47 protein-coding genes, 1 tRNA gene and 2 pseudogenes are annotated in these 45,684 nt (G+C 54.6%); 40 read left to right on the top strand and 10 right to left on the bottom strand.

Annotated features, from left to right (window positions below; translation table 11 throughout):
* The 9 genes and pseudogenes from B498_RS21875 to B498_RS04820 form a co-directional block, all read left to right on the top strand.
* Positions 1-399: pseudogene (locus tag B498_RS21875) on the top strand (DUF2345 domain-containing protein); the annotation flags it as partial.
* Entirely contained in the window at positions 399-1,268 is an 870-nt protein-coding gene (locus tag B498_RS04795; protein ID WP_008502626.1) for a DUF6402 family protein, read from the top strand. The pseudogene B498_RS21875 and the gene B498_RS04795, both read left to right, overlap by 1 nt.
* Complete coding sequence (locus tag B498_RS04800) at positions 1,269-1,631, top strand: DUF6201 family protein (RefSeq protein ID WP_008502625.1); 363 nt, start codon at positions 1,269-1,271, stop codon at positions 1,629-1,631. It begins immediately after the preceding gene.
* 263 nt (positions 1,632-1,894) lie between these two features.
* Positions 1,895-2,224: pseudogene (gene tssJ, locus B498_RS0121630) on the top strand (type VI secretion system lipoprotein TssJ); the annotation flags it as partial.
* Between the two features lie 654 nt (positions 2,225-2,878).
* Positions 2,879-3,331 carry a type VI secretion system baseplate subunit TssE gene (gene tssE, locus B498_RS04805; protein WP_008502624.1) on the top strand — a complete coding sequence of 151 codons (453 nt, stop codon included), beginning with the start codon at positions 2,879-2,881 and terminating at the stop codon, positions 3,329-3,331.
* A gap of 14 nt (positions 3,332-3,345) precedes the next feature.
* Positions 3,346-3,816 (top strand): hypothetical protein, encoded by a 471-nt coding sequence (locus tag B498_RS04810; RefSeq protein WP_008502623.1) that lies wholly within the window; start codon positions 3,346-3,348, stop codon positions 3,814-3,816.
* Between the two features lie 113 nt (positions 3,817-3,929).
* On the top strand, positions 3,930-4,334 hold the full coding sequence (locus B498_RS23530; RefSeq protein ID WP_071530983.1) for a hypothetical protein: 405 nt from the start codon (positions 3,930-3,932) through the stop codon (positions 4,332-4,334).
* A 78-nt stretch (positions 4,335-4,412) separates the two neighbouring features.
* Entirely contained in the window at positions 4,413-5,657 is a 1,245-nt protein-coding gene (locus B498_RS04815) for a GIY-YIG nuclease family protein (RefSeq protein WP_008502622.1), read from the top strand.
* A gap of 46 nt (positions 5,658-5,703) precedes the next feature.
* A complete protein-coding gene (locus tag B498_RS04820; protein WP_008502621.1) occupies positions 5,704-7,041 on the top strand; it encodes a VasL domain-containing protein in 1,338 nt (445 codons plus the stop codon).
* A 40-nt stretch (positions 7,042-7,081) separates the two neighbouring features.
* Here the strand turns inward: B498_RS04820 and B498_RS04825 are convergent.
* Together B498_RS04825 and B498_RS04830 are read right to left on the bottom strand one after the other, a co-directional pair.
* Positions 7,082-7,153: transfer RNA gene (locus B498_RS04825), tRNA-Arg, on the bottom strand.
* 75 nt (positions 7,154-7,228) lie between these two features.
* Positions 7,229-8,158, bottom strand: coding sequence for a formate/nitrite transporter family protein (locus tag B498_RS04830; protein WP_008502620.1), 930 nt, complete (start codon positions 8,156-8,158; stop codon positions 7,229-7,231).
* Between the two features lie 315 nt (positions 8,159-8,473).
* On the opposite strand from B498_RS04830, the gene mlaA reads away from it, so the two are divergent.
* The gene (mlaA, locus tag B498_RS04835; RefSeq protein WP_008502619.1) at positions 8,474-9,226 is read left to right on the top strand and encodes a phospholipid-binding lipoprotein MlaA; all 753 of its coding nucleotides are present in this window, start codon (positions 8,474-8,476) and stop codon (positions 9,224-9,226) included.
* A gap of 44 nt (positions 9,227-9,270) precedes the next feature.
* Here the strand turns inward: mlaA and fadL are convergent, their stop codons facing one another.
* Entirely contained in the window at positions 9,271-10,554 is a 1,284-nt protein-coding gene (gene fadL, locus B498_RS04840) for a long-chain fatty acid transporter FadL (RefSeq protein ID WP_008502618.1), read from the bottom strand.
* Between the two features lie 372 nt (positions 10,555-10,926).
* Here fadL and B498_RS04845 point away from each other — a divergent pair, with 372 nt between their 5' ends.
* The 4 genes from B498_RS04845 to sixA all read left to right on the top strand — a co-directional run bounded on the left by B498_RS04845 (position 10,927) and on the right by sixA (position 15,642).
* Entirely contained in the window at positions 10,927-11,211 is a 285-nt protein-coding gene (locus B498_RS04845; protein WP_008502617.1) for a YfcZ/YiiS family protein, read from the top strand.
* A gap of 278 nt (positions 11,212-11,489) precedes the next feature.
* On the top strand, positions 11,490-12,800 hold the full coding sequence (gene fadI, locus B498_RS04850; RefSeq protein WP_008502616.1) for an acetyl-CoA C-acyltransferase FadI: 1,311 nt from the start codon (positions 11,490-11,492) through the stop codon (positions 12,798-12,800).
* On the top strand, positions 12,800-14,947 hold the full coding sequence (fadJ, locus tag B498_RS04855) for a fatty acid oxidation complex subunit alpha FadJ (protein WP_008502615.1): 2,148 nt from the start codon (positions 12,800-12,802) through the stop codon (positions 14,945-14,947). Before fadI ends, fadJ begins: the two co-directional genes overlap by 1 nt.
* 209 nt (positions 14,948-15,156) lie before the next feature.
* On the top strand, positions 15,157-15,642 hold the full coding sequence (sixA, locus tag B498_RS04860) for a phosphohistidine phosphatase SixA (protein WP_032623034.1): 486 nt from the start codon (positions 15,157-15,159) through the stop codon (positions 15,640-15,642).
* 49 nt (positions 15,643-15,691) lie between these two features.
* Here sixA and smrB read toward each other — a convergent pair whose 3' ends face one another.
* Entirely contained in the window at positions 15,692-16,243 is a 552-nt protein-coding gene (gene smrB, locus B498_RS04865) for an endonuclease SmrB (protein ID WP_008502613.1), read from the bottom strand.
* Positions 16,244-16,388: 145 nt separating this feature from the next.
* Here smrB and prmB point away from each other — a divergent pair, with 145 nt between their 5' ends.
* From prmB to B498_RS04895, 6 genes are read left to right on the top strand one after another with little or no spacing between them, the layout of a single operon-like run.
* Positions 16,389-17,321 (top strand): 50S ribosomal protein L3 N(5)-glutamine methyltransferase, encoded by a 933-nt coding sequence (prmB, locus tag B498_RS04870; protein ID WP_008502612.1) that lies wholly within the window; start codon positions 16,389-16,391, stop codon positions 17,319-17,321.
* Positions 17,322-17,381: 60 nt separating this feature from the next.
* On the top strand, positions 17,382-18,467 hold the full coding sequence (aroC, locus tag B498_RS04875) for a chorismate synthase (protein WP_008502611.1): 1,086 nt from the start codon (positions 17,382-17,384) through the stop codon (positions 18,465-18,467).
* Between the two features lie 2 nt (positions 18,468-18,469).
* Complete coding sequence (mepA, locus tag B498_RS04880) at positions 18,470-19,294, top strand: penicillin-insensitive murein endopeptidase (protein ID WP_008502610.1); 825 nt, start codon at positions 18,470-18,472, stop codon at positions 19,292-19,294.
* Positions 19,294-20,103: a sulfite exporter TauE/SafE family protein gene (locus B498_RS04885; protein WP_008502609.1), complete on the top strand. Its 810-nt coding sequence runs from the start codon at positions 19,294-19,296 to the stop codon at positions 20,101-20,103. Before mepA ends, B498_RS04885 begins: the two co-directional genes overlap by 1 nt.
* On the top strand, positions 20,103-20,648 hold the full coding sequence (locus B498_RS04890; protein ID WP_008502608.1) for an elongation factor P hydroxylase: 546 nt from the start codon (positions 20,103-20,105) through the stop codon (positions 20,646-20,648). Before B498_RS04885 ends, B498_RS04890 begins: the two co-directional genes overlap by 1 nt.
* Positions 20,649-20,661: 13 nt before the next feature.
* Entirely contained in the window at positions 20,662-20,937 is a 276-nt protein-coding gene (locus tag B498_RS04895) for a YfcL family protein (RefSeq protein WP_008502607.1), read from the top strand.
* Positions 20,938-21,034: 97 nt separating this feature from the next.
* Here the strand turns inward: B498_RS04895 and mnmC are convergent, their stop codons facing one another.
* Positions 21,035-23,032: a bifunctional tRNA (5-methylaminomethyl-2-thiouridine)(34)-methyltransferase MnmD/FAD-dependent 5-carboxymethylaminomethyl-2-thiouridine(34) oxidoreductase MnmC gene (mnmC, locus tag B498_RS04900; RefSeq protein WP_008502606.1), complete on the bottom strand. Its 1,998-nt coding sequence runs from the start codon at positions 23,030-23,032 to the stop codon at positions 21,035-21,037.
* Positions 23,033-23,190: 158 nt separating this feature from the next.
* Between mnmC and fabB the strand changes: the two genes are divergently transcribed.
* Both fabB and B498_RS04910 read left to right on the top strand, forming a co-directional pair.
* The gene (gene fabB, locus B498_RS04905) at positions 23,191-24,408 is read left to right on the top strand and encodes a beta-ketoacyl-ACP synthase I (protein WP_008502605.1); all 1,218 of its coding nucleotides are present in this window, start codon (positions 23,191-23,193) and stop codon (positions 24,406-24,408) included.
* A gap of 207 nt (positions 24,409-24,615) precedes the next feature.
* Entirely contained in the window at positions 24,616-25,794 is a 1,179-nt protein-coding gene (locus B498_RS04910; protein WP_008502604.1) for an MFS transporter, read from the top strand.
* A 90-nt stretch (positions 25,795-25,884) separates the two neighbouring features.
* Here the strand turns inward: B498_RS04910 and flk are convergent, their stop codons facing one another.
* The gene (gene flk / locus B498_RS04915) at positions 25,885-26,889 is read right to left on the bottom strand and encodes a flagella biosynthesis regulator Flk (protein ID WP_008502603.1); all 1,005 of its coding nucleotides are present in this window, start codon (positions 26,887-26,889) and stop codon (positions 25,885-25,887) included.
* Between the two features lie 113 nt (positions 26,890-27,002).
* Between flk and pdxB the strand changes: the two genes are divergently transcribed.
* The 15 genes from pdxB (at position 27,003) to hisP (ending at position 41,023) form a co-directional block, all read left to right on the top strand.
* Entirely contained in the window at positions 27,003-28,139 is a 1,137-nt protein-coding gene (gene pdxB, locus B498_RS04920) for a 4-phosphoerythronate dehydrogenase PdxB (RefSeq protein ID WP_008502602.1), read from the top strand.
* A gap of 67 nt (positions 28,140-28,206) precedes the next feature.
* Complete coding sequence (locus B498_RS04925; RefSeq protein WP_008502601.1) at positions 28,207-29,220, top strand: aspartate-semialdehyde dehydrogenase; 1,014 nt, start codon at positions 28,207-28,209, stop codon at positions 29,218-29,220.
* The gene (gene truA / locus B498_RS04930; protein WP_008502600.1) at positions 29,220-30,032 is read left to right on the top strand and encodes a tRNA pseudouridine(38-40) synthase TruA; all 813 of its coding nucleotides are present in this window, start codon (positions 29,220-29,222) and stop codon (positions 30,030-30,032) included. The genes B498_RS04925 and truA overlap by 1 nt, the downstream gene beginning before the upstream one ends.
* 27 nt (positions 30,033-30,059) lie before the next feature.
* Positions 30,060-30,719, top strand: coding sequence for a DedA family protein (locus tag B498_RS04935; RefSeq protein ID WP_008502599.1), 660 nt, complete (start codon positions 30,060-30,062; stop codon positions 30,717-30,719).
* 154 nt (positions 30,720-30,873) lie between these two features.
* Complete coding sequence (gene accD / locus B498_RS04940; RefSeq protein ID WP_008502598.1) at positions 30,874-31,779, top strand: acetyl-CoA carboxylase, carboxyltransferase subunit beta; 906 nt, start codon at positions 30,874-30,876, stop codon at positions 31,777-31,779.
* Between the two features lie 70 nt (positions 31,780-31,849).
* Entirely contained in the window at positions 31,850-33,118 is a 1,269-nt protein-coding gene (gene folC / locus B498_RS04945) for a bifunctional tetrahydrofolate synthase/dihydrofolate synthase (RefSeq protein WP_008502597.1), read from the top strand.
* A complete protein-coding gene (gene dedD / locus B498_RS04950) occupies positions 33,108-33,806 on the top strand; it encodes a cell division protein DedD (protein ID WP_008502596.1) in 699 nt (232 codons plus the stop codon). The genes folC and dedD overlap by 11 nt, the downstream gene beginning before the upstream one ends.
* Before the next feature lie 165 nt (positions 33,807-33,971).
* Positions 33,972-34,460 carry a colicin V production protein gene (cvpA, locus tag B498_RS04955; protein ID WP_000262116.1) on the top strand — a complete coding sequence of 163 codons (489 nt, stop codon included), beginning with the start codon at positions 33,972-33,974 and terminating at the stop codon, positions 34,458-34,460.
* Between the two features lie 33 nt (positions 34,461-34,493).
* Positions 34,494-36,011, top strand: a complete 1,518-nt coding sequence (purF, locus tag B498_RS04960; RefSeq protein ID WP_008502595.1) for an amidophosphoribosyltransferase — start codon at positions 34,494-34,496, stop codon at positions 36,009-36,011.
* Positions 36,012-36,100: 89 nt separating this feature from the next.
* The gene (locus B498_RS04965; RefSeq protein ID WP_008502594.1) at positions 36,101-36,670 is read left to right on the top strand and encodes a UbiX family flavin prenyltransferase; all 570 of its coding nucleotides are present in this window, start codon (positions 36,101-36,103) and stop codon (positions 36,668-36,670) included.
* A gap of 291 nt (positions 36,671-36,961) precedes the next feature.
* Positions 36,962-37,744 carry a lysine/arginine/ornithine ABC transporter substrate-binding protein ArgT gene (gene argT, locus B498_RS04970; RefSeq protein WP_008502593.1) on the top strand — a complete coding sequence of 261 codons (783 nt, stop codon included), beginning with the start codon at positions 36,962-36,964 and terminating at the stop codon, positions 37,742-37,744.
* A 226-nt stretch (positions 37,745-37,970) separates the two neighbouring features.
* On the top strand, positions 37,971-38,753 hold the full coding sequence (hisJ, locus tag B498_RS04975; RefSeq protein ID WP_008502592.1) for a histidine ABC transporter substrate-binding protein HisJ: 783 nt from the start codon (positions 37,971-37,973) through the stop codon (positions 38,751-38,753).
* Between the two features lie 88 nt (positions 38,754-38,841).
* On the top strand, positions 38,842-39,528 hold the full coding sequence (locus tag B498_RS04980; protein WP_008502591.1) for a histidine ABC transporter permease HisQ: 687 nt from the start codon (positions 38,842-38,844) through the stop codon (positions 39,526-39,528).
* Complete coding sequence (locus tag B498_RS04985) at positions 39,525-40,241, top strand: ABC transporter permease (RefSeq protein WP_008502590.1); 717 nt, start codon at positions 39,525-39,527, stop codon at positions 40,239-40,241. Before B498_RS04980 ends, B498_RS04985 begins: the two co-directional genes overlap by 4 nt.
* Before the next feature lie 8 nt (positions 40,242-40,249).
* On the top strand, positions 40,250-41,023 hold the full coding sequence (gene hisP / locus B498_RS04990) for a histidine ABC transporter ATP-binding protein HisP (protein ID WP_008502589.1): 774 nt from the start codon (positions 40,250-40,252) through the stop codon (positions 41,021-41,023).
* A gap of 98 nt (positions 41,024-41,121) precedes the next feature.
* On the opposite strand, the gene B498_RS04995 is transcribed toward hisP, so the two are convergent.
* From B498_RS04995 to yfcG, 4 genes are all read right to left on the bottom strand, one after another.
* On the bottom strand, positions 41,122-41,631 hold the full coding sequence (locus B498_RS04995; RefSeq protein WP_008502588.1) for a GNAT family N-acetyltransferase: 510 nt from the start codon (positions 41,629-41,631) through the stop codon (positions 41,122-41,124).
* Between the two features lie 44 nt (positions 41,632-41,675).
* Positions 41,676-42,569, bottom strand: coding sequence for a TIGR01777 family oxidoreductase (locus B498_RS05000; RefSeq protein ID WP_008502587.1), 894 nt, complete (start codon positions 42,567-42,569; stop codon positions 41,676-41,678).
* Between the two features lie 13 nt (positions 42,570-42,582).
* Positions 42,583-42,951, bottom strand: coding sequence for a dihydroneopterin triphosphate 2'-epimerase (folX, locus tag B498_RS05005; protein ID WP_008502586.1), 369 nt, complete (start codon positions 42,949-42,951; stop codon positions 42,583-42,585).
* 75 nt (positions 42,952-43,026) lie between these two features.
* Positions 43,027-43,656: a GSH-dependent disulfide bond oxidoreductase gene (gene yfcG / locus B498_RS05010; protein WP_008502585.1), complete on the bottom strand. Its 630-nt coding sequence runs from the start codon at positions 43,654-43,656 to the stop codon at positions 43,027-43,029.
* 140 nt (positions 43,657-43,796) lie between these two features.
* Here yfcG and yfcF point away from each other — a divergent pair, with 140 nt between their 5' ends.
* The 3 genes from yfcF to yfcD are packed head-to-tail and all read left to right on the top strand — an operon-like array spanning position 43,797 to position 45,659.
* Positions 43,797-44,441: a glutathione transferase gene (gene yfcF, locus B498_RS05015; RefSeq protein ID WP_008502584.1), complete on the top strand. Its 645-nt coding sequence runs from the start codon at positions 43,797-43,799 to the stop codon at positions 44,439-44,441.
* A gap of 56 nt (positions 44,442-44,497) precedes the next feature.
* Positions 44,498-45,049 carry a phosphodiesterase gene (yfcE, locus tag B498_RS05020; protein ID WP_008502583.1) on the top strand — a complete coding sequence of 184 codons (552 nt, stop codon included), beginning with the start codon at positions 44,498-44,500 and terminating at the stop codon, positions 45,047-45,049.
* Between the two features lie 55 nt (positions 45,050-45,104).
* Positions 45,105-45,659, top strand: coding sequence for an NUDIX hydrolase YfcD (gene yfcD / locus B498_RS05025; protein WP_008502582.1), 555 nt, complete (start codon positions 45,105-45,107; stop codon positions 45,657-45,659).
* Positions 45,660-45,684 lie beyond the last annotated feature (25 nt).

Here is a 45,684-nt window from a genome sequence, read left to right as displayed (position 1 = left end):
GCGAGTGACATCTCGTTTGCCGGGAAAAAACGCATCACGCTGACTGGGGGCGGAAGCTACCTGCGGCTGGAGGCGGGAAAGGTGGAGTATGGTACGACGGCGATGTATATGCGCAAAGTGAAGCGGACTATGGCGGCGGGAAGCAGTACCCTGGGGCAGGGAACTGCTGAAATGCCCGCTCCATTACCAAATTTATCATGTGGTCCAAATACAGCATGTTTCAGGGTCCTGGATTCCTTAACAGGTTCTGAAGATATGGAATTTGCATATCAATTACAGACATCTACCGGTACAGTGGTAGGAAGAACTGATTCAGCTCTGACGCATGCAATAAATTCAGATACCGAAGAAAACGTAAACCTGGACTATGTTTTCCAGATCATAGCGGGGACAAGGTAATGGCAGTTTCATCAACGACTACCACAAAAGAACCGGAGCAGCAGGAAAAGAAAGTCAGTGTAGACTTCTTCCATATTGATATGATCCCTGACGCGATGAGAGAAATGGGGTGGGAAATGGCTCCTAAGTTAATGGAGCATTGGTTTGAAATTTCACCAGCATTTATTTTTACTACTGAAAGTAAAAGAAAAAAATTAGATGAAGATGCAAGAAACTTACCATCAACTCAAGTTAGTACTGAAATAGTCAAAATGTCATGGGCACTTAAATTTGAGCAGGTTAGCGCTGGGATTGAAGAGCTTACTGGTCGTTGGAAAAGTATGAAAGGTATTGCTCGATTAAGAAAATTGCTTCAAAATAAAGGTGATTTTAATAAAGGTGCGATATCTCTTGGGTATACTGACGATGTTATGGAATTGGATAACACATCCCAAGTAAATCTAATAACCATAGGAAGTAAATTTGATACGGTAAACGATTGGTATGGTGCAATGGGAAATTCGAATCTTAAAGTATGTGTTCGTGGAATGACGCAAGTCAGGGAGGGAAAAGTATTTTTTATTGTAGATAAGTTGGGCTTTTACCTCAAGGATACTTATGATTTCGTTGATGAAGGAGATGCATCAGAGCCTTTAGGGGTTTGGAGTAAAAACCGTATACTAAACAAGGAAGAAACTGGCATTTACATGTCCACTTACTTATCTGGTTTTTGGGGGCATCTGGTGAGGAGTTTTTCAGGATTTGTGCCGATTTTTAACAAAGACTTCCGGAAGTGGCAAAAAAAACATGATTCAGGTGGTGATTACATTGTTTTTTCTGATGTATTATGGGTCTCGCCGAGAGAAACTGACAAGGAAATTCCTCTGTAAATGAAAATCAAAAAAATATATCTTGCATTTTTTTTATTGCTAATCATTTGGGCATTTTTGCCTTCTACTTTGTTTATCAATGAAAAAACAAAGGTGTTTGATATAGTCAGTCCTGATAAACAATATAAGGTAAATATATATCATGCTAAAATAATATCTCCGTTATCACTTTATAAATACCTGAAAGATGAAGATTACTATTTTGTTTTATATGATTCTAATGGGGGTGTGATATTTAAGCCTTCACTATTTTACGGTATGTCTGAAATTGCGGCATATGACTCCATTGAATTTTTGTACGGTAAGGATAAAGAACTTCTTTTTCCTGGTGAATTAGGCTATGACGGATTTGTTTTAAAATAAATCCATGTGTTATATTTTTACTTTGATGCTTATTTAAATGCTATTTTCTGTAATGTTTATACTCGATTAACTTGAAGTTGCATGGTGAGATGGCTTATCAGTCGAGTTGTTCCGGGCTTAGCGATGAGTCGCTCATGCATTTTGAGGTTTGTTGGGTATATATTGCGGGCCATTAATTAGTGATTTTAATAACATAATCCGTAATTATTTTTCCCCATGTTGCGAATCTTTTCTGTTAATTATAGTTAGTATTCACTTTAAATATAGCTCGCTGGCGGGCGCTGACGCTTATTGCCTGTGGTTTGCTCGCTGGCTGCGGTCTGACTCAGACCGTTACGGACGGTACGGTCAGCATCACGAAATCCATCTTCTACAAGAAAATCAAAACGCTGCATCTTGATTTTACCCCGCGTACGGCCATTAACGCTGATGGCGCACAGACGCCGCTGGCGACAATGGTACGGATTTATCAGCTCAGGGATCGTAAAGCAGTTGATGCCAGCGATTACCAGACGCTACTGCGCAGGGCTGATACGGTACTTAAATACGACGTACTGGTATCAAAAGAACTGCTGGTGATGCCGTTTTCTTCCCGGGCGAGTTAACTGGAGATGATTTCTTATCAATCAATTACATAGGTAATTGTGTGGATGGGTACTCGATTTCCTCTCAACATAAAAAGTGGTGTAGCCGAATCATTTCTTTAATTCATTAATTCCATAGGCTTAACTTCATGGCTATACAATGAAGAGTTCATGACGAGGATGAATAAACGTGCGCAGGGCAATTAAATCGATCTTAAACATGATGCTCTAATGTATTTTATTATTTTTTATCCTTTTTTCTATAAAGATGCTGGCTTATATTTAAACCACACCTGGTGAAAAATGTGGAATGAGAACAACACTTGCTATGCCATCACTTACATTCTTAACTTCAAGCCTTTTGACGGGGTGGGGCGGGTATTGCGTCTATTTTCAAATCAATCATTTTTCGCCCTGTATGATAAGGCTGGAGAAAAAATAAAAAATTCAGCTTGATATTTTTGGGACTATCAGTTCTCTGATTTAGTTGCACCTGAATGGCCAGGTACCGACTTTCTTAATCCATCTGACAGCGGATTTTCAGGCTGGACTCTACTGGGTGCAAAATCCGTAATAATTGAAATGATAGAGGACAACACATGAAGTCTTCAACATTAATTGACAATAGAAATCAACCATTTCAGCAAGTTTCCTGAGGTCAAAATGCCAGACAGAAAATCCCCATCTTTATATGAAATTCTTACTGGCAACTTTACAGGGGAGCTTTCCCTTGAAGTTGTAGACGAAGAAGACCAGGTCATTTTATCAGTACTGGATAATATCCAGCGTATTTTAAATGCCCGTACTGGAACCGTGAGCCATTTACCAGATTATGGTTTGCCCGATATGACTAAAATCCTGCAAGGAATGCCTGGAACTGCCCATGAGTTAATCGATACGCTGGCTGGTGTCTTGCTTAAGTATGAACCCCGTGTGCAGTCTCTGAATGTCACTTTACTCGAACAGCAAGTGCCCGGTGAACTCCGCTACGCCATTGATGCTGAATTGAGAGGTATTGGGCTTGTACGGTATGGAACCCAGTTTATGCCCGAAGGTCGCGTTATGCTGCGACATCTTAAGAACCAGCAGCTTCTGGGCTCAGTAACCCCCCATTAATATCAGGTAATACCATGTCAGCAAAATCACAATTTATGAAAAAACTACAGGCCAGACAACCCGCACCTGTTCCTGTTGTCAGTAAGAGTCAGGTCGATATTGCAGAGTTTCGCCTGCGAATGGTAAAGCTTCAGGAGCAGATGGATGCGTGGCTGGTGGGTACCGGACTTAATATAGAACCGTACACAGCATTCGTCTCGGACCTGCTGGTGGTGGACGGCACTTTTGAAATTTCAGGTATCGTTCTTCGTTACGATGGCCGGGTCGTAAAGTTTACGCCGGTATTTCTGTATGGTAAGGGGGTGACTGGGTGCGTAGAGGCAATTTTCCATGAGGGAGGGCATATGACCTCCCTGAGCCGTTTATTCATGAGATCAGGTACCGTGAGTGACTGGACCTTTACTCCGCCTGGTGCTTTATCCTGCTCAAGACAGCAATTTGATGAGAGCACATTTTTTGGGCTAATTATCGCGCTTCTTTCATAGCGAAAACGGAATGAGCAATAATTTTTGGGGCTGTTAGTTATTCCGTTCTCATCAGAAGAAATAACAAAACTAGCGGGAAGCGGAACTCCAAAATAACAGAGTAAGTAACGAGTATGAAAAAGAGAGAATTAATCTTCCTTTTGGTCTCAGGAATTATTTTGACAACACAGGCCGATGCGGCACGCGGAAGACAGCCTTGCTCAGGTTCAAAAGGAGGTATAGCGCACTGCACATCGGATGGACGCTTTGTCTGTAATGACGGGACTTTGAGTCAGTCGAAACGATTCTGTTCCGGGTATAGTCCCTCAGAAGGCAGCAATCGTTTAATACCATCAACATCCTCCCGAAAAAAGCAGATGAAAAAGATAACCACTGCGAAAAAGCAGAAACAGCAACGCGTGACAGAAAACGACGAACCGGCCAGCACAAAAGCCCGACAGTCAACATGCGCACCCCTCTATATGGCCAACAAACCCGGATATACCCATTTACCGATTTGCTCAGGGAATCAATATTAATAAGATATAGCAAAGATGCCCTATTTATTTTAAAGATTAAATAATCAGATTTATATGAAACAAGGAAATAAATAACATATGGCACGAAGGAAAAAAGATGACAATGCCGTAGGGATTGTTTTGGTTATTATCGGTGTAATTGTCTGGTGTATTTATGTCGCGGTAAGAGCATTAATAAATTTTAATGAGCGATTTATCGAGTCTGTGTCGAATCCAGCAGGAATCATCAGTTTATTCTTTGGCTTACTGATAGCCGTTGCGTTGATAATGCGGGTTTTCATTTACCGGGGCTTCCGTAAGAAAACAGCGGAGCTGGAACAGGCTATGTCGTACCTCATTCAGAAAGAGAAGGCCTTTGAAGAAACCGTCAGTACTGAAGTGGCTCGCGGTCTGTATCAGGAAAAGCAACGCCTTGCCGGTCAGTGGGATGACTTTCACAATGCCAAAAATAAAGCCTCTCGGGCACTGCAGCGTATTGTGGACTCCGCGTATAAATTCAAAGTCAAAACCCTGCTTTCTGGCACCACGGTGAATAACTGGCAAAGCAAGTACGACCAGCTCAGGAAGGAAAGAGAGGCTTACGCTGCTATCAGCGAGAAAATCGCCTTTCTGGAACTGGAAGATAACGCCGACTGGGAAGGCGTAAAACAGCAGTTTCTGGATAAGGTTGCTCTGCTGGAAAAAGCGCAGGAAGAAAAAGAATATCAGGCTGAGCTCAAGCGCCAGATGCGTGAAGAAAAACAGCGTCAGGATGAACTGGAACAGCAGCAGCGCGAAGCGGAAGAGGAGGAGCAACGTCTCGCCGAACAGCAGCGTTTACTGGAAGAAGCCCTGCTTGCCGCTGAAGGTGCTCACAGGGTAGAACTGGAAAGACAGCGCCTGGAGTTGGAGCAGAAAATCCAGGACGTGCATCAGCAGTATGAACGTGCCAAATCCATGGCCCAGCTCACCAAACAGGGATACGTGTATGTCATTTCGAATATCGGTTCCTTCGGTGAAAACGTCTTCAAAATCGGTATGACCCGTCGACTGGAGCCCATGGAGCGCGTGAAAGAATTGAGCGGGGCAGCTGTGCCGTTTGATTTTGATGTCCACGCCATGATTTCCTGCGATGACGCCCCTGCGCTTGAAAGGACGTTACATGACCATCTGGAACGCTACCGGATTAACCGAATCAATCTGCGTAAAGAGTTTTTCCGGATCGAGCTTAGCCGAATTATTGAAGAGGTGGAGCGTCACCACGGGCAGATTGAATATATTGCTGACCCGGTAGCGCTACAGTATCTGCAGAGTCTCGAATATGCAGAAAGCGAAGCCGCATAAACAATATCCTTTATTAGCTCCAGATACGTCAAATGGACAATAGGTCATGAATGACATCATCCCACGTAAAATAAAAACCGGTGGCGACCCGCGCACGCTGCCAGATTACGCTGCTCTCCGCGATGAGCTCAGCAAGCTGACGCATCCTGCTCGCCCGGATGTAAACTGGCAATATGTCGAAAAACGCTCTCTCTCTCTGTTCGAACAGAACGGTGTGGAGTTGCAGACTGCAGCCTGGTACACCCTTGCCCGTATTCACCTGTCTGGATTAGCAGGCCTGAACGAAGGGCTGGCGATTCTGGAGGCACTGATTAGCCACCAGTGGGACGTTTTCTGGCCGAAGACGCTACACGCTCGTATGGAAATTCTTAGCGGCCTGAGCCCGCGACTGCAGCAGCGCATGCGTATGCTTCCACTCAACAAAAGCCATCTCAGTGAGCTTTATAGCGCTGAAGCGTTGCTTACCCGGCTGGGTTCGGTGCTCCAGCGCCTTGAGCTGAAACACCTAAGCCAGTTCGATACATTACGAACGTTGGTACGTTCGAATGCTGAACGGCTGGAAATCCGTAATGACGCATCAGATCTGAATGCACTCATGATGCCCGGTTGCGAAATACCTCAGGAAAGGGCAGAGCCGGTTGACGAAGTGAAATGGGTCTATGTTGTGCAGCCGGAGAATCAGACTGATGCAGAGGGTCTTACGACAGCGCACGGGTCGGTCAGACCATGGAAGCCCTTTGTCGCCGGGATGTGTTCTATGCTGGCGATCGGCGTCGCCGTGGCGTGGGGAGGGGGCTTTCTGTCCAGACCCGATCCCTTAACGACTCAGGCCATTGCCTCGCTGGCGCCGTTACCTGAAGTGCTTACACCTGTTCAGCAAGACGCGTTAGCACAGCAAGGTACTTTACCGTCCACATTTATCACAGAAACGCAGCAGCAGCTTGCCCGACTGGATAAGCTGCCTCCTGACTGGAATATTTCCTACAGCCTTCAGTTGTTAGCGCAACTCCAGACAGTGTGGCCGGGGGAGGCGAAATCGCTCACCTCACAGTGGCAGCAAAAATTTTACGCGGCAGCGTTGCCTGTCGACGCTATGAACAGTTGGTATGAGGGAATGATGAAGCTTCAGCAACTGAGCCATCGGCTGAGCAGTCTGGATGAGCAAAAGGGAAAATACATCACGGTGAGTGAGCTTAAATCGGTGGTTTTTTCGACTATACAGTCATTTAATCAAACAATACCGGCAGAAGAACAACTCCGACGCCTGTCACAGCATCCAGCCGGAGATGCGCTTCCTGAAGCCGAAAAGACCCAGCTGGAGTTGCGCCTAAGACAGCTTGCTGCGCGTTACGCTCAAATAAAACAGGATTCTTCTGCTCAGTGAATTCTGGCGATAGACAGGTGAATGCGCGTGTAGGTCAAAGTGTCCCCTGCAGGAATCGAACCTGCAACTAGCCCTTAGGAGGGGCTCGTTATATCCATTTAACTAAGGGGACGAGGCGGCACGAGTATAGCGTCATTTACACTTTGCGTTAAGCGCATCGCCGCCTGACTGCTCAAAGAGTCACCATTCAGGACGATTTTTTTGTCGATTTATCATCATTTTCCCGCGCTTTAAGCTCCGCTTTGCGTTTGTTCGACATGTCGTTACGGATTTGGGCATGGCTTAACAGCGCGAAGATAAACGTTCCGCCGCAGATGTTTCCTGCTAGTGTCGGTAAGGCGAACGGCCAGAAAAAGTCGCTCCAGTGAAGCGTACCGTTAAAGACCAGATACAGTATTTCTACGGTACCGACCACAATATGCGTGGTGTCAGCCAGCGCAATCAGCCAGGTCATCAATATAATCACCACAATTTTGGCGCTCCCTGCTGAAGGAAACATCCAGACCATCGTGGCGATAATCCACCCGGAGATGATGGCATTCGAGAACATTTCAATCGGGGTGTTTTTCATCACATCCATGCCGATTTTTACAAATGCATCCCGGGTGGGTTCATCAAAGATCGGCATGTACTCAAACGCCCAGGCCGCGATGCCCGTGCCGATGATATTACCCAGCAGGACGACGCTCCACAGACGCATCAATAAACCGAAGTTGCCGAGGGTAGGGTTTTGCATCACCGGCAGAACGGCGGTCACCGTGTTTTCGGTAAACAGCTGCTGGCGGGCCATGATGACAATCACAAAGCCGAAGGTATAGCCGAGATTCTCGAGTAAAAAACCGCCCGGCACACCTTCCAGCTGAACATGAAATATCCCTTTGGCGAGCAGAGAGGCGCCCATTGAGAGCCCTGCGGCGATAGCTGACCAGAAGAGGGCCATGGCATCGCGCTCCATCTCTTTTTCACCGTCCTGGCGTATATGCTCATGGATGGCCATCGCGCGGGAAGGGAGGCGATCTTCATCAATTTCTATTTTCTCGCCACGCGCTTTCTCCTCGCTTTCAATTTCAAGTTCCTCATCGCTCTCGCCAATTTTTTCTTCGCCCACTTCTTTCATATCTGCTCCCGGAGGTTGATCTTTCTGTTAAGCGTAGCGGCTTTTATCGGGATGCCTGTGGGGATGCTCTTAAATTGGCGGCAATAACAACAAAGGTGATACATCTCTTTCAAAGACATTATAAAATTGCCAGCGAAACGAATTCCAAAAGCCAGGCTATGCTGAGATCAGAGTCACGGTGATTACTGCCCGTAATTGTGCTCATAGACATCGGTAAACGTGCTGTTACAATCGCTTGCACGTTTACAGACGGAGCATCAACGGCTCCGTTACGGATGGCAATCAACGATAGCCATACTGAACAGGGAGATATTTATGAAACTTCGGCTGTCGGCGCTTGCGCTTGGCGCGACGATGCTTGTGGGCTGCGCCAGCTCCGGGGAGCAAACGGGACGCTCCGATCCTCTCGAAGGATTTAACCGCTCCATGTATAACTTCAACTACAACGTGCTGGACCCGTATGTGGTTCGCCCGGTGGCAGTAGCATGGCGCGATTATGTTCCCCAGCCCGCGCGTAACGGGTTAAGTAACTTTACCAGCAACCTCGAAGAGCCTGCGGTAATGGTGAACTACTTCCTGCAGGGCGACCCGTATCAGGGGATGGTGCACTTTACCCGCTTCTTCCTGAACTCCATTCTGGGGATGGGCGGCTTTATTGACGTGGCAGGCATGGCGAACCCGAAACTGCAGCGTGAGCAGCCGCACCGTTTCGGCAGCACAATGGGACATTATGGCGTCGGGTACGGTCCGTACATGCAATTACCGTTCTACGGTAGTTTCACCCTTCGTGATGACGGCGGCGATATGGTTGATACGCTGTATCCGGTTCTGTCGTGGCTGACCTGGCCGCTGTCGGTGGGTAAATGGACGGTGGAAGGGATTGAAACCCGTGCGCAACTGCTCGACTCTGATGGCTTACTGCGCCAGTCTTCTGACCCGTATATTATGGTGCGAGAAGCGTACTTCCAGAATCATGACTTTATTGCTAACGGCGGTAAGCTGAAACCGGAAGAGAATCCAAACGCGAAGGCGATCGAGAACGAACTAAAAGATATCGATTCGGAGTAAATAAAAAAGGTGAGCAATGCTCACCTTTTTCAATTCCTGCGCGATTAGAACGCGTAGTTGAAGTTCGTACCGAACAGCCAGGCTTTACCTTCAGAAGTAAACTCGTAAGGGCCTTCCTGGAACGTCACTTTCTGACCGTGCATATAAGATACGCCCGCATCGATGGATGCATTCTCGTTGAACGCATAAGTCGCACCTGCACTTATCCAGAAGCGGTCCTGATCCGGAATGGAAATGGAACGCTTGTCTGCCGGAACCGGGCTGTCGTCAAATGCGATACCGGAGCGGAAAGTCCAGTTTTTATCGTAGTAGTAGGTGGTACCCAACGCAATACGATAAGCGTCGTGGAAGCTTTCGTCCTTATAGAACAGCGTTTGACCATTGCTTCCGGTCGCTTTCAGCTCCTGGAACTGGCTCCAGCTGGTATAGGCCAGGCTGTAGTGGATCGCCCATTGCGGTGCAACGCGGTTATAACCGGAGACTTCCCACATTTCTGGCAAATGCAGTGACAGCGAACCTGGAACGGTCTGGTTTGACGTTCCCCAAGGAATGGTGGTACCCGCACCAGGAACCACGTTGTTCACGGGCTTCAGGATGCCGCTCTTGTAATCGCCGTCGAAGTCAATTTTCACTTCGGAGCGATAGGTCAGGCCCCAACGGTTGTTTTTGTCCAGCTCGTACAGGATACCGGCGTTCCAGCCATAGCCCCACTCATCACCTTCAAGGCTGGCAATTTTATTGCTGTTTTTTGGCAGGCGAGCAGTTTGCTCCCCGGAGTAACGTTCAATTTTGGCATCGGCGTAGACGGCATCAAAGCCCAGACCAAAGCTCCAGTTGTCGTTCAGGCGATAAGCACCACTCAGGTTCAGGTTCAGCGTAGTAAGGTCTGTTTTACCGCCGTATTCACCAGCCGGATAGTTGCTATTGAACTCGGTAGCAAGGCCGTAGTTAGAGGTTACGGATGCTCCCCAGCCAAACTGTTCATTGATAGGCGCAACGAAGTGCAGGTTAGGGACCCATGCTGTTGGGGCAATATTGTCCGCTTTAAGGCTCGCACCCGTGTAAGGCGACTTGCCAGAAATGTTGACATCAGGATCGATATAAACCGCACCGGCAGAGAAGGTCGGACGATCAAACATCATGATCAATGCGGGGTTACGACTTGCGTTACCCGCATCATCAGCAATAGCGCCTTCCCCTGAATACGCGCGGCCAAGGCCAGAGGAAGAAAATTCGTTTAACTGAAAGCCCGCTGACCATGCGGAAGTGGAGACGAGTGCCACTGCGACTGCCAGCGCAGTCTTGTTGAACAGGGTTTTCTGGCTCATGACCATAACCTCATTGAGTTATTTTTATTCAATAATTGTTACATACCGTAACAGGAGCGCGAAGTGTAGGGTCTGAGGTATGACAGACAAATCAGACCAGTGGCCAGAGTATAGGTCCGACCAGCCTGAATGTTGCAAGTTTGTTTATTAATATTTTCAAACATGTTTCGTGAAACGAGATCTGGTTGGCAAAATTGTGACCATCGCGACTCACCCAAAAGGGTGGTTTTTGTTTTAGATCATTTTTTAGTGTGATATTGGTCACTTATCCGATTTTGCGCCATTAACGGCTGGAGAGAGCCCGCGCCGGGGCGTAAAATATCAGCATCGTGTTTATCTCGCGCGCTGCGCGAATACAGAGGAAATTGAGCTATGAGTAAATGCAGTGCTGATGAAACCCCGGTTTGCTGCTGTATGGATGTTGGCACCATCATGGACAACTCCGATTGCACCGCGTCTTACAGCCGTGTGTTCACCAACCGCGCCGAAGCGGAAGAGACCCTGGCCGCGCTGAGCAAGCGTGCGCGTGATGTTGAATCCGAGCCGTGTGAAATCAAGTCGACCTTTACCGAAGTGGAAGGCGGCGTGAAGCTGGACATCGACTTTGTTTTTGCCTGCGAAGCTGAAACGCTGATTTTCCAGCTGGGTCTGCGTTAATTTCTGCGGCCTGATGCCCTCACCCCGACCCTCTCCCACGGGAGAGGGCGCAAGCATTAAAAACGGTAACCTACGGGTTACCGTTTTGCTTTTACCTTGCGCACCCGGCAACAAACCGCACTAATGCCCCTGCTATGCAGGGGCATTTTCTTTTTCTTCTCTGTGTTTTAGCTCGCACTTTTTCGTTTCCCCGATTGGCTGAATGTAAAAAAATGGTTAAGACTATTATCAGGTCAGACCACTTAGTGTTTGCGAATATTTTTTTACAGGGGAGTGTTATGAGTCAGGCATTACCGCTTATTACCCGTCAGGGCGATCGCATTGCCATAGTCAGTGGATTGCGCACGCCATTTGCGCGTCAGGCAACGGCGTTTCATGGCATACCGGCCGTCGACCTGGGGAAAATGGTAGTGGGGGAGATGCTGGCTCGCAGCGAAATTCCGCCGGAGGTCATCGAACAGCTGGTCTTCGGCCAGGTCGTACAGATGCCTGAAGCCCCCAACATTGCGCGGGAAATCGTCCTCGGTACCGGGATGAATGTTCATACCGACGCCTACAGCGTCAGCCGCGCCTGCGCAACCAGCTTCCAGGCCGTGGCTAACGTCGCCGAAAGCCTGATGGCGGGCACCATTCGTGCCGGGATAGCGGGTGGAGCGGACTCCTCTTCGGTACTGCCGATTGGGGTCAGTAAAAAGCTGGCGCGTATCCTGGTCGATGCCAACAAAGCCCGCACGACGGGTCAGAAGCTCAAACTCTTCTCGCGTTTACGTCTGCGCGATCTGATGCCTGTTCCCCCTGCCGTCGCGGAATATTCCACCGGCCTGCGCATGGGCGACACCGCCGAGCAGATGGCGAAAACCTACGGCATTACCCGTGAACAGCAGGATGCGCTGGCGCATCGTTCACATCAGCTTGCGGCAAAAGCCTGGTCGGAAGGCAAGCTGACCGATGAGGTCATGACCGCCTATATTCCGCCCTATCGCGAACCGCTTGCGGAAGATAACAATATTCGTGGCACGTCAACGCTGGCGGATTACGCCAAACTGCGCCCGGCGTTTGACCGCAAGCACGGCACCGTGACGGCGGCGAACAGTACGCCGCTGACGGACGGGGCTGCCGCCGTGATCCTGATGACCGAATCCCGTGCAAAAGAGCTGGGCATTACTCCCCTGGGCTATTTACGCAGCTACGCCTTCACCGCCATTGACGTCTGGCAGGACATGCTGTTGGGTCCGGCATGGTCCACGCCGCTGGCGCTGGATCGCGCGGGGCTGACGCTGGCTGATTTAACCCTGATTGATATGCACGAAGCGTTTGCCGCGCAAACCCTGGCAAACGTCCAGCTGCTGGCAAGCGAGCGTTTCGCACGTGATGTGCTGGGCCGCGCGCATGCCACGGGTGAAGTGGATCAGAGTAAATTCAACGTGCTGGGTGGCTCTATCGCCTACGGTCATCCGTTTGCCGCTACAGGGGCGAGGATGATCACGCAAACATTACATGAACTCTGTCGCCGTGGCGGTGGGTTTGGCCTTGTTACCGCCTGTGCGGCGGGCGGCCTTGGCGCAGCAATGGTTCTGGAGGCTGAATAATGGATATGCCATCTGCATTTAATCTGACGGTTCGCCTCGATAACGTGGCCGTTATCACTATTGATGTGCCTGATGAAAAGATGAATACCCTGAAGGCCGAATTTGGCGTTCAGGTGCGCGCGATGCTAAAGCAGATCCGCGAGAACAAAGCCATTCGCGGTCTGGTGTTTATCTCTGCCAAACCCGACAACTTTATCGCCGGGGCGGATATCAACATGATTGCCCGGGCACAAAGCGCGCTGGAAGCCGAAGAGCTGGCGCGTCAGGGCCAGCAGGTGATGTCGGAGATCAACAGTCTCCCAATCCCGGTCATCGCAGCGATCCACGGTGCGTGTCTGGGCGGTGGACTGGAGCTGGCGCTGGCCTGCCACAGCCGCATCTGTACTGACGATGCGAAAACCATTCTGGGCCTGCCGGAAGTGCAGCTGGGCCTGCTGCCTGGTTCTGGCGGAACGCAGCGTCTGCCGCGGCTGGTGGGCGTCAGCACGGCGCTGGAGATGATCTTAACCGGTAAACAGCTGCGTGCCCGTCAGGCGCTGAAAGCCGGTCTGGTCGATGACGTCGTGCCGCAGTCCATTTTGCTGGAGGCCGCCGTTGAGCTTGCGCTGAAAGGGCGTCAGGCAAAACGTCCTCTGCCGGTTCGCGAGCGCGTGCTGGCCGGTCCGCTGGGGAGAACGCTCCTGTTCAATATGGTGGGTAAAAAGACCGAACAAAAAACCAAAGGCAATTACCCGGCGGCAAAGCGGATCCTGGACGTGATCGAAACCGGGCTGTCGCAGGGCAGCAGCAGCGGCTATGCCGCGGAGGCCAAAGCCTTTGGCGAACTGGCGATGACGCCGCAGTCACAGGCGCTGCGCAGCATCTTCTTCGCCAGCACAGAGGTGAAAAAAGACCCGGGCAGCGAGGCATCGCCTGCGCCGCTGCGTGCCATTGGCGTACTGGGTGGGGGGCTCATGGGCGGCGGTATCGCTTTTGTTACCGCCAGCAAAGGCAAATTGCCGGTACGCATCAAAGACATTAACCCTAAGGGAATCAACCACGCGCTGCAGTACAGCTGGCAGAACCTTGATCAAAAGGTCAAACGCCGCCATATCAAGGCAAGCGAGCGTGATAAAACCCTGGCAATGATCTCCGGTACGACGGATTACAGCGGTTTTGCGCACCGCGATCTGGTGATTGAAGCCGTGTTTGAGGATCTGGCCCTTAAGCAGCAGATGGTGGCAGACGTTGAGCAGCATTGCGCCCCGCATACCATTTTTGCCTCCAACACGTCGTCATTATCGATTGGCGATATCGCGGCGAAAGCCGCGCGTCCGGAGCAGGTGATCGGGCTGCACTTCTTTAGCCCGGTAGAAAAAATGCCGCTGGTGGAAGTTATTCCACATGCGACCACCAGTCCGCAAACCATCGCCACGGTAGTCAAACTTGCGAAGAAGCAGGGTAAAACGCCGATCGTGGTCGCAGATAAAGCCGGCTTCTACGTCAACCGTATTCTGGCGCCCTATATTAATGAAGCCATGCGGCTGCTGACGGAAGGCGAGAAGATCGAACACGTCGACGAGGCGCTGGTAAAGTTTGGTTTCCCCGTTGGCCCAATCCAACTTTTGGATGAGGTGGGAATAGACACCGGCACTAAAATTATACCTGTGCTGGAGGCAGCTTATGGCGATCGTTTTAGCCCGCCTGCAAACATTGTTTCTGCAATTTTGAAGGACGATCGCAAAGGCAGAAAAAATGAACGCGGTTTCTATCTTTACGGCGCGAAAGGGCGTAAAAGCAAGAAACAGGTCGACCCTTCGGTTTATGGGCTTATTTCGACCACCGGTCAGGGAAAACTGTCTGCCGTTCAGTGCGCTGAACGTTGCGTGATGATGATGCTCAATGAAGCGGCGCGCTGCTTTGGTGAGCAGGTGATCAAGAGCGCACGCGATGGCGACATCGGCGCGGTATTTGGTATTGGTTTTCCGCCGTTCCTTGGCGGCCCGTTCCGCTACATGGATACACTCGGCGCGGGTGAAGTGGTTGCCATTTTGCAACATCTGGCCTCGCAATATGGCCCACGGTTTACACCGTGTGACGAATTATTGCAGATGGCGGAACGGGGCCAGACATTTTGGCCTGCAAGGGAAACTGTCCTCGTAAGCTGAGGTCAAAGAAGGGTAAATCCTGAAGTGAATGAACCTGTTCTGGCGATTTTGTAAACAGAGATTGACTATACTTACGCCATTGAGGTAAAAAACAGCGTTTCATTCACCGAATGGATCAGGCACAATGCCCGGCCATCGGGTTTTCTACCTCTCAGCATTTATCGCGGGTAGTTAACGCCGGTGATTCTGGTTAACAAAAGCGGTGCAATATGCAAGTTTTTATCATGCGTCACGGCGACGCGGCACTCGATGCCGCCAGTGACTCAGTACGTCCTTTGACCGTGTGTGGCTGCGACGAATCTCGTCAGATGGCGACCTGGCTTAAAGGTCAAAAAGTGGACATCGAACGCGTTCTGGTGAGTCCGTTCCTGCGTGCTGAACAGACGCTGGAGGTGGTAGGGGAGTGCATGAACCTGCCGGCCAGCGTGGATGTTCTTCCTGAACTCACCCCCTGTGGCGATGTAGGCCTTGTCAGTGCCTATCTTCAGGCGCTGTGCAATGAAGGTGTTGCGTCCGCGCTGGTCATTTCCCACCTGCCACTGGTTGGCTATCTGGTATCTGAGCTGTGCCCGGGCGAAACGCCGCCGATGTTCACGACATCCGCCATTGCCAATGTGTCTCTGGACGAAACGGGTAAAGGTGTCTTTAACTGGCAAATGAGTCCGTGCAACCTGAGGATGGCAAAAGCCATCTGACGTGACGTGTGATTGTGCGGGGGCGCAAAACAGGCCTCCCGCCGTCCTGTCAGGGTAATTCTGGCGGCTGCCACTCTTCCACTTCAATCAACACCAGCAATGCGGCATCTCCGCCGTACTCTTTGGGTGCCTGATGAAACGCCATCACGTGTGGATGCTGAGCCAGCCACAGCGGCGTCTGTTGCTTGAGGATATGCTTACCGTGGCCGTGCATCACGCAGGCGCAAAAAACATGTTCGCGGCGACAGGCGGCGATCAATGCCCCCAGCTCCTGTTTTGCCTGCATCTGCGTTAAACCATGCAGATCGAGAAACAGCTCCGGCGAATAATCTCCGCGACGTAACTTTTTCAGTTCAAAATGGCTGACGTCTTCGCGCACGTATTTCACCGCACCCTGCGTATTGAGCAGCGGCTGAAATTCATCTGAAAAATAGTGGCTGTTATCCGCCTGCTCCTGCAGCAGCCGTTTGACCGGGACTTCGCTGATTTTTTTACGCTGCGGGCGATGAACGATGGTGTCCTGTGCGATTTTCCGCGTCCCGGTCATTAGCTGGCGGAAGAGCGCCTGATCCTCCTCGCTGAGCGATGTTTTCTTTTTCATTCGTCATTCTCATCTCGTATTTCCGATAGTGTACCCGACTAAACGCATTTTTTAACCTCAAGCGGTACGCGTCATTGCTGATTTATCGCCGTCTTCATGGCAAACTAGCCGCCGAAAATTATGCGAGCATGCCCTGGAGGAAAGAGTGGATAAAATATTTGTCGATGAAGCAGTAAACGAGCTGCATACCATACAGGACATGTTGCGCTGGTCGGTTAGCCGCTTCAGCGCCGCCAATATCTGGTACGGACACGGTACCGACAACCCGTGGGATGAGGCCGTGCAGCTGGTGCTGCCGTCACTCTATCTGCCGCTGGATATTCCGGAAGACATGCGCACCGCGCGCCTGACCTCCAGCGAAAAACACCGCATCGTTGAGCGCGTGATTCGCCGCGTCAACGAACGCATTCCGGTCGCCTACCTGACCAACAAAGCCTGGTTCTGCGGCCACGAGTTCTATGTCGATGAACGCGTGCTGGTGCCGCGCTCGCCGATTGGTGAGCTGATTAACAACCACTTTGAAGGCCTGATCGGCCATCAGCCGCAGCACATCCTGGATATGTGTACCGGCAGCGGTTGTATCGCGATTGCCTGCGCTTACGCCTTCCCGGAAGCGGAAGTCGATGCCGTCGATATCTCCACCGATGCGCTGGCCGTGACCGAGCACAACATTGAAGAGCACGGCCTGATCCATCACGTCACGCCAATTCGCTCCGATCTGTTCCGCGATCTGCCGACGCTGCAGTACGATCTGATCGTCACTAACCCGCCGTACGTCGATGCGGAAGACATGTCCGATCTGCCGAACGAATACCGTCACGAGCCGGAGCTGGGTCTGGCATCAGGATCTGACGGCCTGAAGCTGACCCGCCGCATTCTGGCCTGCGCGCCGGATTATCTGACCGACGACGGCGTTCTGATTTGTGAAGTGGGCAACAGCATGGTACATCTGATAGAGCAGTACCCTGATGTGCCGTTCACCTGGCTTGAGTTCGACAACGGCGGTGACGGCGTCTTTATGCTGACCAAAGCGCAGCTGCTCGACGCGCGCGAACACTTCAGCATCTATAAAGATTAATCCAGCGGGCTTCGGCCCGTTTCACAACGCTCAAACACAAACAACAACATCGGAGCCGTGATGGCAGGAAACAGTATTGGACAGGTATTCCGCGTGACCACCTTTGGCGAGTCGCACGGGCTGGCGCTGGGCTGTATCGTTGATGGCGTACCGCCAGGCATCGAACTGACCGAAGCCGATTTGCAGCATGACCTCGACCGTCGTCGTCCGGGCACCTCTCGCTACACCACGCAGCGTCGCGAGCCGGACCAGGTCAAAATTCTCTCCGGCGTCTTTGAAGGCCGTACCACCGGCACCAGCATTGGTCTGCTGATTGAAAACACCGATCAGCGCTCCCAGGACTACGGCACCATCAAGGACGTGTTCCGTCCAGGCCATGCCGACTACACCTACGAACAAAAGTACGGCTTCCGCGACTATCGCGGCGGCGGACGTTCCTCCGCGCGTGAAACCGCGATGCGCGTGGCGGCTGGCGCCATTGCTAAGAAATACCTGCAGCAGAAATTTGGCATCGTGATCCGCGGCTGTCTGACCCAGATGGGCGACATTCCGCTGGCGATCAAAGACTGGGATCAGGTCGAGCAAAACCCGTTCTTCTGTGCCGATGCCGACAAGCTGGACGCGCTGGACGAACTGATGCGCGGTCTGAAAAAAGAGGGCGACTCCATTGGGGCGAAAGTCACCGTCGTGGCCGACGGCGTCCCGCCAGGCTGGGGCGAGCCGGTATTTGACCGTCTCGATGCCGACATCGCGCACGCGCTGATGAGCATCAACGCGGTGAAGGGGGTTGAGATTGGCGACGGTTTTGACGTGGTATCCCTGCGCGGCAGCCAGAATCGCGACGAAATCACGAAAGCGGGCTTCCAGAGCAACCACGCGGGCGGCATTCTGGGCGGGATCAGCAGCGGGCAGCAGATTATTGCCAACATCGCGCTGAAACCAACTTCAAGCATTACCGTGCCGGGCCACACGATTAACCGCGATGGCGAAGAAGTTGAGATGATCACTAAAGGACGTCACGATCCGTGCGTGGGGATCCGCGCGGTGCCGATCGCAGAAGCGATGCTGGCGATCGTGCTGATGGATCACTTCCTGCGTCAGCGCGCGCAGAATGCGGATGTGACGACCACCATTCCACGCTGGTAAACATGAAAAAAACCGCAATTGCTCTGCTGGCGCTGCTTGCCAGTGGAGCCAGTCTGGCCGCTACGCCGTGGCAAAAAATCACCCATCCGGTGGCAGGGAGCGCGCAGTCCATCGGCGCCTTTTCCAACGGCTGTATCGTGGGTGCTCAGGAACTTCCGCTGCAATCGGATACCTATCAGGTGATGCGTACCGACCAGCGTCGTTACTTCGGCCACCCGGATCTGGTGCTGTTCATCCAGCGGCTGGGAAACCAGGTGCATAATCTGGGGCTGGGCACGATGCTGATCGGCGATATGGGGATGCCTGCGGGCGGGCGTTTTAACGGTGGACACGCCAGTCACCAGACCGGACTGGATGTCGATATCTTCCTGCAGCTGCCTAAAGCGCGCTGGAGTTCAGCCCAGTTGCTGAAACCGCAGGCGCTGGATCTGGTGTCGAGCGACGGTAAGCGCGTTGTGCCTTCACTGTGGACGCCGGATATCTTCAGCCTGATTAAGCTGGCGGCAAAAGATAACGACGTTACGCGGATCTTCGTCAACCCGGCTATCAAGCAACAGCTCTGCCTCGATGAGGGAACCGATCGTGACTGGTTGCGCAAAGTGCGCCCGTGGTTCCAGCATCGTGCGCACATGCACGTTCGTCTGCGCTGCCCGGCGAATAGCCTGGAATGCGAAGATCAGCCGCTACCGCCGCCAGGCGATGGCTGTGGTGCGGAACTGCAAAGCTGGTTTGAACCGGCAAAACCTGGAACCTCTAAGCCTGAGAAGAAGACACCGCCTCCGTTGCCGCCTTCCTGCCAGGCGCTACTGGATGAGCATGTACTTTAATGGATAATTTCGTCGATCTGTTTATGGTGTCACCGCTGCTGCTGGTGGTGCTGTTCTTTGTGGCTATGCTGGCCGGTTTTATTGATGCCCTTGCGGGCGGCGGCGGGCTATTAACCGTACCCGCGCTGCTGGCGGCGGGCATGAGCCCGGCGCAGGCGCTTGCCACCAACAAGCTGCAGGCCTGCGGCGGCTCGCTCTCAGCATCGCTCTATTTTATCCGCCGTAAGGTGGTGAGCCTGGCCGACCAGAAGCTCAATATCCTGATGACCTTTATCGGTTCCACGTCGGGCGCGCTGCTGGTGCAGCACGTGCAGTCGGATATTTTGCGCCAGATCCTGCCGGTTCTGGTTATCTGTATCGGTCTCTACTTCCTGCTGATGCCGAAGCTCGGCGAGGAAGACCGTCAGCGTCGTCTGCACGGCCTGCCGTTTGCGCTGATTGCCGGGGGCTGCGTCGGTTTTTACGACGGTTTCTTCGGCCCGGGGGCAGGCTCGTTTTACGCGCTGGCGTTCGTGACGCTGGCCGGGTTTAACCTCGCCAAATCTACCGCCCATGCCAAAGTGCTCAACGCGACCTCGAACGTCGGCGGCCTGCTGCTGTTTATCATTGGCGGCAAGGTTATCTGGGCAACCGGGTTTGTGATGATGGCAGGGCAGTTCCTGGGCGCGCGCGCAGGCTCGCGTCTGGTATTAAGCAAAGGGCAAAAGCTGATCCGTCCGATGATCGTTATCGTCTCGGCCGTGATGAGCGCCAAACTTCTTTATGACAGCCATGGACAGGAGATCCTCACCTGGTTGGGGATGCACTAATGAACAGTACGCATAAATATGAACAGCTGATTGAGATCTTTGACGGCTGTTTTGCTGACGATTTTAATACCCGTCTGATTAAAGGCGACGACGAACCGATCTATCTTCCTGCTGATGACGAGGTTCCGTATAACCGCATCGTCTTTGCGCACGGCTTTTACGCCAGCGGTTTGCACGAAATTTCGCACTGGTGCATCGCCGGAAAAGCGCGTCGCGAACTGGTGGACTTCGGTTACTGGTATTGCCCGGACGGGCGAGACGCCGCGACGCAGGGGCAGTTTGAGGATGTGGAAGTGAAGCCGCAGGCGCTGGAATGGCTGTTCTGCGTGGCGGCGGGTTTCCCGTTCAACGTCAGCTGCGACAACCTCGAAGGCGACTTCGAGCCAGACCGTATTGTCTTCCAGCGCCGCGTGCATGCGCAGGTGATGGAATACCTTGAGAAAGGCATCCCGGCACGTCCGGCGCGCCTGATCGAGGCCTTACAGAATTATTACCACACGCCGGCGATTGCGGCGGAAAGCTTCCCTTGGCCGGAAGATCTTTAACAGAGGAAAGAAGATGATCGCAGAATTTGAATCACGCATTCTGGCGTTAATTGATGACATGGTGGAACACGCCAGCGATGATGAGCTGTTCGCCAGCGGTTATCTGCGTGGTCACCTGACGCTCGCGGTAGCCGAGCTGGAAGCAGGTGACGATCACTCTGCCGACGCTGTTCATGAGGAAGTGACCCGCAGTCTGGAGAAAGCCATTCAGGCCGGGGAGCTCTCTCCGCGCGACCAGTCACTGGTGCTGGGCATGTGGGACAACCTGTTCCAGCAGGCTAAACGCTAAGTCATTGTTTTTCGCCCGGTGGCGCTGCGCTTACCGGGCCTACTAATTTTCCCTCTCCCTGTGGGAGAGGGTTAGGGTGAGGGCACCAGGCCGCACCTTACTTAACCATTTTCCCCTTCAGCAGTTTCCTTACCCACAAGCGATTCGGATTCAGTCCCGCAAGCGTAACCCTGTCCAGCGGAATTGGCTCGTCGCTCATTTGCGCGGCTAATACTTCAGCCAGCAGCGGCGCAGAGCACAGCCCACGGGAACCCAGCCCGCCCAGCATAAACAGCTCCGGATACACCGGTGCGGCCACCGCCGTTTCCTTGTTTTCAGCCAGATCTTCATAGGCCGCAAGCGTCGCGTCATAGTCCGGCGCGTTGCCCGCCATCGGCAGATGATCGCGGGTGGCGCAGCGCACGCCGCAGCGCGCGTCACCCTCGCTGACGTCAACCTCTTTCGCCCACGTCGCATCCGGGAAACAGTCAATCAGGCGCTGGCGGTTTTGCGCCTGATCCGCTTCGCTGTAGCGCATATCCGTTTCGCCACGATGATAGCTGGCCCCGATGCAGTGATGGCCGTTAGACGGATTTTGCGGTGTCAGATAGCCGTCATAGCACAGCACCTGGCGCAGTTTGCCGAGCGCAGGCGCGGTGGGGATATGGCTTACCTGGCCGCCGACCGGATAAACCGGCAGCGTCGCTGTCTGGATAAACTGGCTGATGTGATGCCCGTTGGCCAGCACAACGCTGGCATGGCTCGCCTCCTTGCCATCAGCAAAACGCAGATCCCAGCGTTCTGTCCGGCTGAGCGATTCCACCTTGTGGGCATAATGCGTCGTCAGCCCGCGCGACTGCGCCAGGGCAATGACCGCCGCGGTCAGTTCAGCCGGACACAGCCAGCCGCCGAGCGGGTACTGAATGCCCCCACACCCGGTTTCTACGCCAGCGGTGTCCGCCACCTCCTGGGCACTTACCGCGCGGGCAATTTCTTCCGGCAGGCCCAGCGACAGCATCTGCGCGATCTTCTGCTGGCTCTTCTCATCCCAGCCGAGCTGCGTCACGCCACACCAGTCGTGGTCGAATGCCACTGGCAGCGCGTCGTACAGGCGGCGGGCGAAGGTAAAGGCCGCGGGGAAAAACTGGAACAGGGCCGGGTCGTGTGCGCTTAAAAGCGGATAGAGCGCCCCCTGACGGTTGCCGGATGCGCCGCTGGCGGGCGCGTCGTCAGCGCAGTAGAGCGTGACCTGCCAGCCACGCTGGAGAAGGGCGAGCGAGAGCAGGGCGCTGGCGATCCCACCGCCAACGATCGCTACGTCGCGCGATGCGCTGGCGCGGCGCGCAAACCAGGGCGTCTGAGCGGGGATCTCCAGCGTCTGCTCCATCCTGCCGACAAGCATGTCGCGCTTGCGGCCAAAGCCTTTGGTCTTCTGCATGGTAAAGCCCGCCTCCTGCAGCCCACGGCGGACAAAGCCCGCCGAGGTGAAGGTGGCAAGGGTAGCCCCAGGGCGCGCCAGCCGCGCCATCGCGTTAAACAGATGCTGGCTCCACATGTCCGGGTTTTTGGCAGGGGCAAAACCGTCCAGAAACCACGCGTCGACCTTCTGATTCATCGAATCATCGAGCCTGTCGGTCAGGTCGTTGATGTCGCCGAGCCATAAGTCCAGCGTGACGCGTCCACCGTCCAAAATCAGACGGTGACAGCCGCCGATGTGGGGCGGCCACTGCGCCTGAAGCTGTTCTGCCCAAGGCGCAAGCTCCGGCCAGCGCTGGTGGGCAAGCCGCAGATCGTGCGCGGTGAGCGGGAATTTTTCGAAACTGATGAAATGTAATCTTTGTAGCGTAGCCTCAGGGTGAGCAGCGTGGAACTGATTAAACGCCTGCCAGAGGGTTAAAAAATTCAGACCGGTGCCGAATCCACTTTCCGCGACCACAAACAGGCTCCGCGGGTGCGCCGGGAAGCGGGTGCTGAGCTGGTTTCCGTCGAGGAAAACATAGCGAGTTTCTTCGAGTCCGTTATCATTAGAAAAATAGACGTCATCAAAATCTCGGGAAACAGGTGTACCCTCAGCGTTGAATTCGAGGTTGGCGGGTTGTATAGCGTTTTGTTTCACGTAAGTTACTCGTCTGACAGGCAGTGGCACGATCTTAACGATGTGAGTCCATCGGTGCAAATTTCCGCAGAAAATGTCTGATCGGACTTGTTCGGCGTACAAGTGTACGCTATTGTGCGACTCGAAACTTACTATAGTGCGACTTACAGAGGTATTGAATGAAACGTGCAGTGATTACTGGCCTGGGCATTGTTTCCAGCATCGGTAATAACCAGCAGGAAGTCCTGGCATCTCTGCGTGAAGGACGCTCCGGGATCACTTTCTCTGAAGAGTTTAAAGATTCAGGTATGCGTAGCCACGTATGGGGTAACGTCAAACTGGACACCACCGGTTTGATTGACCGCAAAGTGGTTCGTTTCATGAACGATGCCTCTATTTATGCTTATCTCTCCATGCAGGAAGCGATCAAAGATTCTGGCCTGAGCGAAGAGGTTTATCAGAACAACCCGCGCGTGGGTCTGATCGCCGGTTCCGGCGGCTCATCTAAAGCGCAGGTATTTGGTGCTGACGCAATGCGTAGCCCGCGTGGTCTGAAAGCGGTAGGTCCGTACGTGGTGACTAAAGCCATGGGTTCTGCGGTTTCCGCATGCCTGGCGACCCCGTTCAAAATCCACGGTGTGAACTACTCCATCAGCTCTGCGTGTGCGACTTCCGCGCACTGCATCGGTAATGCTGTTGAGCAGATCCAGCTGGGTAAACAGGACATCGTATTTGCTGGCGGCGGCGAAGAGCTGGGCTGGGAAATGGCCTGCGAATTCGACGCGATGGGCGCACTGTCCACTAAGTACAATGAGACTCCGGACAAAGCTTCCCGTACCTACGATGCGCACCGTGACGGTTTCGTCATCGCGGGCGGCGGCGGTATGGTTGTGGTTGAAGAGCTAGAGCACGCCCTGGCACGTGGTGCGCACATCTATGCTGAGATCGTGGGCTACGGTGCAACGTCTGACGGCGCCGACATGGTTGCGCCATCCGGTGAAGGCGCGGTGCGCTGCATGAAGATGGCGATGCACGGCGTTGACACCCCAATCGACTACCTGAACTCTCACGGTACTTCTACGCCGGTAGGCGACGTGAAAGAGCTGGGTGCGATCCGTGAAGTCTTCGGCGACAACAGCCCGGCAATCTCCGCGACCAAAGCCATGACCGGTCACTCTCTGGGTGCGGCTGGCGTACAGGAAGCGATCTACTCTCTGCTGATGCTGGAAAACGGCTTTATCGCGCCAAGCATCAACATCGAAGAGATGGACGAGCAGGCTGCTGGCCTGAACATCGTGACCAAACCAACGGACGCGACGCTGACTACCGTCATGTCCAACAGCTTCGGTTTCGGCGGCACCAACGCCACGCTGGTCATGCGTAAGCTGAAAGCATAAGTTTTATGTTTGATTCGAAAGGGGAGCCATAAGGCTCCCTTTTTTATGCATTGACAAGCAGCTGATCTCACAGGCAAACTTCACCACTCAACATTATCCTCACGATAATGCGTAAGCGTTTAACGTCAACCAACGCACCTTAATCCTGATAATCAGGTAGAGGGGGCGTGGCATTTCCCCGCCTTACTCTTCATTTCGGAGTAAAGCATGACTGCAGTAACTCAAACAGAAACAACCCCTTCAGCGAACGTCTCGCTGTTCCGTATCGCCTTTGCGGTATTCCTGACCTATATGACCGTTGGCCTGCCGCTGCCGGTGATCCCGCTGTTCGTTCATCAGGAGCTGGGCTATGGCAACACCATGGTCGGCATTGCCGTGGGCATTCAGTTTTTAGCCACGGTATTAACCCGCGGCTACGCCGGACGTCTGGCGGACCAGCACGGTGCCAAACGCTCGGCGCTGCAGGGGATGTTTGCCTGCGGGCTGGCGGGCGGCGCATGGCTGCTGGCGGCTCTTCTGCCGGTCGACGCGGCGTATAAATTTGCGCTGCTGGTGCTGGGCCGTTTAATCCTGGGCTTTGGTGAAAGCCAGCTGCTGACCGGCACCCTGACCTGGGGAATGGGGCTGGTAGGGCCAGTACGTTCCGGCAAGGTGATGTCCTGGAACGGCATGGCCATCTACGGCGCGCTGGCCGCCGGGGCACCGCTTGGTCTGCTGATCAACAGCCAGTTCGGTTTTGCGGCGCTGGCTGCCACCACCATGGCGCTGCCGCTGGTGGCATGGGCGTTTAACGGCTCGGTGCGTAAGGTGCCCGCGCACAAAGGCGAGCGTCCTTCCCTGTGGAGCGTGGTCGGCCAAATCTGGCAGCCGGGCCTGGGCCTGGCGCTGCAGGGCGTGGGTTTTGCGGTGATTGGGACGTTCGTCTCGCTCTATTTTATGAGCCGCGGCTGGGCGATGGCCGGTTTTACGCTTACCGCGTTTGGCGGCGCGTTTGTGCTGATGCGCGTCTTCTTCGGCTGGATGCCGGATCGCTTTGGCGGCGTGAAGGTGGCGGTGGCGTCGCTGGTCATTGAAACCATCGGTCTTCTGCTGTTGTGGAATGCACCCGTGGCATCCGTTGCGCTGCTTGGTGCGGCGCTGACCGGCTGCGGCTGTTCTCTGATTTTCCCGGCACTCGGTGTAGAAGTGGTGAAGCGCGTGGCTCCGCAGGTGCGCGGGACGGCGCTCGGCGGCTATGCGGCGTTTCAGGATATCTCATACGGGGTAACCGGGCCGCTGGCCGGGGTGTTAGCCACCTCGTTTGGCTATCCGTCCGTCTTCCTGGCCGGTGCGGTTTCCGCGGTGGTGGGGATCGTGGTGACGCTGGTGGCGTTTCGCAGAACGTGAGTCGTTGTTGCCGGGTGGCGGCTGCGCCTTACCCGGCCTACGGTTCTAGCCGTTGTAGGCCCGGTAAGCGCAGCGCCACCGGGCAAAATATCAGGCAACCAGCCAGAAAATCGCCAGCGCAATCAGTAATGCAATAAACATCAATCCCGGACGCGCAGAAAGTGTTCTGAAGGTCTCCACGACCGGCGCAAACAGCGGGCTGTAGATCGGCTGAATATTTCTCACCTCCGGTACGCCGCCTTCGCGCTCGGCGCGGCGAACAAAGATCTGGTTGAGCAGATCCTGCACCTGCGCGGTAGTCAGTACCGTTTGCGGCGTGGCCTGCCAGTTCTGCTGGGCATAATCCCGAATCACCTCGAACTCGTGCGGCTCAAGCGGCTGTTTCAGTGCGGCCTGCACAGTATGCAGGGTAGGGGCGCTCTGGGTGCTGAGCGTCTGGCGTGCCTGGAGCCAGGTCACCAGATGGGTAAACTGTTTGGCCGGGATCAGCTCGCCTGCCTTCACGCCCGACAGTTCCAGCATGGATTGCCAGATAAGCTTCGTCGGCTCGCCGGTGGCCGCGGCCAGCTTTGTCACCATCTGCTTGAGCGTATTGTGCTCGGCGGGCAGCAGCGGACGCTCGGTCGCCGGGCGCACCTGCGGCTGCGGAATCGACAGCTCATTGTTCTGCAGCAGCGTCAGCACGGTTTTGAGCTGGTCGGGCGTCAGTTGGCCCAGCGCGGTCTGACCATACTGCTGGCGAATAAAATCACTCACCGCCTGGCGGTTATTTCCCTGGCCCAGCAGCTCCGTCAGCTGAGAAACAATCTGGCGCGTGGTGTGGTTCTGCTGCGCGGTTGTAATACGCTGGTTCAGATTTTGCTCGGCAGCGGGGAAATGGCGCGACTGCAGCGGTGCGTCGTTCCTCACGCCTAAATCATGCTTCACCCCGGCCCAGACTTCCGCGTTTTGCTGTGAAGTCAGCGCAATCAGGCGCGTGATCAGTCGCTCCAGCACGGTGCGCTGTTGCGTGGATAGCGGTTGTTCACCGGCAACGTTTGGCGTGACGGGGCCTTCACCCGGAGGGCGTGGCGGCGTACCTGAAATGGGCTGCATCGTCAAAAATCCTTAAAGTCAAAACTCAGCGTAAACCTGGCAGACGTATATGCCTGGCGGCCAGATTATGGCACACTTGGCAGGTTTTCTTCCTCTCAAACAGGTACTCAGACGTGAAAATCCTCGTTGATGAAAATATGCCTTACGCCCGTGAGCTGTTTAGCCGCCTGGGTAACGTTAAGGCTGTTCCTGGTCGCCCGATCCCGGTCAACGAACTGGACGATGCCGACGCCCTGATGGTGCGCTCGGTGACCAAAGTAAATGAGGCGTTGCTCGCCGGTAAGGCGATTAAGTTCGTTGGGACCGCAACGGCAGGGATCGATCATGTGGATGATAAATGGCTGAAGCAGGCCGGAATCGGTTTCTCCGCCGCGCCGGGCTGTAACGCGATTGCCGTCGTGGAATACGTTTTCTCCTCGCTGCTGATGCTGGCCGAGCGCGACGGGTTTGCGCTGAAAGACCGCACCGTGGGGATTGTCGGCGTGGGTAACGTCGGCGGACGCCTGCAAAAGCGCCTGGAAGCGTTAGGGATTCGCACGTTGCTGTGCGATCCGCCGCGCAAAGACAACGGCGACGACGGGGATTTCCGTTCGCTGGACGAGCTGGTTGAACAGTGCGACGTGCTGACGTTCCACACGCCGCTGTTTAAAGAGGGGCCGTATAAGTCTCTGCATCTGGCCGATGAGGCGTTAATTCGCCGTCTGAAGGCTGGCACTATTCTGATAAATGCCTGCCGTGGTCCGGTAGTCGATAACGCCGCGCTGCTGACGTGTCTGAACGAAGGACAAGACCTCAGCGTGGTGCTGGACGTCTGGGAGCCTGAGCCGGACCTCAACGTTGAGCTGCTAAATAAGGTTGATGTGGGCACGGCGCATATCGCTGGTTATACCCTCGAAGGGAAAGCCCGCGGTACGACGCAGGTCTTCGAAGCCTACAGCGCCTTTATCGGCCATCCGCAGCAGGTGGCGCTGGATACCTTACTCCCCGCGCCTGAATTTGGCCGCATTACCCTTCACGGCCCGCTCGATCAGGCAACGCTGAAAAGGCTGGTGCATTTGGTGTATGATGTGCGCCGCGATGATGCGCTGCTGCGTAAAGTGGCGGGGATCCCGGGTGAGTTTGATAAGCTGCGCAAGAACTACGTTGAGCGCCGCGAGTGGTCTTCCCTCTATGTGATGTGCGACGACGCGTCGGCGGCGACGCTGCTGCACAAGCTGGGGTTTAACGCCGTTCATCACCCGGCGCATTAATGTCTTCTTAATGCTCCCTGTCGGATACTCCGACAGGGACGCTTTTTTATTTCTGGAGTAAACCACCATGTCTGAAGGCTGGAACATTGCCATTTTAGGTGCCACGGGTGCCGTGGGCGAAGCCCTGCTCGAAACGCTTGCTGAGCGTCAGTTCCCGGTGGGCGATATCTATGCGCTGGCGCGAACGGATAGCGCGGGTGAGCATCTGCGTTTTAACAATAAATCCGTCATGGTTCAGGATGCGGCGGCGTTCGACTGGACGCAGGCGCAGCTGGCGTTTTTCGCCGCGGGCGCTGAAGCCACTGCGGCGTACGTTGAAGAGGCGACCAACGCAGGCTGTCTGGTCATCGATCTGAGCGGTCTGTTCTCCATGGAGCCGGATGTGCCGCTGGTGGTGCCGGACGTGAACCCGTTTTTACTGGCTGACTACCGCAACCGTAACGTCATTGCAGTACCGAACAGCCTGACCAGCCAGCTGCTGACCGCCCTGAAACCGCTGATCGACGACGGCGGCCTGTCGCGCATTACCGTGACCAGCCTGCTGTCCGCATCCGCAAACGGCAAAAAGGCCGTTGACGCGCTGGCCGGGCAGAGCGCGAAGCTGCTGAACGGCATCCCGATTGACGAAGATGATTTCTTTGGCCGCCAGCTGGCGTTCAATATGCTGCCGCTGCTGCCGGACCGCGAGGGTTCCGTGCGCGAAGAGCGTCGTATCGTTGATGAGGTGCGTAAAATTCTGCAGGACGATGGCCTGATGATCTCCGCAAGCGTCGTGCAGTCCCCGGTCTTCTACGGTCACGCGCAGATGGTCGGCTTTGAAGCGCTGCGTCCCCTGGCGGCAGAAGAGGCGCGCGATGCGTTTGGCCGCGGGGAAGACATCGTTCTCTCTGAAGAGAGTGAGTTCCCGACGCAGGTAGGAGACGCCACCGGTAGCGCGCATCTTTCCGTTAGCTGCGTGCGTAACGACTACGGTATGCCGGAGCAGGTCCAGTTCTGGTCCGTTGCCGACAACGTTCGTTTCGGCGGCGCGCTGATAGCGGTCAAGATCGCCGAGAAACTGGTGCAGGAGTACCTGTACTGATGTCAGACGTGGAACAAAAGCCGGTTCATAAAATTGCCCTCGGTATTGAGTACGATGGCAGTAAATATTATGGCTGGCAGCGTCAGAATGAGGTGCGCAGCGTCCAGGAGAAACTGGAGAAAGCGCTCTCTCAGGTGGCAAACGAGCCGATTAACGTCCTGTGCGCAGGCCGGACGGACGCGGGCGTTCACGGCACGGGGCAGGTGGTGCACTTTGAGACCACCGCCGTGCGTAAGGATGCCGCCTGGACGCTGGGTGTAAATGCGAATTTGCCTGGTGACATTGCGGTGCGCTGGGTGAAAGCTGTGCCGGATGATTTTCATGCGCGTTTCAGCGCCACCGCGCGTCGTTACCGTTATGTCATCTACAACCAGCGTCTGCGTCCGGCGGTGTTAAGCCAGGGCGTGACGCATTTTTATGAACCGCTCGATGCGGAACGCATGCATCGCGCGGCGCAGTGTCTGATTGGTGAAAATGACTTTACCTCGTTTCGTGCGGTGCAGTGTCAGTCCCGCACGCCGTGGCGTAATGTCATGCACATTAACGTCAGCCGTTTTGGCGCGTATGTGGTGGTGGATATCAAAGCCAATGCCTTTGTACATCATATGGTGCGGAATATTGTGGGCAGCCTGATGGAAGTGGGTGCCGGACACCAGCCGGAGAGCTGGATTGCAGACCTGCTGGCAGCGAAGGACAGAACGCTTGCGGCAGCCACGGCGAAAGCGGAAGGGCTGTATCTGGTCTCGGTAGACTATCCGGATCGGTTTGACCTGCCGAAACCGCCAATGGGGCCGCTGTTTTTAGCGGACTAAACAAGGTGCAATTAAGGCTTAGACAATATGGACGTAATTCGTTTTTTGATTGATTTCATCCTGCATATTGATGTTCACCTGGCAGAGCTGGTCGCGCAGTATGGCGTCTGGGTTTATGCCATTCTGTTCCTCATTCTGTTCTGTGAAACCGGGCTGGTTGTTACGCCGTTCCTGCCGGGCGATTCACTGCTGTTTGTCGCCGGGGCGTTATCGGCGCTGCCCACCAACGATCTGAATGTGCATCTTATGGTGGTGCTGATGGTGATTGCTGCCATCGTCGGTGATGCGGTCAACTACACGATTGGACGCGTATTCGGTGAGCGGCTTTTCAGCAATCCGGATTCAAAAATTTTCCGCCGCAGCTATTTAGATAAAACTCATGCGTTTTATGAACGCCATGGCGGAAAAACCATTATCCTTGCGCGCTTTGTGCCTATTGTGCGCACATTTGCACCGTTTGTGGCGGGAATGGGACATATGTCCTATCGTCATTTTGCCATGTATAACGTCGTGGGGGCGCTGCTTTGGGTACTGCTGTTTACCTATGCAGGCTACCTGTTTGGCGATCTCCCGGTGGTTCAGGAAAATCTTAAGTTACTGATTGTAGCGATTATTGTGCTTTCCGTACTGCCGGGCGTTATCGAAATCATTCGTCACAAACGTGCGGCGGCAAAGCAAGCGAAGTAAATGCACGCTGGCGGTTCGACCACTTTTTTATCCAAAGTTTCGGGCTGTTATGTTTTAATGTGCAACATTCATGGTCTGTTGGAGGCAAAAATGGCATTATTCGCCTCTTATAGCAAAACTGGCATACGACCAGGTTCAGGCAGAAAGGTTATCAATGAGCTGGATTGAACGAATTAAAAGCAACATTACCCCAACGCGTAAAGCGAGCATTCCTGAAGGGGTATGGACGAAGTGTGATAGCTGCGGCCAGGTTCTGTATCGCGCAGAGCTGGAGCGCAACCTTGAGGTGTGTCCGAAGTGTGACCACCATATGCGTATGTCGGCGCGCAACCGCCTGCATAGCCTGCTGGACGAAGGTTCTCTGGTAGAACTGGGCAGCGAGCTTGAGCCAAAAGACGTGCTGAAGTTCCGCGACTCCAAAAAATATAAAGATCGTCTGGCCTCCGCACAGAAAGAGACCGGCGAGAAAGACGCGCTGGTCGTCATGAAAGGCACCCTGCATGGGATGCCGGTTGTTGCCGCTGCGTTTGAGTTCTCCTTTATGGGCGGCTCAATGGGCTCCGTGGTCGGTGCGCGCTTCGTGCGTGCCGTTGAGCAGGCGCTGGAAGACAACTGTCCGCTGATCTGCTTCTCTGCCTCCGGCGGAGCACGTATGCAGGAAGCGCTGATGTCCCTGATGCAGATGGCTAAAACCTCTGCAGCGCTGGCGAAGATGCAGGAGCGCGGTCTGCCGTACATCTCCGTGCTGACCGACCCAACCATGGGCGGCGTCTCCGCGAGCTTCGCGATGCTGGGCGACCTGAACGTCGCTGAGCCAAAAGCGCTGATCGGCTTTGCGGGTCCTCGCGTTATCGAGCAGACCGTTCGTGAAAAACTGCCGCCGGGATTCCAGCGCAGTGAGTTCCTCATTGAGAAAGGCGCCATCGACATGATCGTCCGCCGTCCGGAAATGCGCCTGAAACTGGCGCGCATCCTGGCGAAGCTGATGAATCTGCCAGCGCCGAACCCGGATGAGCCGCGTGAAGGCGTGGTGGTACCGGATCAGGAACCCGAGGCCTGATAACTGAAAAGGGCAGGGCCGGTTGGCGCTGCCCTTTTGCTTTCTAATCTGTTAATGACAACCGGGCATTATGGAAAATAAAAGCATTCCCCAAGCCACGTCGCCCCTGGCCGCGTGGCTTTCTTATCTGGAAAACCTGCACAGTAAAACCATCGATATGGGGCTTGAGCGCGTAAGCCAGGTTGCCGCGCGTCTTGATGTGCTGAAACCGGCGCCTTTCGTGTTCACCGTCGCAGGCACCAACGGCAAAGGTACCACCTGCCGCACGCTGGAATCCGTCCTGATGGCGGCGGGCTACAGGGTCGGCGTGTACAGCTCGCCACATCTGGTACGCTACACCGAGCGGGTTCGTGTGCAGAACAGCGAGCTGCCGGAGTCGGCGCATACGGCATCGTTCGCGGAAATTGAAGCCGCGCGCGGAGAGACCTCATTAACCTATTTTGAATACGGCACTCTGTCGGCCCTGTGGCTGTTCAAACAGGCCCAGCTGGACGTGGTGATCCTTGAGGTTGGTCTTGGCGGACGTCTTGATGCGACCAATATCGTCGATGCAGACGTGGCGGTAGTGACCAGCATCGCGTTGGATCATATCGACTGGCTGGGGCCCGATCGTGAAAGCATTGGCCGCGAGAAGGCCGGTATTTTCCGGGCAAATAAACCTGCCGTGGTGGGCGAGCCGGACATGCCGCACACCATTGCTGACGTGGCGAACGAAAAGGGCGCACAACTGCTGCGCCGCGGCGTTGACTGGCAGTATGAGGTTCAGGACAACGGCTGGCGCTTTAGCGACGCGCAGGGGGCGTTGGATAACCTGCCGCTGCCGCAGGTCCCGCAGCCTAATGCGGCAACCGCGCTGGCGGCACTGCGCGCCAGCGGATTAGCTGTCAGCGAGCAGGCTATCCGCGACGGCATTCAGAGCGCAATTCTGCCGGGGCGTTTCCAGATCGTCAGCGAGTCACCGCGTCTGATCCTGGACGTGGCGCACAACCCGCATGCGGCGGCGTATCTCGCGGGACGTCTCAAATCGTTACCAAAAACCGGGCGCGTGCTGGCGGTTATCGGTATGCTTCATGATAAAGATATCGGCGGGACGCTGGCCTGCATGGAGAGTGTGGTCGATAGCTGGTATTGTGCTCCTCTGGAGGGGCCACGCGGCGCGACGGCTGAGCAGCTGATGGAACATCTCGGCAAAGGCGCAATCTACAGTAGCGTGGCGCAGGCCTGGCATGCCGCGATGGCGGAGGCTAAACCAGAAGATACCGTGCTGGTGTGTGGTTCATTCCACACGGTGGCACATGTCATGGAAGTGATGGACGCGGGGAGAACCGGTGGCGAGTAAGTTTCAGAACCGTTTAACAGGAACCATTGTGCTGGTCGCGCTCGGGGTGATTATTCTTCCCGGGCTGCTCGACGGGCAGAAAAAGCATTATCAGGATGAGTTTGCCGCGATTCCGCTGGTGCCGAAACCGGGCGATCGCGATGAGCCGGATATGCTGCCCGCGGCGACGCAGGCATTGCCTGCTCAGCCTCCGGAAGGGGCGGCGGAAGAGGTGCGCGCGGGGGATGCCGCCGCACCGTCGCTCGATCCGTCTCGCCTGGCGGCCACGAGCAACAGCGATATCGATCCTGTGCCGGTCGAGCAGCCTAAACCGGTTGAAAAACCGAAGCCGGTTGAGAAGCCGCAGCCGAAACCGCAGCGTGATAAAGCGGCAGAACAGCTCGCCGCAGCGTCAGAGACGCCTCCGCCAGCAAAACCGACGCAGCAGGACGCTGCTGCCCCAACGGGCAAAGCCTACGTGGTGCAGCTCGGTGCGCTGAAAAATGCGGACAAGGTGAATGAGGTGGTGGGTAAACTGCGCAGTGCGGGATATCGTGTTTACACTTCACCTTCCACGCCGGTGCAGGGTAAAATTACCCGTATCCTCGTGGGGCCAGAAGCGTCTAAAGACAAACTGAAAGGGTCGCTGGGTGAGCTGAAGCAGATCTCCGGCCTGAGCGGTGTGGTGATGGGCTACAGCGCAAACTAAGTACGACCTGCTCCTGTAAGAGAGAGGCGACAAGCCACGGCGTTGAACATTTTTTCAGCGCCTTTTTTATTTACGCGCGGGAAGGAAATCCCTACGCAAACGTTTTCTTTTTCTGTTAGAATTCGCCCCGAACTGGATGACAGGGCGTTAAATCGTGGGACACATATGGTCTGGATTGATTACGCCATCATTGCGGTGATTGGTTTTTCCTGTCTGGTTAGCCTGATCCGTGGCTTTGTTCGTGAAGCGTTATCGCTGGTAACCTGGGGTTGTGCTTTCTTTGTTGCCAGTCATTACTACACTTACCTGTCTGTCTGGTTCACGGGCTTTGAAGATGAACTGGTCCGAAACGGAATCGCCATCGCGGTGCTGTTTATCGCGACGCTGATTGTCGGCGCTATCGTCAATTACGTGATAGGTCAGCTGGTCGAGAAAACCGGTCTGTCAGGAACGGACAGGGTGCTCGGCATCTGTTTCGGCGCGTTGCGAGGCGTGCTCATTGTGGCCGCGATCCTGTTCTTCCTGGATACCTTTACCGGGTTCTCCAAAAGTGAAGACTGGCAAAAATCGCAGCTCATTCCGGAGTTCAGCTTCATCATCAGATGGTTCTTTGACTATCTGCAAAGCTCGTCGAGTTTCTTGCCCAGGGCATAAACCCTGAGATGTGGCTTAACGAGGAAAAGACGAATGTGCGGTATTGTCGGTATCGCCGGTTTCATGCCGGTAAACCAGTCGATTTATGACGCGTTAACGGTGCTTCAGCACCGTGGGCAGGATGCTGCGGGTATCATCACCATTGATGCAAACAACTGCTTCCGTTTACGCAAGGCGAACGGCCTGGTAAACGATGTATTTGAAGCCCGCCATATGCAGCGTCTGCAAGGTAATATGGGGATCGGTCACGTTCGTTATCCTACTGCTGGCAGTTCCAGCGCCTCTGAGGCTCAGCCTTTTTACGTTAACTCCCCGTATGGCATCACGCTTGCCCACAATGGCAATCTGACCAATGCCCACGAGCTGCGTAAAAAGCTGTTTGAAGAGAAACGTCGCCACATTAACACCACCTCTGATTCTGAAATCCTGCTCAATATCTTTGCCAGCGAGCTGGATAACTTCCGCCATTATCCGCTGGAAGCAGACAACATTTTTGCTGCCGTTGCCGCGACTAATCGCCAGATCCGTGGCGCGTATGCTTGCGTGGCGATGATCATCGGTCATGGCATGGTAGCCTTCCGCGATCCAAACGGCATTCGCCCGCTGGTGCTCGGCAAACGTGATCTCGGCGATGGCCGTTCCGAGTACATGGTTGCCTCCGAAAGCGTGGCGCTGGATACTCTGGGCTTCGAATTCCTGCGTGATGTCGCGCCAGGCGAAGCGGTCTACATCACTGAGAAGGGCCAGCTGTTTACCCGTCAGTGCGCCGACAATCCGGTGAGCAACCCGTGCCTGTTCGAATACGTTTACTTCGCGCGTCCGGACTCGTTCATCGACAAGATTTCCGTTTACAGCGCGCGCGTCAATATGGGGACGAAGCTGGGCGAGAAGATTGCCCGCGAGTGGGACGATCTCGACATCGACGTCGTCATCCCAATCCCTGAAACCTCCTGTGATATCGCGCTGGAGATTGCCCGTATTCTGGACAAGCCGTACCGTCAGGGCTTCGTGAAAAACCGCTACGTGGGCCGCACCTTTATCATGCCGGGCCAGCAGCTGCGTCGTAAGTCAGTACGTCGTAAGCTGAACGCTAACCGCGCCGAGTTCCGCGACAAGAACGTGCTGCTGGTGGACGACTCCATTGTGCGCGGCACGACGTCTGAGCAGATCATCGAGATGGCGCGTGAGGCCGGGGCGAAGAAAGTGTATCTTGCCTCCGCAGCGCCGGAAATTCGCTTCCCGAACGTGTATGGCATTGATATGCCAACCGCTAACGAGCTGATTGCTCACGGTCGTGAAGTAGACGAAATCCGGCAGATCATCGGTGCCGACGGTCTGATTTTCCAGGATCTGAACGATCTGATCGACGCGGTGCGCGCCGAGAACCCGGATATTCAGCAGTTCGAATGCTCGGTATTCAATGGGATCTACGTGACGAAAGACGTTGACCAGCAGTATCTCGACTATCTGGATTCTCTGCGTAACGACGATGCGAAAGCCGTCCAGCTGCAAAACGATCTCGAAAGCTTAGAGATGCACAACGAAGGTTGATGCGTATGCAGGTGAGGGCGCTCGCCCTCACTTGCAACTCCCAGTAAAATCCTGCACAGTCTGCCCTGAAATCAGCAAGGGCGAAAATCATGAAACGACTCATTGTAGGGATCAGCGGTGCCAGCGGCGCGATTTACGGCGTACGTTTGCTACAGGTTCTGCGTAACGTGGCGGACGTCGAAACCCATCTGGTGATGAGCCAGGCGGCGCGGCAGACCCTCTCTCTGGAAACCGATCTCTCCCTGCGTGATGTTCAGGCGCTTGCGGATGTCGTTCACGATGCCCGTGATATCGCCGCCAGCATCTCCTCAGGCTCGTTTAAAACCGCCGGCATGGTGATCCTGCCCTGTTCAATTAAAACGCTCTCCGGCATTGTGAACAGCTACACCGACACCCTGGTGACGCGTGCGGCGGATGTGGTGCTGAAGGAGCGGCGTCCTCTGGTGCTGTGCGTGCGGGAAACGCCGCTGCACCTGGGCCATCTGCGCTTAATGACGCAGGCTGCTGAGCTGGGGGCTGTGATCATGCCGCCGGTGCCCGCGTTCTACCATCGTCCGCAAACGCTGGACGACGTTATCAACCAGACCGTTAACCGCGTACTCGATCAGTTCGACATCGACCTGCCCGAGGATCTCTTCACCCGCTGGCAGGGTGCCTGAATCTGTGCACATAGCCGGTGCATGAAAAGACACGTTGCCCTGTTTCAGGGCAATTATGCAACGGCGATCATATCCTCGACATTTAATTCGTTTTTTCCCTTTTTCTCTCTCCGGTTCGTTCGGCAGACCTGCTATCTTTCACCATTAAGGCAGTATCGCAACGTTTTATTAACATATTTAACGTCGAAGTTTTAACCAGACGGCAATGTGGCATAAGACCTGCAAGATGAAGCCTGCAACACAACACACAACACAATACATAATAAAATCACGGTACTTGAGGGTAAATGTATGAAGAAGACGGTTCTGGCTCTGTCTTTGCTGGTGGGGTTAAGTGCGGCAGCAGGTAGCTACGCAGCGCTTCCACAGACGGTTCGTATCGGTACAGACGCAACCTACGCGCCATTCTCTTCCAAGGATGCGAAAGGCGATTTCGTGGGGTTTGATATCGATCTGGGTAATGAAATGTGCAAACGTATTGCGGTGAAATGCACATGGGTGGGCAGCGACTTTGACGCGTTAATCCCGTCGCTGAAAGCCAAGAAAATCGACGCCATTATCTCTTCTCTTTCCATCACTGAAAAACGCCAGCAGGAGATTGCCTTCTCTGACAAGCTCTACGCCGCGGATTCTCGCCTGATTGCGCCTAAAGGCTCCCCGATTAAGCCCACCATCGACTCGCTGAAAGGCAAGCATGTCGGCGTGCTTCAGGGTTCGACTCAGGAAGGCTATGCCAATGCTAACTGGCGTGAGAAGGGCGTAGACGTGGTGGCTTACCAGAACCAGGATCTGATTTACTCTGACCTGGCGGCAGGCCGTCTGGATGCGGCATTCCAGGATGAAGTCGCTGCAAGCGAAGGCTTCCTGAAGCAGCCTGCGGGTAAAGACTACGCGTTTGCAGGCCCGTCGGTGAAAGACAAAAAGTACTTTGGCGATGGCACCGGGATTGGCCTGCGTAAGGATGATACCGAGCTGAAAGCCGCCTTCGACAAAGCCTTTGCAGAGCTGCGTAAAGACGGTACTTACGACAAACTGGCGAAGAAATACTTCGACTTCAACGTATACGGTGAATAACACCTGGCGGTGACGCACCGGAAAGGTGCGTTACGGGAGCGGTTGACCCAATACGGTGCATTTGATGCACTGTATTGGATCGCTGTGTGCATACTTACGCATTAATAATGCAAAAATTCCCGCTGGAAAGGCATTAATCTTTGCCTGACTGAGGGGATTAATGGCACATTAGCACCACCCCGTCGTCGTAAAAAACCCGTATGAAGACAGTTTGTTGAGGACAAATATGAAAAAACTCGTGTTGTCATTATCACTGGTACTGGCCTTTTCCAGCGCCACCGCGGCATTCGCAGCTATTCCGCAGAAAATTCGAATTGGTACCGATCCTACCTATGCGCCGTTCGAATCGAAGAATTCAAAGGGTGAACTGGTCGGTTTTGACATCGATCTGGCCAATGAGCTGTGCAAACGCATCAAAGCACAGTGTACCTACGTTGAGAACCCGCTGGATGCGCTGATCCCATCCCTGAAAGCGAAAAAAATCGACGTAATCATGTCCTCGCTCTCCATCACTGAAAAACGCCAGCAGGAGATTGCCTTCACCGACAAACTCTACGCGGCCGATTCACGTCTGGTGGTGGCGAAATCGTCTGATATTCAGCCTACGCTGGAGTCGTTGAAGGGCAAACGCGTGGGCGTGCTGCAGGGCACCACTCAGGAAACCTACGGCAACGAGCACTGGGCACCGAAGGGGATTGAAATTGTCTCCTATCAGGGCCAGGAAAATATCTACGCTGACCTGACGGCAGGCCGTATTGATGCCGCATTCCAGGATGAAGTCGCGGCTAGCGAAGGCTTCCTGAAAACGCCGGTAGGTAAAGATTACAAGTTTGGCGGCCCGTCTATTAAGGACGTGAAGTTGTTTGGTGTGGGCACCGGTATGGGCCTGCGCAAAGAAGACAACGAGCTGCGTGAAGCGCTGAACAAGGCGTTCGCTGAAATGCGCGCAGACGGCACCTACGACAAGCTGGCGAAAAAGTACTTTGATTTTAATGTTTACGGCGGCTAATCGCCCCGTCATATAACGTGCGGCCCCTCCCACGGCGGGAGGGGAAAAGACACGGTTCCACCACTCACGATACGACAGGGCTCGCGGTATGCTGTACGGATTTTCTGGCGTTATTTTACAGGGCGCGCTTGTCACCCTTGAGCTGGCTATCAGCTCCGTGGTGCTGGCGGTGCTGATAGGTCTGGCAGGCGCAGGGGCGAAGCTTTCAGCTAACAAACCCCTGGCGCTAATCTTTGAAGGCTACACCACGCTCATTCGCGGCGTTCCCGATCTGGTGCTGATGCTGCTGATTTTTTACGGTCTGCAGATTGCGCTTAACGGCATAACAGACGCGATGGGCATGGGACAAATTGATATCGACCCGATGGTGGCCGGTATTATTACCCTCGGTTTTATCTACGGCGCCTACTTCACTGAAACCTTCCGCGGTGCTTACATGGCCGTGCCGAAAGGTCACATTGAGGCGGCAACCGCATTTGGTTTTACCTCATCACAAACGTTTCGTCGGATTATGTTCCCGGCCATGATGCGCTACGCGCTGCCGGGCATCGGGAACAACTGGCAGGTTATCCTCAAAGCAACAGCGCTGGTCTCGCTGCTCGGTCTGGAAGACGTCGTGAAAGCGACTCAGCTGGCGGGTAAGAGCACCTGGGAGCCGTTCTATTTTGCGGTGGTCTGTGGCGTGATTTATCTGGTCTTTACGACCGTCTCCAATGGTGTGCTGCTTCTGCTGGAGCGTCGCTACTCCGTGGGTGTGAAGAGGGCTGACCTGTGATTGAGATTATTCAGGAATACTGGAAATCGCTGCTGTGGACAGATGGCTACCGCTTTACCGGCGTGGCGATTACGCTCTGGCTGCTGATCTCCTCCGTGGTAATGGGCGGAATTCTGGCGGTGTTTCTCGCCATTGGCCGCGTGTCGAACAATAAATTTATCCAGTTCCCGATCTGGCTGTTCACCTACGTCTTTCGCGGTACGCCGCTGTACGTGCAGCTGCTGGTGTTCTACTCGGGAATGTATACGCTTGAGATCGTAAAAGGCACTGAGATGCTGAATGCGTTCTTCCGCAGCGGTCTGAACTGTACGGTGCTGGCGTTGACGCTTAACACCTGCGCCTACACCACGGAGATTTTCGCGGGGGCGATTCGTTCTGTTCCTTACGGTGAAATTGAAGCAGCCCGGGCCTACGGCTTCTCGTCGGTAAAACTCTACCGCTGCATCATTCTGCCATCGGCCCTGCGTATCGCGTTACCGGCCTACAGTAACGAAGTGATTTTGATGCTGCACTCGACTGCGCTCGCCTTTACCGCGACGGTGCCGGACCTGCTCAAAATAGCGCGCGATATTAACTCCGCAACCTATCAGCCGTTTACCGCGTTTGGCATTGCGGCGGTGCTCTATTTAATTATCTCTTATGTTCTGATTAGCCTGTTCCGTAAGGCTGAAAAACGCTGGTTGCAGCATATAAAACCTTCTTCGACGCACTGAGAAAGATGATGGCTGAGAACAAATTAAACGTAATTGATTTGCACAAACGCTACGGCGAACATGAAGTGCTAAAAGGGGTGTCGCTGCAGGCGAATGCGGGCGACGTGATCAGTATCATCGGCTCATCCGGCTCGGGAAAAAGTACCTTCCTGCGCTGCATCAACTTCCTCGAAAAGCCGAGTGAAGGCTCAATTGTGGTGAGCGGGCAGAATATCAACCTGGTGCGTGACAAAGACGGCCAGCTGAAGGTGGCAGACAAGAACCAGCTGCGCCTGCTGCGTACTCGCCTGACGATGGTATTCCAGCACTTTAACCTCTGGAGCCACATGACGGTGCTGGAGAACGTGATGGAAGCACCGGTTCAGGTGCTGGGCCTGAGCAAGCATGAAGCCCGCGAGCGCGCGGTGAAATACCTGGCGAAAGTGGGCATTGACGAACGCCAGCAGATGAAATACCCGGTGCATCTCTCCGGCGGTCAGCAGCAGCGTGTCTCTATCGCCCGCGCGCTGGTGATGGAGCCCGAGGTGCTGCTGTTCGACGAACCAACCTCCGCGCTGGACCCTGAACTCGTTGGCGAAGTGCTGCGCATCATGCAGAAGCTGGCCGAAGAGGGCAAAACGATGGTGGTGGTGACGCACGAGATGGGCTTCGCCCGTAACGTCTCGAACCACGTGATTTTCCTGCATCAGGGGAAAATTGAAGAGCAGGGGCATCCGGATGAGGTGCTGGCGAACCCGCAAAGCCCGCGTTTGCAGCAGTTCCTTAAAGGCTCCCTGAAGTAAGAGGGCATCAGACCGCAGTGCAGCCCAATCGCCCGGTGGCGCTTCGCTTACCGGGCCTACAAAACCGTAGGCCGGGCAAACGCAGTGCCGCCCGGCATTCAGGCCGCACTACACTCCAGCCGGTACACCCAGTCGTCATAGCGCACGCCGTCAATCTCATACGCCTTTTCCAGTACCTGCATACGCACAAACCCTGCTTTCTCCAGCACCCGTATCGACCCGCCGTTGTCCGCCAGTACGTACGCATTAATCGCCTTCACGCCGGTCTGGTTAAAGGCGTAATCACATACCGCGCTCAGCGCTTCGCTGGCGATACCTTTCCCCTGCGCGGCAGGCACAACCGTATAGCCGATGTCGGCCTCTTCACGATTCTCAGCGCTGATTTGCAGGCCGATATCGCCCAGCGGCGTATCATCATCCCGGGCGCGAATGACAAACACATGAGCAGCAGCGAGTCGCGCGGCAAACACGCGTCGGGTCTCTTTTTCCGGGGCGATGGCGGCCATATAGCGCATGATGCGGCGATCTTCACGCAGCGAGCGGAAGAAGGCCCAGTCAGTGGGTTCAAAAGGGGTGAGGTAAAGCCGGGGAGTGGTGATGGTTGCCATTGTTACGCCATTTCTTCGGAACATGGCCTGTCACTGTACCATATTCACCGCACCACATCCCCCAGCGCCTCTTCTAATTCATACCAGCGGAACGCAAACCCGGCCGCTTCCAGCCGTTTTGGCAGCGCTCTCTGTCCGCCCAGAACCAGAACAGACGCTTCACCCATCAGCAGCCGAATCGCCGTCGCAGGCACGCGCAATATCGCCGGGCGGTGCAGGGCATGTCCCAGCGCGTGGGCAAACTGTTCATTTCGCACCGGATACGGCGCAACCATGTTAAACGGCCCGCGCAGATCGTTATCCAGCAGCCAGAGAATCCCGTTGACCATATCGTCGATATGGATCCACGCCATATACTGACGGCCATTGCCGATGGGGCCACCGAGTCCTAGCCTGAAAGGGGGAAGCATCTTCGCCAGAATGCCGCCTTTCGGCGCGAGGACGACACCGGTCCGCAGCAGGCAAACGCGGGTCCGATCGCTCTGCGCCGCGCAGGCAATACGCTCCCACTGGGCGCAGAGCTTATGGGTAAACTCGTTATGGGGAGGCTCTTCCTCGGTCACCACCACCTCGCCAAGATCGCCGTAATAGCCTACTGCGGAACCCGAAATCAGCACGGAAGGCGGCGTATGGCTGTTGCGGATCAGCTCGACCAGCTTTTCGGTAATGTTCCACCGGCTGCTGCATAACAGCTGTTTTTGCTCTTCCGTCCAGCGCTTATCGGCGATGGGTTCTCCCGCGAGGTTAATAACGGCGTCGAAACCGTCCAGATTTTGCTGCTCGGCCAGATTTTTCCAGATATCAACACCTGCCCCTAGCACCTGACGCGCTTTTTCCGGGCTGCGCGTGACCACGGTGATGTCGTGGTGCAAGGCCTGCAGACGCGCAATGAGGTGACGACCAATCAGGCCAGTACCGCCGGTCAGCAAAATCTTCATACAACCTCCAGGTTTACGCCTGGCGTTTCCAGCTTAACGTCATAGAGACGGAGTCGGCGTAACGCAGGGCGTGAAGTTTATCGATCTCAACTTCAGCATAAGTGACCCAGTGATGTTCGCGTGCGATATCGAGCACATCCTGAGTTAATTTTTCCAGCAGAGAGAAACGGTTATTCTCCACAAACTGGATAATGTTCTTGGTGATTGTGCGGTAGTTCAGCGCGTCATTGATGTCTTCGCTGGCGCGCGCTTTGTCTGCGGGGTAGTGAATCACCACGTTAATAACAATATCCTGACGGTTGGCGATCTCTTCCTCTTTGATACCGATGAAGGTACGCAGGCGTAAATTTTTTATACGAATAATGGCGTCTGGCTGTGACATTGCAGGTCTTCTCCGTGTCAGTATTTCCTGCCCATAATACATGAGAGCCTCACAGGCACCCAGCCTCATACCGGGTTAAATTTGCTGGATTTTTTGCATCGCTCGCTCGGTCGCCGGGCGGGTCCGGATGCGCTCAAACCAGTTGTTCACCGCTGGGTAAGCGGCCAGGTCAATTCGGTGTTTTTCATGCGTATTCACCCACGGCCAGCAGGCGATGTCGGCAATACTGTAATGATCGCCCCCGAGCCACGGCGTTTTCTCCAGCCGACGGTTCAGAACGTCATAGAGCCGCTGCGTCTCAACCTGATAGCGTTCTATCGCGTAAGGAATGGGTTGCGGGGCGTAAGCGGTAAAATGATGATTTTGTCCCAGCATGGGGCCCAGCCCGCTTGCCTGCCAGAAAAGCCATTGCAGCGTATGGTGGCGCTCGCGCAGTTCGCCGCTCAGCAGCTTGCCGGTTTTCTCCGCCAGGTAGAGCAAAATTTCACCGGATTCAAACAGGCTCAACGGTCTGCCCCCGTCCGCCGGCTGGTTATCAATGATGGCCGGGATTTTATTATTCGGCGAGATAGCCAGAAAGAGAGGGCTGAACTGCTCGCCTTTGCTGATATCCACGCGAATGATCCTGTAATCCAGCTCGGCTTCTTCAAGAAAGAGGGTGATCTTATGGCCGTTGGGGGTAGGGGCATAATAAAGGTCGATCATTCTCAACTCCTGTCCATGCGAATAGTGGTGCCATGACAAATGAGTATAGGTGGTTGTTGTAAATCGTGAGTTTTCATCAAGTGACAGCGAGGCAAAGAGATTATATGTTGAGTAAAAACCGATCAGCCTATGAGGATGTTATGAACCAGCCCGTCATCACGTTGTGGTCCGATGCGAACTTCTTTTCTCCCTATGTCATGAGCGTTTACGTTGCGCTGGCCGAAAAAGGACTCGCTTTTACCCTGAAGACCGTTGATCTCGACGGCGGTGAACATCTCAAGCCGCAGTGGCAGGGTTACGACCTGACCCGTCGCGTGCCGGTGCTGGAGATTGATGGATTTGCCCTGAGCGAATCGTCAGCGATCGATGAGTATCTGGAAGATCGGTTCGCCCCCCCGGAGTGGGAGCGTATCTATCCTCACGATCTGCAAAAGCGCGCCCGGGCGCGGCAGATCCAGGCGTGGCTGCGCAGCGATCTGGTGCCGATTCGCGTCGAACGCTCCACGGACGTCGTGTTTGCCGGGGTGAAAAAGCCCGCCCTCAGTGCAGAAGGCCAGGAAAGCGCGCAGAAGCTGATTGAAACCGCCTCCTTACTGCTCGCCCATGGCAACCCAAACCTGTTCGGCGAGTGGTGCATTGCGGATGCCGATCTGGCGCTGATGCTAAACCGCCTGATCCTCAACGGTGATGAGGTGCCGCAGCTGCTGGTGGATTATGCCGCGTTCCAGTGGCAGCGTGCCTCCGTGCAGCGCTATGTGGCACTCTCGGCTAAGCGCGCGGGCTGATAAGCCCTGACGCTTCAGGTATGATGGGGGCAGTCTGTTTTCCCGAGGAGTGACTGATGAAACTGATGTTTGCGTCGGATATCCATGGATCGCTGCCCGCGACCGAGCGTGTCCTTTCTCTGTTTGAGAAAAGCGGTGCGCAGTGGCTGATTATTCTGGGTGACGTGTTGAATCACGGCCCACGCAACGCGCTGCCGGAAGGCTATGACCCTGCGCAGGTCGCGGAAAAACTCAACCCGTATGCCTCGCGCATCATCGCCGTTCGCGGCAACTGTGATAGCGAAGTGGACCAGATGCTGCTGCATTTTCCCATTACCGCGCCGTGGCAGCAGGTGCTGCTCGAACATCACCGTCTGTTCCTGACCCACGGGCATCTTTTCAGCCCGGATAATCTCCCGGCCCTCGCGGCTGGCGATGTCCTGGTTTACGGTCATACTCATATTCCGGTTGCGGAAAAACGCGGTGAGATTTATCACTTTAATCCGGGCTCGGTCAGCATCCCAAAAGGCGGGTATCCTGCGAGCTACGGCATGCTGGAAGGAAATATCCTGAGCGTTATCGCACTTAATGATCAGCAAGTTATTGCGCAGGTAGCGATTAATCCGTAAGTTACACCTCAACTGCAAACGCGCCGAAAGAGCGCTTAGAAGAGAAGGTTTCCCGATGGTGGAGCAGAGTCATTTGGCAAGTACAGAGTGGGTTGACATTGTCAACGAAGAGAATGAAGTGATTGCGCAGGCCAGCCGCGAGCAAATGCGTGCGGAGCGCCTGCGTCACCGTGCGACATATATCGTTGTGCATGACGGTATGGGTAAAATTCTGGTTCAGCGCCGCACGGACACCAAAGATTTTCTCCCGGGTATGCTGGATGCCACTGCAGGCGGCGTCGTCCAGGCGGATGAAGTGCTGCTGGATTCTGCGCGTCGTGAAGCGGAAGAGGAGTTAGGCATCGCCGGCGTGCCGTTTGCCGAGCACGGTCAGTTCTATTTCGAAGACGAGAACTGCCGCGTCTGGGGCGGGCTGTTTAGCTGCGTCTCCCACGGCCCGTTCGCCCTGCAGGAAGAAGAAGTGAGTGAAGTCAGCTGGATGACGCCGGAAGAGATCACCGCGCGCTGCGACGAGTTCACGCCGGATTCGTTAAAAGCGCTGGCGCTGTGGATGACCCGCAACGCCAAAAACGAATCGACCAAATCAGAAAAAGAGGAAGAGGCTGAGTAAGCGTCAGCAGCTCTCTCTCAGACAC

Origin of the sequence: Enterobacter sp. SST3 (genome assembly GCF_000286655.1) — a bacterium.
GTDB classification, from domain to species: Bacteria; Pseudomonadota; Gammaproteobacteria; order Enterobacterales; family Enterobacteriaceae; genus Enterobacter; species Enterobacter roggenkampii.
Note: the sequence above shows the minus strand (reverse complement) of the source record. Positions and strands in the feature narration are given on the sequence as shown.

Bases quoted from the DNA above. Each gene is read 5' to 3' on its own strand.
- B498_RS04795 (WP_008502626.1), top strand. From the start codon at position 399: ATGGCAGTTTCATCAACGACTACCACAAAAGAACCGGAGCAGCAGGAA.
- B498_RS04800 (WP_008502625.1), top strand. From the start codon at position 1,269: ATGAAAATCAAAAAAATATATCTTGCATTTTTTTTATTGCTAATCATT.
- tssE (WP_008502624.1), top strand. From the start codon at position 2,879: ATGCCAGACAGAAAATCCCCATCTTTATATGAAATTCTTACTGGCAAC.
- B498_RS04810 (WP_008502623.1), top strand. From the start codon at position 3,346: ATGTCAGCAAAATCACAATTTATGAAAAAACTACAGGCCAGACAACCC.
- B498_RS23530 (WP_071530983.1), top strand. From the start codon at position 3,930: ATGAAAAAGAGAGAATTAATCTTCCTTTTGGTCTCAGGAATTATTTTG.
- B498_RS04815 (WP_008502622.1), top strand. From the start codon at position 4,413: ATGGCACGAAGGAAAAAAGATGACAATGCCGTAGGGATTGTTTTGGTT.
- B498_RS04820 (WP_008502621.1), top strand. From the start codon at position 5,704: ATGAATGACATCATCCCACGTAAAATAAAAACCGGTGGCGACCCGCGC.
- B498_RS04830 (WP_008502620.1), bottom strand. From the start codon at position 8,158: ATGAAAGAAGTGGGCGAAGAAAAAATTGGCGAGAGCGATGAGGAACTT.
- mlaA (WP_008502619.1), top strand. From the start codon at position 8,474: ATGAAACTTCGGCTGTCGGCGCTTGCGCTTGGCGCGACGATGCTTGTG.
- fadL (WP_008502618.1), bottom strand. From the start codon at position 10,554: ATGAGCCAGAAAACCCTGTTCAACAAGACTGCGCTGGCAGTCGCAGTG.
- B498_RS04845 (WP_008502617.1), top strand. From the start codon at position 10,927: ATGAGTAAATGCAGTGCTGATGAAACCCCGGTTTGCTGCTGTATGGAT.
- fadI (WP_008502616.1), top strand. From the start codon at position 11,490: ATGAGTCAGGCATTACCGCTTATTACCCGTCAGGGCGATCGCATTGCC.
- fadJ (WP_008502615.1), top strand. From the start codon at position 12,800: ATGGATATGCCATCTGCATTTAATCTGACGGTTCGCCTCGATAACGTG.
- sixA (WP_032623034.1), top strand. From the start codon at position 15,157: ATGCAAGTTTTTATCATGCGTCACGGCGACGCGGCACTCGATGCCGCC.
- smrB (WP_008502613.1), bottom strand. From the start codon at position 16,243: ATGAAAAAGAAAACATCGCTCAGCGAGGAGGATCAGGCGCTCTTCCGC.
- aroC (WP_008502611.1), top strand. From the start codon at position 17,382: ATGGCAGGAAACAGTATTGGACAGGTATTCCGCGTGACCACCTTTGGC.
- mepA (WP_008502610.1), top strand. From the start codon at position 18,470: ATGAAAAAAACCGCAATTGCTCTGCTGGCGCTGCTTGCCAGTGGAGCC.
- B498_RS04885 (WP_008502609.1), top strand. From the start codon at position 19,294: ATGGATAATTTCGTCGATCTGTTTATGGTGTCACCGCTGCTGCTGGTG.
- B498_RS04890 (WP_008502608.1), top strand. From the start codon at position 20,103: ATGAACAGTACGCATAAATATGAACAGCTGATTGAGATCTTTGACGGC.
- B498_RS04895 (WP_008502607.1), top strand. From the start codon at position 20,662: ATGATCGCAGAATTTGAATCACGCATTCTGGCGTTAATTGATGACATG.
- fabB (WP_008502605.1), top strand. From the start codon at position 23,191: ATGAAACGTGCAGTGATTACTGGCCTGGGCATTGTTTCCAGCATCGGT.
- B498_RS04910 (WP_008502604.1), top strand. From the start codon at position 24,616: ATGACTGCAGTAACTCAAACAGAAACAACCCCTTCAGCGAACGTCTCG.
- flk (WP_008502603.1), bottom strand. From the start codon at position 26,889: ATGCAGCCCATTTCAGGTACGCCGCCACGCCCTCCGGGTGAAGGCCCC.
- B498_RS04925 (WP_008502601.1), top strand. From the start codon at position 28,207: ATGTCTGAAGGCTGGAACATTGCCATTTTAGGTGCCACGGGTGCCGTG.
- truA (WP_008502600.1), top strand. From the start codon at position 29,220: ATGTCAGACGTGGAACAAAAGCCGGTTCATAAAATTGCCCTCGGTATT.
- B498_RS04935 (WP_008502599.1), top strand. From the start codon at position 30,060: ATGGACGTAATTCGTTTTTTGATTGATTTCATCCTGCATATTGATGTT.
- accD (WP_008502598.1), top strand. From the start codon at position 30,874: ATGAGCTGGATTGAACGAATTAAAAGCAACATTACCCCAACGCGTAAA.
- folC (WP_008502597.1), top strand. From the start codon at position 31,850: ATGGAAAATAAAAGCATTCCCCAAGCCACGTCGCCCCTGGCCGCGTGG.
- cvpA (WP_000262116.1), top strand. From the start codon at position 33,972: ATGGTCTGGATTGATTACGCCATCATTGCGGTGATTGGTTTTTCCTGT.
- purF (WP_008502595.1), top strand. From the start codon at position 34,494: ATGTGCGGTATTGTCGGTATCGCCGGTTTCATGCCGGTAAACCAGTCG.
- B498_RS04965 (WP_008502594.1), top strand. From the start codon at position 36,101: ATGAAACGACTCATTGTAGGGATCAGCGGTGCCAGCGGCGCGATTTAC.
- argT (WP_008502593.1), top strand. From the start codon at position 36,962: ATGAAGAAGACGGTTCTGGCTCTGTCTTTGCTGGTGGGGTTAAGTGCG.
- hisJ (WP_008502592.1), top strand. From the start codon at position 37,971: ATGAAAAAACTCGTGTTGTCATTATCACTGGTACTGGCCTTTTCCAGC.
- B498_RS04980 (WP_008502591.1), top strand. From the start codon at position 38,842: ATGCTGTACGGATTTTCTGGCGTTATTTTACAGGGCGCGCTTGTCACC.
- hisP (WP_008502589.1), top strand. From the start codon at position 40,250: ATGGCTGAGAACAAATTAAACGTAATTGATTTGCACAAACGCTACGGC.
- B498_RS04995 (WP_008502588.1), bottom strand. From the start codon at position 41,631: ATGGCAACCATCACCACTCCCCGGCTTTACCTCACCCCTTTTGAACCC.
- B498_RS05000 (WP_008502587.1), bottom strand. From the start codon at position 42,569: ATGAAGATTTTGCTGACCGGCGGTACTGGCCTGATTGGTCGTCACCTC.
- folX (WP_008502586.1), bottom strand. From the start codon at position 42,951: ATGTCACAGCCAGACGCCATTATTCGTATAAAAAATTTACGCCTGCGT.
- yfcG (WP_008502585.1), bottom strand. From the start codon at position 43,656: ATGATCGACCTTTATTATGCCCCTACCCCCAACGGCCATAAGATCACC.
- yfcF (WP_008502584.1), top strand. From the start codon at position 43,797: ATGAACCAGCCCGTCATCACGTTGTGGTCCGATGCGAACTTCTTTTCT.
- yfcE (WP_008502583.1), top strand. From the start codon at position 44,498: ATGAAACTGATGTTTGCGTCGGATATCCATGGATCGCTGCCCGCGACC.
- yfcD (WP_008502582.1), top strand. From the start codon at position 45,105: ATGGTGGAGCAGAGTCATTTGGCAAGTACAGAGTGGGTTGACATTGTC.